This is a genomic window from Pseudomonas sp. IPO3778, from assembly GCF_013386825.1.
In the GTDB taxonomy this organism is placed as follows: domain Bacteria; phylum Pseudomonadota; class Gammaproteobacteria; order Pseudomonadales; family Pseudomonadaceae; genus Aquipseudomonas.
This window is the reverse complement of sequence record NZ_JACARC010000037.1, coordinates 284,790-325,206: the sequence shown is the minus strand read 5'-3', so window position 1 is coordinate 325,206 and position 40,417 is coordinate 284,790. Positions and strand designations below refer to the sequence as shown.

Sequence of the window (40,417 nt, the reverse complement as noted above, 5' to 3'; positions counted from 1 at the left end):
GATGGCCGCAAGTAGGCACGGTGGAGCGGGTAAATCGGCAAGGATGCCGATTTAGCCGCGATGGGCCAGGGATGGCCCATCGCGGCGGCCCGCGGAACCGGGCCGGAGTGCGGGCATGCCGAGCCTAGGCGAGGCACCGAGTGGTGGGGCAAAGACCTTTTGGTTACTTTTGGGGCTCTTTTCAAAAGTGACCCGCCGTAAGGGCGGAACCCATATCCGCCGTTACCCGAATAACGGATATGCCCCCCATCACCGCACCCGCCCCAAAAACCCCTCAATCAACCCATTCACCTCATCAGGATTCTCCAGCGCCGCCAGATGCGCAGTCCGCTTCATGACCACAAACGCCGCCCCGGGAATCACCTGCGCCATGGCCCGGGTCTGCGCCACGGCAAACGTACGATCCTCCTCACCGGCCACCACCAGCACCGGCGTACGAATCCCAGCCAGCAACCCACGCTGATCAGGCCGTTTGGGCACCACACTGTCCACCGCCCAAGCAATCGAATCCACATCACACATCGCCAACGCCTGATGAATCCGGGCGATCGCCTCAGGCCGTTCCCGCTCGGTAGTGGGCCCAACAAACGCACGGGTGGCGGTCCCGACCATACCGAGCCGAAACCCACCCAGCAGCCGAATAACCACCGCCAGCAATGGAAACTCAAGCCGATGCCGCCACCCCGCCGGCGACGCCGTGCAGTTCATCAACACCGCCGCCTCCACCCGCGCCGGGTACATCGCCGCAAACGTCCCGCCAATCATCCCGCCCCAGGAGTTGCCCACGAAAGTACACCGCTCAATACCCAACCCATCCAATACCTCACTCACACACCGCGCACACTCGGCAAAGGTAAACGCGCGACTCAGCGCCTCACTGTCCCCATGCCCCGGCGGATTAATCAGCACCACCCGATAACGCGGGCTGAAATACCGCACCTGCGCCATCCACATACGCGCATCCATCAGCAGGCTGGACCAGAACACCATCGCCGGCCCGTCACCCACACTGCGCACCCGCAAACGGCCGAGGCAGGTCGGAATGTCCTGCACCTGAAGATCGTGATACTCAAGCAGCGCCATGACGGCCTCGCGCAGAAGGGAGATGAGCACCTAAGCCTATACCTGCGGGCCTGCAGGCAGCGTTATCGGCCACCATCAGCAGCAGTGATAAACCGCGGGGCCAGAAACGTGTACCCAAACGCCAACACCAACACCGAGCCAAGGGTGCCGAGGAGGCAGGCCAGCGGCAACGCCTTGTCGTGGGGGCGTGGGATGGCAGGCTGGCACGTAGCGGTCAGTTCGCCCTTGTGCCGCGGTTTTCCCCCAGGATCCTCGCCGCATCCCGCGCCGGTGGCAGGCCAAACACCCGGGCATAGTCCCGGCTGAACTGGGTCGGGCTTTCATAGCCCACCTCAAAGGCGGCGCTGGTGACGTTCTTCGCGCCGGCCACCATCAGCGTGCGGGCCTGCAGCAAGCGCACGCGTTTTTGATACTGCAACGGGCTCAGGTTGGTGACGGCCTTGAAGTGCCGGTGGAAGGCCGACACGCTCATCGCGGCTTTCTGCGCCAGGGCTTCTACCCGGATCGGTTCGGCGAAGTCCCGGCGGATCCACTGGATAGCCTGGCTGACCCGGGCCATGGCGGTGTCGGGCGCCGCGATTTCCCGCAGCATCCAGCCGTGGGGGCCTTGCAGCACACGGTAAAGAATCTCGCGCTCGTAAGCCGGCGCGAGGGCAGCAATCGCTTCGGGGTTGCCCATCAGCCGCAACAGGCGCAGCCAGGCGTCCATCAGTTCGGGAGTGACGGCGGCCACTGAAAACCCCGCCTCCTGGTCGTAGCGCCCGGCAGGTTTGGGCAAGTCGCCGAGCAGTGTCGCGAGGACTGTCGGGTCCAGTGTGAGGCTGACCGCCAGATAAGGCTCGCCGCTGGCCGCCGGGTGCACGGCCCCCACGGCGGGCAGTTCGATGGACATCACGAAATACGTCGCCGGGTCATACCGCAGTGTGCGATCGCCCACGGTCATGGATTTGCTGCCCTGCAGGATCAGGTTGATCATCGGGTCATACACGGCGGCCAGCATGTGTTCGGGAATCGCGCCCTGGACCATGGCCACGCGCGGGATGCCCGTTTCAGTGCGGCGGTTTTCGGCCTTGGCGGCCAGGGTACGCAGTTCGATCAGTTGTGTATTCATGCCGGCCATGCTGAGCGCCTGGGTGTGCCCTGTGCAAGCAAAAAGCAGAAACAGGCAGGTTTCGGGCAGGAACCGCTGCGTCGGCGCGGGCCAGTACGCCTACTGTGGTGACTCATTTTGAGCAAGCAGTGGAGCCACACATGGGCGTTATCCTTATCACCGGCGGCAGCCGTGGCATTGGTGCCAGCACCGCAGAACGCTGTGCGCGGCAAGGCATGGACGTGATCCTGACGTACAACAGCCACCCGGAAGCCGCACACGGGGTTGTGCAGAAGATCGAGGCGGCGGGCGGCAAGGCGGTCGCGCTGCCCCTGGACGTGGCTGACGTCAGCGCCTTCAAGGAATTTGGCGAGACGGTAAAACAGGCCTTATCGGCCACCTGGGGCGCGAGCGGTTTGAGTGGCCTGGTGAATAACGCAGGGTATGGTCTGTTCAACCCCCTGGAATCGGTCACCGAGGCGCAGTTCGACGGCCTGTTGAATGTGCACCTCAAAGGCCCGTTTTTCCTGACTCAAGCCTTGTTGCCGTTGCTGCAGGCACACGCCTGCATCGTCAACCTGACCAGCGCGACCACCCGCGTCGCCACCGCAGGCGTAGCACCCTACGCGGCGTTCAAAGGTGCGCTGGACGTACTCACCCGCTACATGGCCAAGGAGTTCGGTGAACGGCAGATCCGCGCGAATGCCGTGTCTCCGGGCGCCATTCGCACCGAACTGGGCGGCGGGCTCAATGACGAATTCGAAGCGCTGCTGGCATCGCAAACGGCCCTTGGCCGCGTCGGCGAACCCGAGGATGTGGCGCGCGTTATCGCCATGCTGCTGTCTGAGGAAGGCCGCTGGATCAATGCCCAGACGATCGAGGTCGCGGGCGGTTACATCATCTGAAGAGCGAGGCTACAGCATGCTGGATCATATCTTTTTGTCGGTCAGCGACATAAAACGCTCCATCGATTTCTATCAGGCCGCACTGACCCCGCTGGGCATCACCGCGCGCCACGACTACGCCGGCAAGGACGGCCCGCCGGGCCATCCGGACCTCAAGGGTTTCGGCGCCAACGGGCGGATATTCTTCTGGCTGCGGGAGGGCGTGGTTGAGGGCAGGGCGGTGCACGTGGGTTTCGTCGCCAGCAGCCGCGCTGAGGTCGATGCGGCCTACCAGGCGGCGATGAATGCCGGTGCCGTCGACAACGGCGCCCCCGGCGCACGGTTGCACTATGACCCGAACTACTACGCCGCCAACGTGCTGGACCCCGACGGCTACAGCCTGGAATTCGTCTACAAGAACTGGCAGCACGGCCAGCGGTGATCGCCGCAGAGGGTGATGATCAGGCAACAGCCTGCGGCTGCATCCTCAATTCACCTTCCACTTCCTTGACCAACCCACTGGCCAGGAACAGCGGCGCCAGGCGTTTGTGCAGTTGGGGTTCGACAAACTCTTTCACCGTGTCCATCGCCAGCGTGCCGCTCAACGGCAGCTCGGCCTTGGTGTAGGACAGCCAGGCCTTCTTCAGCATCAACAGCACCTCGCTGCCGGCGGTGGAGGCGAAGCGGCGGTGGGTTTTCTTGCCGTCGAAATCGAAGGTGTGCTGGAACTCGTAACCCGCCTCGTTGCCGGCACTGGCGACGCAGCGGATGCAGGTGCAAGGGCCGTCGCCGAACGCCGTACGCAGGTAGGTGCTGAAGTCCACCACGGGTTTGAGTGACAGGCGCTTGTCCACCTCGAACAGGTCGCCGGTCATTTTTTCGTCAGTGTTCAAGGTCCGTTTCCTCGCAGGTTGTCAGCGGGTTTTTTCAAGGGCGGCACGATACCAGCCGAAGGCCGTGGGCGGGTAGTTTTTGGTCGCTTCAGTGGGGACGTCCATTCGCCAATGGCCTTGTTACAGTTTCCTTAAATAACCCCCAAAGGAAAGCGACATGAGCAATAAACCCACGATCTACAACCACGGCGTTTCATGGGAAGAAGGCAACCACGTCAGCCAGGGCTACCGTGTCAACGGCACGATCTACATTGCCGGGCAGTTTTCCCACACTTTGGAAGGTGAATTCGTTGACGGTGATGCCGCCGTTCAAACGCGCCAGACCCTGGAAAACCTTGACCACGTACTGGCAGGTTTTGGCGTTGGCCGTTCGAACATTGCCGCGGTGGATTTCTTCCTGGTGCATGCCAAGCGCGACTTTGAAGCGGTGGTCGATGTGTGGAAGGAATACATCGGCGACCATCGCCCGGCCGCGACCCTGATCGGCGTGAATTACCTGGCGTCCGACGCGCAGATCGTCGAGATCAAGGTGATTGCCCACGCGGACTGATCAGCCCGCCAGTTCATCCACCATCAGGTCGATAAAGCGCCGTACCCGGGGCTCCAGAAAGCGTTTGCTGGGGTACATCGCCAAAATCTCCACGTCCCCGGCGTCCAGGCCGGGCAACACCTGCACCAGGCGCCCGGCGGCCAGGTCCTCGGCCACCACGAAGTCCGGCAACAAGGCGATACCCAGCCCGGACACGGCGGCGTCGCGCAAGGCTTCGCCGCTGTCCAGGCGCAGGCGGCTGCGCCCGTAAGCCTTGATCCAGGTGCCATCTGCCTCTTGAAAACGCCAGCTTTGTTTGCGCGTGCGGCTGCTGAAATACAGGCAGTCGTGGTGGGCGAGGGCGTCCATGTCCCGGGGTGTGCCGTGCTCCGCCAGATAGCCCGGCGCGGCGCACAGCAGCGCCTGATAGCGGGCGACCACGCGGGACACCAGTTGGCGGTCGGTGTTGGCGCCCCCGATGCGGATGGCCAGGTCGAAGCCGTCTTCGACGATATCGGCGGTGCGGTCGGTGAAGCTGACTTCCACCTGCACCTCAGGCCACGCGTGCAGGTACTTTTTCAATAACGGCAGCAGCACCTTGCGCCCGAACGCGTCGGGTACCGTGAGCCGCAACAATCCGCGTGGTACGCCGGTGGGCTGGCCGATGGAGCTTTGGGCGTTGTCCACCGCCGCGAGGATCTCCAGGCCCTGGTCATACAGCGCGCGGCCCTCATCAGTGAGACTCAGGGTGCGGGTGGTGCGGTTCAGCAGGCGCACGCCCAGGCTGTCTTCCAGGCGCGCCACGGCCTTGCCGGCGGCCGAGCGGGTCAGGCCCATCGCCTGGCCGCCGGCGACGAAGCTGGCGCCATCGACCACCGCCATGAAGATCAGCATCTCGTTGAGGTTGGTGCGCAGCATGCGAGGCGTCTCCGGAGCACATCATCAGGAACAGGCGCGCAATATAGCAGCGCGGGCCGGCAGTGTTTTTCGCATATCCATAGATCCCGATATTCTTTTTCCGCGTGCCCGTTCGTCGCTACGCTCGCAGCCCTTCTCATTAACGCGGCAGCCCCTCCATGACCTTCAAGCGTCCCCCATTGACCCTGCTGGCAACTGCCCTGGCGGCGACCAGCGTGTTACTCAGCCCTGGCGCCCAGGCCGAAGGCAAGATCAGCATTGCCCAGCAATTCGGCATCGGCTACTTGATACTTGACGTGGTTCGCGATCAGAACCTGATCGAGAAACACGGCAAGGAGCAGGGCCTGGACATCAAGGTGGAGTGGAACAGCATCTCCGGCGCCACCGCGATGAACGAGTCGCTGCTGGCGGGCGCGCTGGATGTGGTGTCGGCCGGTGTGCCGCCGATGCTGACCTTGTGGGACCGCACCCAGGGCAAGCAGAACGTCAAGGCCATCGCCTCGCTGGGGTCGATGCCCAACTACCTGCTGACCAATAACCCGAACGTGAAGACCCTTCAGGACTTCAGCGAAAAAGACCGCATCGCCGTACCGGCGGCGGGGGTGGGCTTCCAGTCGCGCACCTTGCAGATCGAAACCGCCAAGCAATTCGGCGATGCCAACTACAAGAAGTTCGATGACATCTCCATCAGCCTGGCCCACCCGGACGCCACGGCCGCGCTGATTGCCGGCGGTTCGGAGATCAACGCGCACTTTTCCAGCCCGCCGTTCCAGTACCAGGAACTGTTGAACCCCAAGGTGCACAAGGTGCTGAGTTCCTACGACATCCTCGGCGGCCCGGCCACGTTCAACGTGCTGTACACCACCCAGAAATTCCACGACGAAAACCCCAAGACCTACAAGGCGTTCTATGACGCGCTGGCCGAGGCCGAGAAAATCATCAAGGCCGACAAGCCCGCAGCGGCCCAGGCGTACATTCGGGTAGAGCAGTCGAAGTTACCGCTGGCGCTGGTGGAGAAGATTGTCCAGGACCCGGAAATCGATTTCACCATCGTGCCTCAGCGTACCTACATTTATGCGCAGAAATTGCAGGAGCTGGGGGTGCTGAAAAACAAGGCGGGCAGCTGGAAGGATTACTTCTTTGAAGAGGCCCATGGGGGTGACGGGAGCTGATCCCGTTGTGAAATGAAATGCTTACAAAAATGTGGGAGCGAGCTTGCTCGCGAAGGCGGTGTGTCAGTCAACAGATGTATTGGCTGACACGGCGCCTTCGCGAGCAAGCCCGCTCCCACAGGGAATCAGCGGAAAAATTCGCCTGGTGTGGCATCGAACTGCTGGCGGAAGGCGTTGATGAAGGCCGAGGTGGACTCGTAGCCACAGGCCAACGCCACATCGGTGACCCGTTCGCCTTGTTCCAGGGCGGGCAGGGCGCTCAGTAATCGCAGGCGCTGGCGCCAGGCGCGGAAGGTCAGGCCGGTGTCCTTCAGAAACAGCCGGCTCAGGGTTTTCTCGCTGACGGCCAGTTTCTCGCTCCATTGCCCCAAGGTGGTTTGCTGTTCGGGGTGCAGGTTCAGGCTGCGGTAAATCTGCCGCAGCCGGCTGTCGGCAGGCAGCGGCAACATCAGGTCGACCTGGGGCGCCGCGGCCAATTGGTCCAGCACCACCCGGGCCAGCCGACCGTCCGGGCCGTCCTCGGCATATTCCACCGGCAACTCACTGAAGCTGCGGATCAACTCCCGCAACAGGCTGCTCACCGCCAGCACCTGGCACCGCTCCGCTGCCCAGCCGGTGACGCTGCAGTCCAGGTACAAGCTGCGCATCTCGGTATGGGGCGAACTGAACACCCGGTGCGGTATGCCTGCGGGTATCCACACCGCCCGTTGGGGCGGCGCGACAAAGCGCCCGACACTGGTCTGGATCTCCAGCACCCCGGAAATCGCATAAGACAACTGCACCCATGGGTGACTGTGGCGCCGGGTCAGCGCGCGGTTGGGCAGGGATTCGGTGCGCCCGTATACCGGCCTCGGCAGGCTGGAAAGCCCGGGCACACTGCGGCGCACGGTTTTATCATGTCCTTTAGGCGGCATTTACTGGCTCATTGGCGTTAGTCGGTAACAAGCCGTTACGTTAGAGTCGCAACGATGCGCTTGGCAACCCCTGGAAGATTGGCTTATGACCCGCCCACGTTTTTTACCTGACAATTTCACCCTGACCCTGGTGGCCACGGTGCTTCTCGCGTCCCTGCTGCCCGCCAGCGGCCAGACCGCCGTGGCCTTCGGCTGGGTGACCAACCTGGCCATCGCGCTGCTGTTTTTCCTGCACGGTGCGAAGTTGTCGCGCCAGGCCATCGTCGCCGGTGCCGGGCACTGGCGTCTGCACCTGCTGGTGTTCAGCCTGACTTTTGTGCTGTTCCCGCTGCTGGGCCTGGCGCTCAAGCCGGTGTTGTCGCCGCTGATCGGCAAAGACCTGTACATGGGCATGCTCTACCTCTGTGCATTGCCCGCCACCGTGCAGTCGGCGATTGCCTTTACTTCCCTGGCCCGGGGCAACATCCCGGCGGCGATTTGCAGCGCGGCGGCGTCGAGCCTGTTTGGTATCTTCCTGACGCCGTTGCTGGTGACGTTGCTGCTGAACGTGCACGGTGACGGCGGCTCCACCGTCGACGCGATCCTGAAAATCAGCGTGCAACTGTTGCTACCGTTCGTCGCCGGGCAAATCGCCCGTCGCTGGATCGGCGAGTGGGTGGGCCGTAACAAATCCTGGCTGAAGTTCGTCGACCAGGGCTCGATCCTGCTGGTGGTCTACGGTGCGTTCAGCGAGGCGGTCAACGAAGGCATCTGGCACCAGATCCCGTTGTGGGAACTGGGCGGCCTGGTGGTGGCGTGCTGTGTGTTGCTGGCGCTGGTACTCGTGGCGTCCACTGTGCTGGGCAAGGCCTTCGGGTTCAGCCAGGAAGACCGCATCACCATCCTGTTCTGCGGCTCCAAGAAGAGCCTGGCCACCGGCGTACCCATGGCCCAGGTGCTGTTTGCCGGGGCGAGCATGGGCGTGCTGATCCTGCCGTTGATGCTGTTTCACCAGATCCAGTTGATGGTGTGTGCGGCCTTGGCCCAGCGTTACGCCAAGCGTCCGGAGTCGATTCCGGAGTTGATGGGGCAGGTGGATCCCTAAACCGTCGTGTTACTATTTTTTGCGCGCGGTTCAAGGGCCGGCATCGGGCCGGCAAGATCTGCGCGCACATGAGTACGACGACCTGTAAATGAGCATTTCCGCCGCAACACCTCAAGCCAACTGGCAGCCGGTCTTCGCCCTCGCGTTGGCCGCTTTCGTTTTTAATACCACTGAATTTGTGCCGGTTGGCCTGCTGAGTGCCATCGGCGCCAGTTTCGACATGCCCATCGCCAGCGTCGGCCTGATGCTGACCATCTATGCGTGGATCGTGTCCCTGACCTCGCTGCCGGTGATGTTGCTGACCCGCAACGTCGAGCGGCGCAGGTTGTTGATCGTGCTGTTCGGCATGTTTATCGCCAGCCATATCCTGTCCAGCGTGGCCACCAGCTTCGGCATTCTGATGCTTAGCCGGGTGGGTATTGCGTTGTCCCATGCGCTGTTCTGGTCGATCACCGCCTCCCTCGCGGTGCGTTTGGCGCCGGAGGGCAAGCAGGTGCAGGCCCTTGGGTTGCTGGCCACCGGCACGTCCCTGGCGATGGTGTTGGGTATTCCGCTGGGCCGCCTGCTGGGGGAAGCGATGGGCTGGCGTACCACGTTTCTGGTGATTGGTGCGTTTGCGGCCGGGCTGGTGTTCTGGCTGGCGCGCACCTTGCCACTGTTGCCGAGCCAGAACTCCGGTTCGTTGCGCAGCTTGCCGTTGCTGTTCAAGCGCCCGGCGCTGGTGGCGTTGTATGTGCTGACGGCGATGGTGGTGACAGCGCAGTTCACGGCGTACAGCTATGTTGAACCGTTTGTTGAAGGCGTCGCGGGCATGAGTGGCAATACCGTGACCCTGATCCTGCTGGTGTTCGGGGGAGCGGGCATTATCGGTTCGCTGCTGTTCAGTCTGGTGCATCGCTTTAATCCGCACCGGTTCCTGATCAGTGCCGTGACCATCCTGGCGCTGTGCCTGGCGTTGTTGCTGCCGTTGAGTGGCGAGGTTTCGTACCTGGTGACCCTGAGCGTGTTCTGGGGCATGGCCATCATGGGCTTTGGCCTGGCGCTGCAATCCAAAGTATTGGTGCTGGCGCCGGATGCGACGGATGTGGCCATGGCGATGTTTTCCGGGATCTACAACATTGGGATTGGCGGTGGGGCATTGATGGGGAGTTGGGTGGGTAGCCACTTTGGGTTTGCCTGGATCGGTGCGGCGGGCGGCTTGCTGGCAGCGGTGGCGTTGATCGGGTATTGCCTGGCGATTTATCGGTTTGGGCAGGGTGTGGCGCGTAGTCCTCTGTAGGAGTGGGCTTGCTCGCGAAAAACTTGAGGGCGCCGTTGGGTGTCAGGTTACCCGTGTCATCGTTCACCACCCTCGCGAGCAAGCTCGCTCCTACAGGAGGTATTTCTATGGCAGTTCGATTGATTAAACCGGCGGTATTGGCAGTGCTCGCGGGTTTTTGCGTGTTGTGGCTCAGCCCTGCAAGCCTGGCGGCCAGTTTTGACTGTGACCGGGCCAAGGCAGCGGACGAGAAGACCATCTGTGCCACGCGCGCTCTTAATGATCAGGACGTGACCATGGCGCTGCTTTATGACCTGAACCGACACTTTATGGCCATGGGCGGGCGCGGTTCGTTGATGGATGATCAGGCAGTTTGGCTCAAGCAACGGCATACGTGCGGGACTCAAGTGAGTTGCCTGAGCAAGGCGTATACGCAGCGTATTGCGATGTTGCGTAGCTTTATTGATGAACGGGTGATGACGAAGGGGCCGTTTTGAACGGCCGCTTACTGTAGGAGCGAGCTTGCTCGCGAAAAACCTGAGGGCGCCGTTGGGTGTCAGGCTTCCCGAGTTATCGTTGACGTCCATCGCGAGCAAGCTCGCTCCTACAGAAGCAGGGTGTGCTTTGTTTAGGCGTCGCTAGGGTGGATCCGGCGGCCTATTACGTCCATTAGGTCACAGCCATCGCGTAGGGGAATGGCGAGCAGGCGTGCAAAGTCGTGAAGCACGACGGCGTCGCTGCTGATTTCTTCGCGGAAGGCTATATTTTCCAGCAGTTGGGTCACGGCGTTGATGCGGTAAGCAGCAGCCTGGTGGAGTACGTCGAGCGGCGCTTGGGTGTCGATGAGCAGGGAAGGGATGTCGCAATCGTTGCCTGTAAGGGGCATGTATCGATTCATGGTAAAGCCTCGGTCTAATTAATTGAGGCTGTCACCTATCGTCGCCAAACGATTGGGTGACAGCTGTACGCAGGTTGGCGAACCGGGACCGAGTTCCGGCAGACCCGAAGGTCTCCCGCGCACAGCTGCCATAAAGCAGCTTTGCGGGTGCGAAAGTGCCTGCAATCAAGCAGAGCGCTTTCGCATACGGTCAACGGATCGCCAAATCCGATCGCCATGTCGGGCGACCGGCGGACTATAAGCGCTGCCCTTCAACCCATGCAAGGCAATCGTCGACACGCTCTCTATTACAGATCTTGTAATAGTTTTGCATTGTAGGAAATTACTGTTTCGCCTGTACGATTCAAGTCCTTTTTCCACAACAGGACCTACATGAACACCCTCTCGGAGCCTCCCAGTCGTCTTTCCCCAAGACATGCACTGCCGCCGTTCCCATTGATCGCCTGCCTTCAGGCCAAGCATCCCGTATTCCGATTGCCTACCCTTACCCGGTCCCTCGACCGTGCGTTGCCGTGCCCGGCATTCTGAAAAACTTGAAGAGATACTGAAAAATGGAATGGTTAGCGGATCCAACGGCCTGGCTCGGCCTGTTGACTTTGATTGTGCTGGAGCTGGTGCTGGGCATCGACAACCTAGTGTTTATTGCGATCCTGGCGGACAAGCTGCCGCCGGAGCAGCGTGACCGTGCGCGGTTGATCGGTTTGTCCCTGGCGTTGCTGATGCGCCTGGGCTTGCTGGCGAGTATTTCGTGGTTGGTGACCCTGACCCAGCCGTTGTTCGAGGTGTTCGACAAGAGTTTCTCGGGCCGTGACCTGATCATGCTGTTTGGTGGTGTGTTCCTGTTGTTCAAGGCCACCATGGAATTGCATGAGCGGCTTGAGGGGCATGTGGCTCAGCGCACTGGCAACGTGGCTTATGCGATGTTCTGGCCGATCGTTGCGCAGATTGTGGTGCTGGATGCGGTGTTCTCCCTCGATGCGGTGATTACCGCCGTGGGCATGGTGGATGAGCTGGCGGTGATGATGATCGCGGTGATCATTTCCATCGGCCTGATGATCATTGCCAGCAAGCCGCTGACCCGTTTCGTCAACGCCCACCCCACGGTGATCATGCTGTGCCTGGGCTTCTTGATGATGATCGGTTTCGCCCTGACTGCCGAAGGCCTGGGCTTCCACATTCCGAAAGGCTACCTGTACGCGGCCATTGGTTTCTCGATTCTGATCGAGGTGTTCAACCAGATCGCCCGGGCGCGCCGCAAGAAGTCGGCCCAGGGCACGCGGCCGATGCGTGAGCGCACGGCCCATGCGGTGATGCGTTTGCTCGGCGGTCGCAACCTGGCAGTGGAGGAGGTGGGTGAAGAGGTCGCCGACCTGCTGGACAACCCCGATGCCAACGGCGGGCCGCTGTTCGACCGGCGTGAGCGGGTGATGATCAGCGGTGTGCTGCAACTGGCTGAACGGCCGATTCGCACGCTGATGACGCCCCGGGCCAAGGTGGACTCTATAGATTTGTCGGACGATCCCGACACTATCCGCCTGAAACTGATGCATTCGTCTTACTCTCGGCTGCCTTTGATCCGCAACGGTAATGTCGACGAGCCATTGGGCTTTGTGCACAAAAAGGAACTGCTCAAGGAATACCTGGCCGGTAACGAGCCGAACCTGGAGCACCTGGCGCGCCGGGCGGTCAACCTGCTGGAGAGTTTTTCGATCCTCAATGCCCTGGAGCAGATGCGCCAGGAGTCGACCCACATTGCCTTCGTGATCAACGAATTTGGCGACTTTATCGGGGTGTTGAGCATGACCGACATCCTTGAGTCCATCGCCGGCGAATTACCCGATGCCAGCGAAATCGAAGGGCCGGACATCGTTGAAGAACAGGATGGTTTTCGGGTCAACGGCGCCTTGAACCTTAACCTGATCCGCCAGCGCACCGGCTTCAAGGCGGTGGCGACGGAGGATTACCAGACCCTGGCCGGGTTGGTGATGAGCCTGCTGGATCGCCTGCCGGTGGTGGGCGACAGCCTGGAATATGAAGGCTGGCGCCTGACCGTGGGTGCAGTGGAGGAACGTCGGGTCACGCAGGTGTTGCTGGCGCCGCTGTAGCGGGTGGATTTCATTCGACGCTGGGCTGGCCTTTGGATAGCATCGCCGCTCACTGAACCGTTAAGGAAGGGTTACCCGAATGACTTTGGACGTGCTTAAGATTTCTGCATTTTGTGACGGTAACCAAGGCGGTAACCCGGCCGGCGTATGGATCGGTGACAACTTGCCGGAAGCCGCCGAGATGCAACGTATCGCCCACGAAGTCGGGTTTTCGGAAACGGTATTCGCCTGCCCGCAAGACGACGGCTGGCGCGTGCGCTATTTCGCGCCAGACGCCGAAGTCGCGTTTTGCGGCCACGCCACGATTGCCCTCGGCGCAGCCCTGAGCCTGGCGCTGGGCGACGGCGAATTCCACCTGGCGTTGAACAATGGCGACATTTCCGTCAGTGGCCGCAGCGAGGGCGAGCTGATCGAAGCGGCCCTGCAATCCCCGCCAACCCGCAGCGCACCGGCAAACGATGCGCTGGTGGACGCGGGCCTGACGTTGTTCGGCTACACCCGCAACGACCTGGACCCGAGCATCCCACCGGCAATCATCCATGGCGGTATCGACCACCTGGTGCTGGCCCTCGACAGCCGCGCAAAGCTCAGCCAGATGCACTATGAGCTGGAAGCCGGTCGCCGCTACATGACAGAGGCCCGCCTGGGCACTGTGGTACTGGTGTTTGCCGAAAGCCCGACACTGTTCCACACCCGCAACCCGTTTGCCGTGGGCGGCGTGTACGAAGACCCGGCCACGGGCTCTGCTGCCGCCGCATTGGCCGGCTACTTGCGGGACCTGGGCTGGCCGCACAACGGGTGTATCGACATCATCCAGGGCGAGGACATGGGCAGCCGCTCGCGCTTGCAGGCGCAGATCACCGATGAGAAGGGTGCCTCGATTCGTGTTTCCGGTACGGCGCGGTTGATGTTGGAGGACTGAGTTTGGCGTAGCGGCTGAACGTCTCCAGGATGGCGTGCTCCTGCTCGTCCCAGGGACCAAACCCTTTCAGCTTCTCGACCATCTGGCCGTTTTGGAAAATCAGCAGGGTAGGCGTGCCAGTCACCTCCGGGTGCCTGGGGGTTTGGGCCGTGTCGAGCACCAGGCTCTTCACCGACGTTACATATTTACCTGCAACTCGCTCAAACAGCGGCCCCGCAGCCCCACAGGCGGGGCAATGCTGCGAAACAAAAAGCATGAATACCGTTTTGTGCGCCGCCAGCACACGCTGGTACTCCTCGACATTTTTAATCACCGCCGTAGCCATTCCCATGACCATCTCCCTGAGCAAAAGGCCTTGGCCCACGCTAAGCCAGACGATCAAAACGGTCTACTGTCAAAACTAACAGGTCCCCTGCAAAGTGATTTTTGTGGCGAGGGAGCTTGCTCCCGCTGGACTGCGCAGCAGTCCCAGGCACTTCAACGCTCCGCCCGCTCCCGAGCCTTCTTCGCCAACCCCACACACTGCTTGTAATCCCCCTGGTCCTTGGCGTCCTTCGCCCGACGATATCCATGATGATTCTGCGTGGTGTAGCTCGTACTGAAGGCCGCCTTCAGCTTGACCAGTTCGGCCTTGCATTCGCGCCGGTCATCCTTGGCAAACACCTGGCTGGCAAACACCAGCGACAACACCATAAGCACAAGACTGATCTTCATCTGAGCGCATTCCTTGGGGGCCGATCATCTGTCAAGGCTAGCCCAGCCACGGGATTTTTCCATTCGGTCACCGCACCGCTTTTGTGCACGGTAACGACTCACCCCCGCACCCAAATGTGGCCTGTCACCCCGGTGTGTGGCCAACGGTAGCAATCTGATTGCAACGGCTGGCCTAACGCCTCATTGCCGATACAAATTTATCTAATTGATTTTAAAAGAAATTAATCCCGCAATATTTTTCTGTTACCGCGTATGGCACACTTTCTGCTGTCTATTCCGTTGTTACATACTAAGTTCCGGTATAGCGGAATACACAACTCCTGGAGTGCTTGTCATGCATCACCGACCTTCCGTGTTTAAAGCGTGTGTTTTTCTCTTCGCCGCATCGGCTTCCCTCGCAAGCGTAGTGCAAGCGGCGGACAGCAAGCTCGATACGGTGCTCAAACGTGGGCACCTGATCGTGGGTACAGGCAGTACCAATGCGCCGTGGCACTTCCAGGGAGCGGATGGCAAGTTGCAGGGGTTTGATATCGACATCGGCCATATCGTGGCCAAGGGCTTGTTCAACGACCCCAGCAAAGTCGAATACGTGGTGCAGTCCTCCGATGCACGGATTCCCAACCTGCTGACCGACAAGGTCGACATGAGCTGCCAGTTCATCACCGTTACCGCCAGCCGTGCGCAGCAAGTGGCCTTCACCCTGCCGTACTACCGCGAAGGCGTGGGCCTGCTGCTGCCGGCCAACAGCAAGTACAAGGAAATCGAAGACCTGCAAGCCGCTGGCGACAGCGTCACCGTGGCCGTGCTGCAAAACGTCTACGCCGAAGAACTGGTGCACCAGGCATTGCCTAAAGCCAAGGTCGACCAGTACGACAGCGTCGACCTGATGTACCAGGCCGTGAACTCCGGCCGTGCCGACACCGCCGCCACCGACCAGTCTTCGGTCAAGTACCTGATGGTGCAAAACCCGGGCCGCTACCGCAGCCCGAGCTACGCCTGGAGCCCGCAGACCTACGCGTGCGCCGTCAAGCGTGGCGACCAGGACTGGCTGAACTTCGTCAACACCGCGCTGCATGAAGCCATGACCGGTGTGGAGTTCCCGATGTACAAGGCCTCGTTCAAGCAATGGTTCGGCGTTGATCTGCCAGAGCCGGCGATCGGGTTCCCGGTTGAGTTCAAGTAATTCGTAAACACTGGGGCGTCGCTGACGGCGCCCCAATCAGGTACTGCCGACCATGAACTATCAGTTGAACTTTGATGCTGTATGGCGCGACTTCCCCAGCTTGCTGGCGGGGCTCGGCCTGGGCCTTGAACTGGCACTGCTGTCTATCGCCATCGGCTGTGTGATCGGCCTGCTGATGGCGTTTGCCATGCTGTCCAAACACCGTGCGCTGCGCATCGTGGCCTCGGTGTATGTGACGGTGATCCGCAACACCCCGATCCTGGTGCTGATCCTGTTGATCTACTTCGCCTTGCCCAGCCTCGGTATCCGGCTGGACAAGATCCCCTCGTTCATCATCACGCTGTCGCTGTACGCCGGTGCCTACCTCACCGAAGTCTTCCGCGCAGGCCTCTTGAACATTCCCAAGGGGTTGCGTGAAGCGGGCCTGGCCATCGGCCTGGGCGAATGGCGCATCCGCGCGTACATCACCGTGCCGGTGATGCTGCGCAACGTGCTGCCGGCGCTGTCGAACAACTTCATCTCGCTGTTCAAGGACACCTCCCTGGCGGCCGCGATCGCGGTGCCGGAGCTGACCTATTACGCCCGCAAGATCAACGTCGAAAGCTACCGGGTGATTGAAACCTGGATGGTCACGACCGCGCTCTACGTGGCTGCCTGTTACCTCATTGCCATGCTGCTCCGTTACCTGGAACAGCGTTTGGCGATTCGTCGCTAAGGAGCCCCCATGTACGAATCCCCCAGCTGGCTGCATGAGTTGTGGATCGCCCGGGAAACCCTCTGGGCGGGGTTCCAGACCAGCGTTTACTGCTCGGCCCTGGCGATTATCTTCGGCACCCTGATCGGCATCGTTGCCGGGTTGATCCTGACCTACGGCAAATTCTGGATGCGTGCACCGTTTCGCCTGTACGTCGACCTGATCCGCGGTACGCCGGTGTTTGTGCTGGTATTGGCGTGCTTCTACATGCTGCCGGCGCTTGGCTGGCAGATCAGCGCGTTCCAGGCCGGTGCCGTGGGCCTGACGCTGTTCTGCGGCTCCCACGTGTCCGAGATCGTGCGCGGCGCGCTGCAAGCCATTCCCAAAGGGCAACTGGAAGCGGGCAAGGCCATCGGCCTGACGTTTTACCAGTCCCTGGGCTACGTGCTGTTGCCCCAGGCGCTGCGGCAGATCCTGCCGACCTGGGTCAATTCCTCCACGGAAATCGTCAAGGCGTCCACCTTGCTGTCGGTGATCGGCGTGGCCGAATTACTGCTCAGCACCCAACAGGTCATCGCCCGGACGTTCATGACCCTGGAGTTCTACCTGTTCGCAGGCTTTATGTTTTTTGTCATCAACTACGCCATCGAATTACTGGGGCGTTACATTGAAAAGCGGGTGGCGTTGCCATGAACCAATCCTCCAAAGAAAGCCAGCCACTGCTGAACATTCGCGGCCTGCGTAAACAGTACGGCCCGGTGGAAGTGCTCAAGGGTGTGGACCTGACCATGCAGCGCGGCAACGTCGTGACGTTGATCGGCTCCAGCGGTTCGGGCAAGACCACGCTGCTGCGCTGCGTCAACCTGCTGGAAGAATTCCAGGGCGGCCAGATCACCCTCGACGGTGAGTCCATCGGCTACAGCGACGTGGGCGGCAAGCGCGTGCGCCATCCGGAACGGGTGATTTCCCAGCACCGTGCGATGACGGGCATGGCGTTCCAGCAATTCAACCTGTTCCCGCACCTGACTGCGTTGCAGAACGTCACCCTGGGCCTGCTCAAGGTCAAGAAAATGGGCAAGGACGAGGCGGTGGCGCTGGCGGAAAAATGGCTGGACCGTGTCGGCCTGCTGGAGCGACGCAACCACTTCCCGGGCCAATTGTCGGGCGGCCAGCAACAGCGCGTGGCGATTGCCCGGGCGATTGCGATGAACCCGAGCCTGATGCTGTTCGACGAAGTCACCTCCGCCCTCGACCCGGAACTGGTGGGCGAAGTGCTCAGCGTGATCAAGGGCCTGGCGGAAGAGGGCATGACCATGTTGCTGGTTACCCACGAAATGCGCTTTGCCTATGAAGTCTCGGACAAGATCGTCTTTATGAACCAGGGCCGCATTGAAGAACAGGGGCCGCCGAAAGACATCTTCGAGCGCCCGCAATCGCCGCGACTGGCGGAATTTCTCAAGAACATTCGTTTTTAATTCACTCGTTTCAGGAGATCCATTATGAGCATTACTCGTTACGGCACCGGTGCCACCGCAGGCGGTGGCCAGCCTCGTCCTTTCGCCCGTGCGGTGGAAGCCGATGGCTGGTTGTACGTGTCGGGCCAGGTGCCAGCGGTGGACGGTGAAATCATCACCGGCGGGATCGTTGAACAGACGCACCAGACCATGCGCAACGTGGTGGCGATTCTCGAAGAGGCCGGCTATGCCCTGGAAGATGTGGTGCGCGTAGGCGTATGGCTGGAAGACCCACGGGATTTCTGGAGTTTCAACAAAGTGTTCGGCGAATACTTCAACCCGCAACACGCCCCGGCACGGGCCTGTGTGCAGGCGAACATGATGGTCGACTGCAAGGTGGAGATTGATTGCGTGGCCTACAAGAAAAAAGGCTAAATGCTGCGCCACACCTTTGACCTGTGGTGGTGCCTTTGTGGCGAGGGGGCTTGTCCCCCGTTGGGCTGCGCAGCGGCCCCAAAAAAGCGGGAGCGCTGCGCACTCCAACGGGGGACAAGCCCCCTCGCCACAGAGTTCTTTACGTGCCTTTAAATTTGACGGGACCCGAAACTGCCATGACCGAAGACACCATCAAACGCCGCGCCAAAGGCCTCGACCGGGCGTTCGATATCCTCGATTTCCTCAAGGAAATCGGCCAACCCCTGCGCCCGAATGATATCGCCAGCGGCATTGGCAGCCCCAAGTCCACGGTCTACGAACTGGTGGCCTCGCTGCTGGAACGGCGCATTCTCGAAACCGTGGGCAAGGACGGGCACGTCTACCTCGGCCGTCAGTTGTACTTCCTCGGCCAGGCCCATCTGCGCCATTTCGACCTGACCCGGGAAGCCGACCACGCCCTGCAGGAAATCGTCAGCCAGACCCACGAAACCGCACAAATGTGCCTGCTCAATGGCCGTAAATACACCGTGGCCCTGATGCGTGAAGGCGAGCGGCATTTCCGCATTTCCTCCGACATCGGCGAGAACGCTCCCATCCCCTGGACCGCCTCCGGCCGCCTGCTGTTGGGCCACCTGAGCGACCAGCAAATCATCGACCTGATCGACTACGACGACTACATCCTCCCGGACGGTCAGCGTCTGCCCCTGGACACCTTCCTCGGGCAAATTCGTCAGGCCACCCTCGACGGATTTTTCTCCTTCGACAGCGTCGCCGACACCTTTACCCATTGCTTTGCCGCCCCGGTTCGGGACGCCCAAGGCATCAGCATTGCGACCCTGTGCATCGTGGCCCCACGGGCCGATGCCATCAACAACTACAACGACTATCGCCGGGTGCTGATCGACAGCGCGAACAACCTGGCCCGTCGCATCAACGAATAGGAAACCCTTATGTCTGCCTTCAATGCCGTTGAAAAAGGCGCCGCCGAAGTCGGTGCGCATCTGGTCCGTGACGTCAGCCTGCCGGCCCTGGTGCTGCACCGCGATGCCCTGGAACACAACATCCGCTGGATGCAGGCATTCGTCAGCAACAGCGGCGCGCAGTTGGCGCCCCACGGCAAGACCAGCATGATGCCGGCGTTGTTCCAGCGGCAGATCGAGCAGGGCGCCTGGGGCATCACCCTGGCCAACGCCGTGCAGACCCGCGCCGCGTATGCCGGTGGTGTTCGCCGCGTCTTGATGGCCAACCAACTGGTGGGGGCGCCGAACATGGCGCTGATCGCCGACCTGCTGGCCGACCCGGCATTCGACTTCCACTGCATGGTCGACCACCCGGACAACGTGGCGGACCTGGGCGCGTTCTTCGCCGCCCGTGGCCTGCGCTTGAACGTGATGATCGAATACGGCGTGGTCGGTGGCCGTTGCGGTTGCCGCACTGAACAGCAGGTGCTCGACCTGGCCAAGGCGATCAAGGCCCAGCCAGCGCTGGCCCTGACCGGCATTGAAGGCTACGAAGGGGTGATCCACGGCGAACATGCCATCAGCGGCATCCGTGCATTCGCCGCCTCCCTGGTGCGCCTGGCCGTCGACCTGCAAAACAGCGGCGCTTTCGACCTCGGCAAGCCGATCGTCACGGCCTCGGGTTCGGCCTGGTACGACCTGATCGCCGAATCCTTCGAAGCCCAGAACGCCGCTGGCCGCTTCCTCAGCGTATTGCGCCCGGGCAGCTACGTGGCCCACGACCACGGCATCTACAAAGACGCGCAGTGCTGCGTGCTCGACCGTCGCAGCGACCTCAACGAAGGCCTGCGCCCGGCGCTGGAAGTCTGGGCCCATGTGCAATCGCTGCCGGAGCCGGGCTTTGCGGTGATCGCCCTGGGCAAGCGCGACGTCGCCTACGACGCCGGCCTGCCGGTGCCGCTCAAACGCTACAAAGCCGGCGTGCTCCCGGCGCAGGGCGATGACGTGACCGCCTGCAAGGTCACGGCGGTGATGGACCAGCATGCGTTCATGGTCGTTGCGCCAGGGGTTGAGTTGCGCATTGGCGACATCATCTCCTTCGGCACGTCCCACCCGTGCCTGACGTTCGACAAATGGCAAGTGGGCAACCTGGTGGATGAGCAACTGCAAGTGATCGAAAGCCTGCATACCTGCTTCTAATTGTAGGAGCGAGCTTGCTCGCGATGGTCGTGAACGATGACGCGGGGAACCTGATGCCCAACGGCGCTCTCAGGTTTTTCGCGAGCAAGCTCGCTCCTACAGGATTAGGCCCTCAAGTACACCGAGAGACCCCAGGCATGAACACAAAACCGCGCATCGCCCTGATCGGCGAATGCATGATCGAACTGCAACACCGCGCCGACGGTAGCCTGCAACAAAGCTTCGGCGGCGACACCCTGAACACCGCCGTCTACCTGCGCCGCGAGCTGGGTGAACACAGTACCGTCGACTACGTCACCGCCCTGGGCGATGACAGCTTCAGCGACGCCATGTGCAAGCACTGGGCTGAAGAAGGCCTGGGCCTGGGCATGGTCCAGCGCCTGCCCGGGCGCCTGCCGGGGCTGTACTGCATCCAGACCGATGCCAGTGGCGAGCGCAAATTCCTTTACTGGCGCAACGAAGCGGCGGTGCGTGAGTGCTTCACCACGCCGGCGGCCGAGCCGATCCTGGCGGCGTTGCCGGGTTACGACGTGGTGTATTTCAGCGGCATCACCCTGGCGGTGTTGGGCGAAGCGGGTCGTGAGCGGTTGCTGAACACGCTGGTCGAAACCCGCAAGCGCGGCGGCAAGGTGGTGTTCGACAACAACTACCGGCCGCGTTTGTGGGCGAGCATAGACGCGGCGCGTGCCGCGTATCGCAAGGTTCTGGCCGAGGTGGATATCGCCCTGCTGACCGAAGATGACGAGCGGGCATTGTTTGGTTATGAAGACAGCGAACAGGTGTTTGCCGCGTACCCGACGATTGCCGAAGTGGTGCTCAAGCGGGGCGCGGATGCGTGTCTGATTCGTTGTGAAGATGAGCGATTCGAGGTGCCGGCGCGGGTGGTGGAGAAAGTGATCGACACCACGGCGGCGGGGGATTCGTTCAGTGCGGCTTATCTTGCCAGTCGGCTCAAGGGTGGCTCGCCGCAAGAGGCCGGCTTGGCCGGGCATCGGCTGGCGAGTCGGGTGATTCAGGTGCCCGGTGCACTGATCCCCCGAGACTAACGCCTTCTATTGTGGCGAGGGAGCTTGCTCCCGCTGGAGTGCGAAGCGCTCCCGGCTTTTTTGGGGCCGCTACGCAGCCCAGCGGGAGCAAGCTCCCTCGCCACAACAAACCCTTCAATCCCGGTAAAACACCTGCACCAAGTGATACCCGAACTTGCTCTTGATCGGCCCATGAACCACCTTCACGGGCTTTTTGAAGATCACCGCATCGATCACCCCCACCATCTGCCCCGGCCGCACTTCACCCAAATCACCGCCGCGCTTGGCGGACGGGCAGGTGGAGTACTTCTTGGCCAACACATCAAACGCTTCGCCCTTGGCAATACGCTGCTTGAGCTGTTCGGCTTCCTCGCTGGTTTTCACCAGAATGTGACGGGCTTGGGCTTTCATTGATCGGTCCTGAGGTGAAACGGCGCGCGATTATGCCTGAAGTCAGGCCTCTGAGCTGATCATGCTGCGGATTTTGTTCGCCAGCAGGTCAATCGAAAACGGCTTGGCCACCATGTCCATGCCTTCCTCCAGGAACCCCTGGCGCTCGGCGGCTGTTTCGGCGTAACCGGTCATGAACAGCACCTTGAGTTCGGGCCGATGCTGGCGTGCGATCTCCGCCAATTGCCGGCCATTCATCCCCGGCAGGCCCACGTCGGTCACCAGCAAATCCACCCGCAGATCGGACTCCAGCAACGGCAACGCCGCCCGTGCATCTGCCGCCTGGTGTGCGGTGTAACCCAGTTCATCCAACAGGTTGACCACCAGCATCCGCACCGCCGGGTCGTCTTCGACCACCACCACCGCTTCGCCCGCCAGCGCCACCGGGGCTTCGCTTTGGCTGGCAGGCACGCTGCGTTCAAGCGCAGTGCCATGCAGGCGCGGCAGGTACAGGCGCACGCACGTGCCCTGGCCCGGTTCGCTTTCAATGGTGACGTGGCCACCGGATTGCTGGGCAAACCCATAGATCATCGACAAACCGAGGCCGGTACCCTGGCCGATGGGCTTGGTGGTGAAGAACGGGTCGAAGGCCTTGGCGAGGATCTTCGGGCTCATGCCGGCGCCGTTGTCGCTCACGCCGAGCATCACATAGTCGCCAGCCTTGACCGGCTCCAGGGTGCTGATGTCGGTGCCGTCGAGGTAGCTGTTGGCGGTCTCGATGCACAATTGCCCGCCGTCGGGCATCGCATCGCGGGCGTTGATCACCAGGTTGAGCAGGGCATTTTCCAGTTGGCTGGCGTCGGTGTTCACCGGCCACACGTCGGCGCCCAGGTTCACCTTGAGTTCGATGTGGGCGCCCTTGGTACGCCGGAACAGGTCTTCCAGGGACGCCACCAACTGGTTCGGGTCCACCGGCTTGCGGTCCAGCGACTGGCGCCGGGAGAAGGCCAGCAGGCGGTGGGTCAGGGCGGCGGCGCGATGGGCCGAGGACACGGCGGCGTCGGTGAAACGGCCGATCTCGTCGCTGCGCCCGGCGGCGATGTAGCGTTGCATCAAGTCCAGGCTGCCGATGATCCCGGTGAGCATGTTGTTGAAGTCATGGGCGATGCCGCCGGTGAGTTGCCCGACCGCTTCCATCTTCTGGGCATGGCGCAGGGCGTCTTCGGCGCGTTCGCGTTCGAACATCTCGTTTTGCAGGCGCTGGTTGGCTTCGGCCAGGGCCTGGGTGCGCTGGCTGACGCGTTCTTCGAGGTTTTCGTTCAGATGGCGCAGGGCTTCTTCGGTGAGCTTGCGCTCGGTCTCGTCGATCACAAAAATGTAGAAACCGTTGACCGAACCGTCGGCGCTGAACCGCGGCAGGTACTTCATCAGGGCATGGCGTGGCCGTCCGTCATGGTGGGGCGTGACGGTGACAAAACTGCAGGCCTTGCCCTTGAGCGCGGCTTCGATTTTGTCCACGCGCCCGGCATAGACTTCATCCCCCAGCACTTCGCGGATGCTCTTGCCGTACAGCTCCTGCGGGGTCATGCCGTACCAGTCCAGGTAGGCGCTGTTGTTCAGGCGAAAGCGCTGCTCGTGATCGACATAACCGATCAGCACCGGCATGGCATTGATGATCAGTTGCAGCTCGGTCTGGCTTTGGCGCAAGGCCTGTTCGGTGTGCTTGCGTTCGGTGAGGTCGAGGGCGGCGCCGAGAAAGCGCGCCGGTCGGCCATGGTGGTCCTTGTAGCAACGGCCCCGGGCAAACACCCAGCGCACTTCGCCGTCGGCTTGCAGCAGGCGGTATTCCTCGGCGTATTCGGTGCCGTGGGTGATGCAGTGCTTGATGCTGCGGGCGACCATGCCGCGGTCTTCGGGGTGCACACCTTGCAGGTAATCGCTGATGGGCAGCAGGCCGGCGTCGCAGGGGTCCACCCCGTGCAGTTGGGCGAAATGCGCGTCGGCAATAAACCGGTCTTCGCCGATGTCCCAGTCCCAGGTGCCCACGGCGTCGGTGGCGGCCAGGGCCAGTTGCAGGCGCTGCTCGGTGTTGCGCTGGGCCTTGAGGCTGTTTTCGGTGCGCTGCTGGAGTTCCAGGGCGATGCGCCGGCGCTCATTGGTTTCGATCGCGGTGATCAGGATCCCGGCGACCTGACCGCGCTCGTCGCGAATCGGGCTATAGGTCAGGTCGAGCCAGATCTCGGTGTCGCGGTGGTTGCGTTGCAGCACGAAACGCTGCTCAGTGAACGTGCGCACCTGGCCGGTGAGGACGGCGGCGTAGATCGGGTCGGTGAACGGCTTCAGTTCCGGCCAGACCTGGTCGGCGGGCTGACCGAAGGCAGCCGGGTGCTTGTTGCCGGCCAGCAGGGCGAAGCCGTCATTGTAGATCTGGGTGAGTTCGGCGCCCCACAGCAACAGCATCGGCATCGGCGAATGAATCACGATGTCGACGGCTGTACGCAGGCTCTGCGGCCAATCAATGGCGTCACCGAGGGGGCTTCGTGCCCAGTCCAGCCGCGCAATCAGTGCCGCGGCTTCGCTGCCGGTGGGTGATACGTTCATGTAAATGCCCTGCGCGTAACGCTTGAAGAATGACAAAAGCCGATTATCCCGTGAGTGGGGACCGGCTTTCCACCCTCGAAAAATAGCATGCTTGAGGGCTTTTTCTGCAAATGAGTCGTTAAGGGCTAAAACGTTTCATCCTTGTGCAAGCTCCTGGCGATCGCGAAATTGCTCCAGGGCTTCGGGGTTGGCCAGGGCGTCGGTGTTCTTGACGGGCTCGCCATGCACCACGTTGCGCACCGCCAGTTCGACGATCTTGCCACTGATGGTGCGCGGGATATCCGTGACCGCGAGGATCTTCGCCGGCACATGGCGTGGTGTGGTGTTGGCGCGGATTACCTGGCGAATCTGCTGTTCCAGTGCGTCATCCAGCTCGACCCCGTCGTTGAGCCGCACAAACAGCACCACCCGCACATCGTCTTGCCAACGTTGGCCGATGGCCAGGCTTTCCAGCACCTGGGGCACTTTTTCCACCTGACGGTAAATCTCTGCGGTGCCGATGCGCACACCGCCGGGGTTGAGCACCGCGTCTGAACGGCCATGGATCAGCAGGCTGCCATTGGGGCGTTGTTCGGCGTAGTCACCCTGAGCCCAGACGCCGGGGAACTGGCTGAAATACGAGGCCCGCAGTTTTTCCTGATGCGGGTCATTCCACAGGCCGATGGGCATTGCCGGGAAGTGCCGGGTACACACCAATTCGCCTTTTTCGCCCACCAGCGGCCGGCCCTGGTCGTCCCAGACTTCGATGGCCATCGCCAGGCTCTTGCACTGCATCTCGCCGCGCCGCACCGGCAGCACCGGGTTGCCGATCACGAAGCAGGAGACGATGTCGGTACCGCCCGACATCGACGACAGGCACAGCTCGGGCTTGATCTCGCGGTACACGTAATCGTAGCTCTGGGGCGACAGCGGCGAGCCGGTGGAGATCAACCCCTTGAGGCTGCCCAGGTCGTGGCTCAGGCGCGGTTGCAGCCCGGCTTTTTCCAGGGTGGCGAGGAATTTCGGGCTGGTGCCGAATACGCTGATTTTCTCCTGGTCGATCAGGTCCATCAGGCGTTCCGGGCCCGGGTGGAACGGTGAGCCGTCATACAGCACCGCCGTGGCGCCGATGGCCAGCACCGACACCAGCCAGTTCCACATCATCCAGCCGCAGGTGGTGTAGTAGAACAGGCAGTCTTCCCGGGACAGGTCGGCGTGCAGGCCGTGTTCCTTGAGGTGGGTGAGCAGTACGCCGCCGGTGCCGTGGATGATGCACTTGGGCACGCCGGTGGTGCCGCTGGAATACAGGATATACAGCGGGTGATCGAAAGGTACGGCAACGAATTCAGGCTCGCAGCCAGGGGTGTAGAAGTCGCTCCAGCATGCGACGCTGGCCTGTGTCTGATAGTCCTCGGCGCGCGCTTGCGGGCGGGCATACGGCACGATAATCAGCTGTTGCAGGGACGGCAGGCGTTCGAGGATTTCATTGAGTTTGCGGCTTTGGTCGATGACCTTGCCGGCGTAGCGGTAGCCGGCGCAGGTGATCAGCACCTTGGGTTCGATCTGGCCGAAGCGGTCGATCACGCCCTGGGTGCCGAAATCCGGCGACGAGCATGACCAGATGGCCCCAAGGCTGGTGGTGGCGAGCATGCCCACCAGGGTTTGCCAGGTGTTGGGCATGCACGCGGCCACCCGGTCACCCACGCCCACACCGGCGGCCCGCAGGCTGCGTTGCAGGCCGGCGACGTGGCGGGCCAGTTCGGCGTAGCTCAGTTGTTCGCGCTGGCCGTCTTCGCTGATGGCGATCACGGCGGGGTGGTCGTCGCGGCGGCGCAGCAGGTGCTCGGCAAAGTTCAGGGTGGCGCCGGGAAACCACTGGGCGCTGGGCATCTCGGCGTCTTCGATCAGCACCGCGCTGGGCGGTGTACGGAACTGCACGTCGAAGAACTCGACAATGGACCGCCAGAAGTCCGGGCGCTGGTCGATGCTCCATTGGTGCAGGGCCGGGTAGTCGCTGAGCTGCAAGGCATGGCGGTCATTGATGAAGCGCCGGAACTGGTCCATCCGGGTGGCGTGGATGCGTTCGGGGGAGGGTTGCCAGAGTATTTCGGACATAAGGAAATCTCTTGTTCTTGTGTCAAATCTGCCAAACAACACAGGTCAAAATGTGGGAGCTGGCTTGCCTGCGATAGCGGTGTGTCAGGTGCCAGTGATGCAAGCTGACTCACCGCTATCGCAGGCAAGCCAGCTCCCACATTTGATCTCCGTTGTCTTGGGGGTCGCCGTTTACTGGGCCAGCCAGCCGCCGTCGATATTCCACGCCGCGCCGCGCACCTGGCTGCCGGCTTCGCTGCACAGGAACAGCACCAGTTCCCCCAGTTGCGGCGGTGTCACAAACTCCAGGGACGGCTGCTTCTCGGCCAGCAAATCCTGCTGTGCCTGCTGCGGATCCACCCCGGTGGCGATGCGATCATCAATCTGCTTCTGCACCAGTGGCGTCAACACCCAACCCGGGCAAATGGCATTGCAGGTGACATTGCTCTGGGCCGTCTCCAGGCCCACCACCTTGGTGAGGCCGATCACCCCGTGCTTGGCCGCCACATAAGCTGCCTTGCCCACCGACCCCACCAAGCCATGCACCGAGGCGATATTCACGATCCGTCCCCAGCCCTTGGCCTTCATCCCCGGCAGGCTCAGGCGGGTGCTGTGGAACACTGAGGACAGGTTGATCGCAATGATCGAGTCCCAGCGCTCCACCGGGAACTCATCCACTGGTGCCACGTGCTGGATCCCGGCGTTGTTCACCAGGATGTCGATGCCGCCAAACTCGCGCTCGGCGTAGGCGATCATCTCGGCGATCTGCGCCGGGTCGCTGACGTCGGCCGGGTGATGGCCGACCTTGCCGCCGAAGGCCTGCACCTGGGCGATCACCGCGCTGGCGTCGCCGAAGCCGTTGAGGATCAGGTTGGCGCCGGCCTTGGCCAGGCTCAGGGCAATGCCCAGGCCGATGCCGCTGGTGGAGCCGGTGACCAGGGCGGTCTTGCCGTTCAATGTCGTCATATCAACCTCACACAATGCCGGTGGCGTAGAACGTACCAATCACCACGAACACCGCGAGGGTCTTGATGATCGTGATGCCGAAAATATCTTTATAGGCTTCGCGGTGGGTCAGCCCGGTGACCGCCAGCAGCGTGATTACGGCGCCGTTGTGGGGCAGGGTGTCCATGCCGCCGCTGGCCATGGCCGCGACCCGGTGCAGTACTTCAAGGGGGATATTGGCCGCATGGGCCGCTGAAATAAAGCTCTCCGACATCGCGGCCAGCGCGATGCTCATGCCGCCCGAGGCAGAGCCGGTGATGCCGGCCAGCAGGGTCACGGTAATCGCTTCGTTGACCAGCGGGTTGGGAATGCCCTTGAGCCAGTCCGCCAGCACCAGGAAGCCGGGCAACGAGGCGATCACCGCGCCAAAGCCATATTCCGACGCGGTGTTCATCGCCGCCAGCAGTGCGCCGCTGACCGCGCTCTTGCTGCCTTCGGCAAGCTTGCTGCGAATCGCCGAGAAGCCAAACACCAGCACCACGATAATCCCCACCAGCAGGGCTGCCTGCACCGCCCAGATGGCTGTCAGCTTGGCGACTTCGGTCTGTACCGGCACGCTCATGCCCGGCAGGCTGAGGGTGTGGGTCTTGCCGTACCACAGCGGAATCCAGTGGGTGAACAGCAGGTTCATGATGCCCACCAGCAACAGCGGCGACAGGGCGATCCACGGGTTGGGCAGTTGGATATCTTCGGCGGTTTCCGGCTCGTTGCGCAGGTTGGTGCCATAGCCTTCACCGGCGCGCTGCGCCTTGTTGCGCTGGCGGGCCAGGTACAGCATGCCGGCGCAGAACACGAAAACAGTGCCGATCAGCCCCAGCCACGGCGCGGCCCAGGCGGTGGTGTTGAAGAAGGTGCTGGGGATGATGTTCTGGATCTGCGGCGTGCCGGGCAGGGCGTCCATGGTGAACGAGAACGCACCGAGGGCGATGGTCGCCGGCAACAGGCGCTTGGGGATATTGCTTTGGCGGAACATCTCGGCGGCAAACGGGTACACCGCGAACACCACCACGAACAGCGACACGCCGCCGTAGGTCAGCAGGGCGCACACCAATACGATCACCAGCATCGCCTGGCGGGTGCCGAGCAAGCGGATCGCGGCGGCGACGATGGAGCGCGAAAAGCCGGAGATTTCAATCAGCTTGCCGAACACCGCACCGAGCAGGAACACCGGAAAATACAGTTTGAGGAAGCCGACCATTTTTTCCATGAACACCCCGGTGAAGGCAGGGGCGACGGCGGAAGGGTCGGTGAGCAGCACCGCGCCGAGGGCGGCGATGGGCGCGAACAGGATGACGCTGTAGCCACGGTAGGCGGCCAGCATCAGCAGCGCCAGGGCTGCGAGGGCAATGATCACACTCATGGTGTGTCTCCATCTGATTGTTATTTTTGTGGGGGTGAGGCTGTGGGGAGGGGCTATAGCGAGATGTGTGCCAAGTGGTTAACTTGTTGAAATATATAAGAAATATTGTATTTTTATGCTTGGATTCCGGAATTTGTCTCTGATTTGAGACTGGCGGTGGCCAAATGTGGGAGCTGGCTTGCCTGCGATGGCAGGTTGTCAGTTGATGAATGTGTCGGCTGACTTACCGCTATCGCAGGCAAGCCAGCTCCCACAGTAGATTGTCTTTTATATGAGATTTATGTCTCTTTTTGGAGACTAGGCGATGCCCAAAGCAACCATCTTCTTGTACAAGGTCGACCGGCCAAGCCCCAGCCGCTTCGCCGCCTCCACCACATTCCCCTCACAGGCCTTCAACGCCGCCCCAATCACCTGCCGGTCAAACCGCTCCCGGGCCGCGCTGAAACGCTCGCCCTCAACGGTCTCTACCGAACGGTGCTCCACCGGGCTGAACGTACCAATGGCTGCGCGGATTTCACTGGCATCCAGCACCAGGTCATCACTCAACAACGCCGCCCGCTCCAGCACGTTGCGCAGCTCGCGGATATTCCCCGGCCACGCATGCTGTGCCAATAGCGCTAACGCCTCCCGGTCCAGCTCATGCTGGCTGCGCAACTCCTCCAGAATCGCTTCACTCAGCGCCGGCAAATCATCCAGCCGCGCGCGCAACGGCGGCACCTGGATCGGCAGCACATTCAGCCGGTAATACAGGTCTGCCCGGAACTCCCCACGCTTGATCGCCGCTTCCAGGTCCATCGACGTGGCGGCAATCACCCGCACATCGCTGTGGATCATCTCGTTGGAGCCCACCGGCTCGAACTCTTTCTCCTGCAACACCCGCAGCAATTTGCTTTGGAGCGGCAGGGGCATGTCGCCGATCTCATCAAGGAACAGCGTGCCGCCCTGGGCGATTTGCAGCTTGCCGGGACGGCCCTTGCGGTCGGCGCCGGTAAACGCGCCCGGTGCGGTGCCGAAGAATTCAGCTTCCAGCAAATCATGAGGAATGGCCGCGCTGTTGATGCTGACAAACGCCTTGTGTGCCCGGGGCGAGGCGCCGTGAATCGCCTGGGCCAGCAGCTCCTTGCCGGTGCCGGTTTCCCCCAGCAGCAACACCGGCGACTCCGCACTCGCACTGCGCCGCGCCCGGCGTTTGACTTCCAGGCTGGCCGCGCTGGTGCCGATAAAGTGCGCGAAGTTGTACTTGCTCTGCCGCGACCTCAGCAGCGACCGGGTAGACGCCAGTTCCTGCTGCATGCTCAGGTAGCGCTCGATCAGCGGCGACAGGTTGCGCAGCTCATCAAACAGTGCAAACCCTATCGCTCCGATCACCTTGCCCGCATCGTCATGGATCGGCAGGCGCATCACCACCAGCGGGCCTTTGGGGGTGTCCTGGATGTCCAGCAAAATCGGTTGGTCATTGCGCACCACCTGGCGCAACAGGCTGTTGGAGATCACCTGTTCACACGGCTGGCCGATGGCGTCGTCGGGGCTTTTCAGGCCGAAGCGCTTGGCGTAGCGCTCGTTCATCCAGACGATATTCGCGTCGCCGTCGACAATCACCGTGCCTTCGCTGGACTGCTCGATGATCTCGAACAACGACTGGATCGCCAGGCCGCGAACGTATTGGTAATCCTTGAGGCTGCCGGTGGTGCTCATGGGTGCGCCGCCGCGAGGAGTTCCTGGGTGTAGGGGTGTTGCGGCGCGGCAAACACTTCATCGCTGGGCCCGCGCTCCACCACCTTGCCGTCCTTGATCACGATCATGTCGTGGGCCAGGGCCCGTACCACGGCCAGGTCGTGGCTGATAAACAGGTAGGTCAGGGCGTATTTTTCCTGGAGTTCGAGCAGCAGGGCGACCACCTGTTTCTGCACGGTGCGGTCCAGCGCCGAGGTGGGCTCGTCCAGCAGGATCAGCGCCGGCTTGAGCACCAGGGCGCGGGCGATGGCGATGCGTTGGCGCTGGCCGCCGGAGAATTCGTGGGGGTAGCGATGGCGGCTGGCGGGGTCCAGGCCCACGTCTTCCAGCACGCGGATCACTTGGGCTTCGCGGTCCTTGAGGCTGCACGGAGCATGCACTTCCAGGCCTTCGCTGATGATCTGTGCCACCGACATCCGCGGGCTGAGGCTGCCGAACGGGTCCTGGAACACCACCTGCATCTGCTTGCGCCACGGCTGCATCTGTTTTTGCGTCAGGCCTTCGAGGGCCTCGCCCTGGAAGCGAATCGTGCCGCTGGAGTCCAGCAAGCGCAAAATCGCCTGGCCCAGGGTGGATTTGCCCGAGCCGGACTCGCCGACAATCCCCAACGTCTTGCCGCGCTGCACGGTCAGGCTGATGCCATCCACCGCCTGCAGGTACTGCTTGCGCCGGAACAGCCCGCCGCCCAGGGGGAACTGCACGCTGAGGTCATCCACCTGCAACACCGTCTCGCGGGTGTCGTGGCTCAGGGCGATGCCTGCCGGTTCGGCATCCAGCAGCAGGCGGCTGTAAGGGTGTTTGGGGGCGCAGAACAGCGTTTCGCACTCCGCCTGCTCGACAATCTCCCCGGCCTTCATCACGCACACCCGCTGGGCAATGCTGCGCACCAGGTTGAGGTCGTGGCTGATCAGCAGCAGGGACATGCCCAGGCGTTGTTGCAGGGACTTGAGCAGCAGCAGGATCTTGCGCTGCACCGTTACGTCCAGCGCGGTGGTGGGTTCGTCGGCGATCAACAGTTCCGGCTCGCAAGCCAGGGCCATGGCGATCATCACCCGCTGGCGCTGGCCGCCGGAGAGCTGGTGGGGGTAGGCCTTGAGGCGTTCCTTGGGCTTCTGGATGCCCACCAGTTCGAGCAGTTCAAGGATGCGCGCCTGGGCTTGCTTGCCGCCCAGGCCCTTGTGTAACAGCAGGGTTTCGCCGATCTGCTTCTCGATGCTGTGCAGCGGATTGAGGGAGGTCATCGGCTCCTGGAAGATCATCGCAATCCGGTTGCCCCGCAGTTTTTGCAGGGTGGCGGGGGAGGCGCCGAGCAGTTCCTGGCCGCGATAGCGCACTGAACCGGTGGTCTCTGTGCCGGCTTCCGGCAGCAGTTGCAGGATCGAATGGGCCGTCACCGACTTGCCCGAACCCGACTCGCCCACCAGCGCCAGGCACTCGCCGGGGCGTACGTCCAGGCACAGGTTGCGCACCACGCTCTGGCCGTTGAAGGCGACGCTCAGGTCGCGAATCTCGATCAGGTTTTCAGTCATCTCAACGGCCTTCATGAGCGTGGGTCGAAGGCGTCACGCAACGCCTCACCGATAAACACCAGCAACGACAGGATCAGCGCCAGGGTGAAAAATGCGGTCAGCCCCAGCCAGGGCGCTTGCAGGTTCTGCTTGCCCTGGGCGATCAGTTCACCCAGGGACGCGCTGCCGGCGGGCATGCCGAAGCCGAGGAAATCCAGGGCGCTCAAGGTGGAAATCGCCCCGGTCAAAATGAACGGCAAGTAGCTCAGGGTGGCGGTCATCGCGTTCGGCAGGATATGCCGGCGGATGATCTTGCCGTCCCCCAGACCCAACGCCCGCGCGGCCTTGACGTACTCCAGGTTGCGCCCCCGCAGGAATTCGGCGCGTACCACGTCCACCAGGGCCAGCCACGAAAACAGCGCCATGATGCCCAGTAACCACCAGAAATTCGGCTCGACAAACCCCGACAGGATGATCAGCAAGTACAGCACCGGCAGCCCGGACCACACTTCCAGTATTCGTTGGCCGAGCAAGTCGACCCAACCACCGTAGTAACCCTGCAAGGCCCCGGCAGCAATGCCGATGGCGGCGCTGATGGCGGTGAGGGCCAGGGCAAACAGGATCGACACCCGTGCACCGAAGATTACCCGTGCCAGCACGTCGCGGGACTGGTCGTCGGTGCCCAGCCAATTCACGCTCGAGGGCGGGCTGGGGGCCGGGCGGGTCAGTTCATAGTTGGGTGTGTCGTCGCTGAACGGGATCGGCGGGAACAGCATCCAGCCGCCGTCCTTCTTGATCAGGTTCTGCACGTACTCACTGCGGTAATCCGCCTGGAACGGCAGTTGCCCGCCGAACTCTTGCTCGGTGTAGCGCTTGAACACCGGGAAATACAGCTCGTTCTGGTAGCTGAGCACCCAGGGTTTGTCATTGGCGATCAACTCGCCGCCGAGGGTCAGGATAAACAGGCCGATAAACAGCCACAGCGACCACCAGCCGCGACGGTTCTTCTTGAAACGTTCAAAGCGCCGACGGGCCACGGGAGAGAGCTTGAGCATCAGGCGTTCCTCGCGGCGAAGTCGATACGCGGGTCCACCAGGGTGTAGCAGAGGTCGCCGATGAGTTTTATCAAGAGGCCAAACAACGTGAAGATAAACAACGAACCGAATACCACCGGATAGTCCCGTGAAACCGCCGCCTCGTAGCTCATGCGGCCCAGGCCATCGAGGGAGAAAATCACCTCGATCAGCAGCGAACCGGCAAAGAACACCGCGATAAAGGCCTGGGGAATCCCCGAGATCACCAGCAGCATGGCGTTGCGGAACACATGCCCGTACAGCACCCGGCGCTCGCTCAAGCCTTTGGCCCGGGCGGTGACCACGTACTGGCGGGTGATTTCATTGAGGAACGAGTTTTTGGTGAGGATGGTCAAGGTGGCGAAACCGCCGATCACCAAGGCGCTGACCGGCAACACCAGATGCCAGAAGTAATCGGCAACCTTGCCCACGGTGCTCAGCTGGTCGAAGTTTTCCGAGACCAGCCCGCGCACCGGGAACCAGTTCAGCGAAGTACCACCGGCGAAGACCACGATCAGGAACATCGCAAACAGGAACGCCGGCATCGCATAGCCGATCACGATCGCGGTGCTGCTCCACACATCAAAACTGCTGCCATGGCGCACCGCCTTGCGAATCCCCAGGGGGATCGACACCAGGTAGGTGATCAACGTGGCCCACAGCCCGAGGGAAATGGTCACCGGCATTTTTTCCAGGATCAGGTCGGTCACGCTTTTACCGCGAAAGAAACTGTTGCCGAAATCCAGCTGGGCGTAGCTCTTGAGCATCAGCCACAGGCGTTCCGGCGCGGGTTTGTCGAAACCGTATTGTTTTTCGATGTCCTTGATCAGTTTCGGGTCCAGGCCGCGGCTGGCCCGTGAGCCACTGCTGAGGCTTTCGGCAGACGAGCCGCCAACACCACCGCCACCGATGCCCTGCAGGTGGGCGATGGCCTGTTCCACCGGCCCGCCGGGCGCGGCCTGCACGATGACGAAGTTCACCAGCAGGATAATCACCAGGGTGGGAATGATCAGCAGCAAGCGCCGCACGATATAGGCAAACATCAGCGGGCTCCCGGGCGTTTGGTCAGTTCGGCTTTCATCTGTTCATTGGTCAGCGGGGTGGGGCTGATTTCCCACCAGGTTTCCAGGGCTTCGTCGGTTTTGGCTTCCACGGCCGGGCGGCCGAAGCGGTTCCACCACGCGGCGGAGGTGCCCGGCGGGTAGTAGTTGGGAATCCACAGGTAGTTCCATTGCAGCACGCGGTCCAGAGCGTGTGCGTAGCTGAGCATCTGCGACTGGGTGTTGGCCTTGACCAGTCCGTTGATCAGGCTGTCAACGGCCGGGTCTTTCAGCACCATGTAATTGTTGGCACCGGTATCAAACGCAGCGGCCGAGCCGAAGTAGTTGTACAGCTCCATCCCCGGCGAGGTGGTGACCGGGAAGCCGGTGACGATCATGTCGTAGTCCCGGGACATCAGGCGGTTGACGTACTGCGAGGAGTCGATACGGCGGATGTTGAGGGTGATGCCGATCTGCGCCAGGTTGCGTTTGTACGGCAACAACAAGCGCTCAAGGCCGTTCTGGGCGTTGAGGAAGGTGAACTCCAGCGGTTCGCCGGCGGCGTTTACCAGTTTGTCACCGTCGGGCTTCCAGCCAGCCTGTTCCAGCAGCGCCAGGGCTTGCAGCTGCTTGTCGCGGATCATCCCCGTGCCATCGGTGGTGGGGGCCTTGAACACCTGGGTGAAGACTTCATCGGGAATCTGCCCGCGCAGGGGTTCCAGGATCGCCAGCTCCTGGGCGTCCGGCAGTTGGGTCGCCGCCAGCGGGCTGTTGGAGAAGAAGCTCTGCTGGCGAATGTACATATTGCGCATCATCTGCCGGTTGGCCCATTCGAAATCCCACAGCATCGCCAGGGCCTGGCGCACGCGGCGGTCCTTGAACATCGGTTTTTGCACGTTGAACACGTACCCCTGGGCGGGCTGCGGCGCTTCCTTGGCCAGGTGCGCACGTTGCAGGCGGCCATCGTCGAGGGCCGGGCCGTTGTAGCCGATGGAGTAGCCGGTGGCGGAGAATTCGCGGTTGAAGTCGTAGGCACCGCCCCGCAGGACCTGACGCGCCACTTCGGTGTCGCCGAAGTATTCCAGGCTCAGGTGGTCGAAGTTATACAGGCCGCGGCTGATGGGCAGGTCCTTGCCCCACCAGGTGGGGTCGCGCTTGAAGGTGATGGTGTTGCCGGCATCCACCTTGCTGATGGTGTAGGGGCCGCTGCCGAGGGGAATCTCGTAGCCGCCGCCGTCGGCAAAGTCGCGGGTTTTCCACCAATGCTCCGGGAACACCGGCAGGGTGGCGACGTCCAGGGGCAGGGTGCGGTTTTCATTGCTGGCGAAATCAAAGCGTACTTGCCGCGGGCCTTCGACTTCCACGTGTTTGACGTCGGCAAACAGCGTGCGGTAGCGCAGGCTGCCCTGGGTCATCAGCAGGTCGAAGGTGTAGCGCACGTCTTCGGCGGTGATCGGCTGGCCATCGGCAAACCGGGCCTTGGGGTTCAGGTAAAAACGCAGGGACAGACCGTCGTCTGACCGCTCCATCTTTTCCGCCACCAGGCCGTAGACGGTGTAGGGCTCGTCCAGCGAGCGCTGGGCCAGGGGCGAATACAGCCAGCCGTCGACCTGGCTCACGCCGATGCCTTTGTCGCCGTAGGGCAGCACATGGTCGTAGCGGCCAATCTCGATTGCCGAGCGCCGCAGGCTGCCGCCCTTGGGGGCATTCGGGTTGACGTAGTCGAAGTGGGTGAAGCCGGGTTGGTATTTGGCCGGTTCGCCGTACACGGTCAGCGCCGATTGCGGCGCGGCGATCACGGCGGTGCTGGCCAGCAGCAGGGCCAGGGTGGAGCAAAACAGGGTAGAAAAAGCGACTCGCATTGTCAGCCTTGGGCGCCGGGTGAAGAGGTAAAGGGATTTGTACGCTAAGCGCGTACGCGTCGCCAGTTATCACACTGTCACAGATGCACAACGGCCCACCAAAGGGCGGGCCGTTGTTTTAAACATTAGCGCGGATGGATCAGTCCTGACGGCTGGTCACTTCCAGCAGGTGATAACCGAACTGGGTTTTCACCGGGCCTTGCACGGTGTTGACCGGGGCGCTGAACACGACGGTGTCGAATTCCTTGACCATCTGGCCCGGGCCGAACGAACCCAGGTCGCCGCCTTGACGGCTGGATGGGCAAGACGAGTTGGCTTTGGCCACTTCGGCGAAATCGGCGCCGCCTTCGATTTGCGCTTTCAGTTCGTTGCACTTGTCTTCGGTGGCAACCAGGATGTGACGGGCGGTGGCTTTGGCCATGAGGGGTAACTCCTTGGGTAAAAACGGTGAGCGTACCGGATTCAGGTGGTTATTTCCCGGCAAAGTTCCCCTCAATTGCCTGGACAGTTCAGGATCGGGCCATCACCCCGCTGTGGGTCAGCCAATCGATAAACAGCGCAAACAGCTCCGCCTGGGAGTTGATCTCAAGCTTGGTGTACAAATGCTTGCGGTGCATGCGCACGGTTTCCGGGGAGATGCCCAGCACCTGCGCAGTGGACTTTACCGAGTGCCCGCGCAGGATCAGGTGGGCAATTTCCCGTTCACGTACGGTCAATACGCCGCTGCCAAAATGCATGAACGCGGCTTCAATCTGCTGATGCACCTGGGTCTGGGTGAAGGCCTCGTCGCTGATCACCTTGCACAGCCCGCCCGTGGTGCCGAAGCGGCGCAGCAGTTCACGCACGATGGGTTGGGCGGTTCGCAGCAGCGCCAGTTGCGCGTCGCTGAACTGGCCGGCACTCAGGCCCTGGAACATGCACAGGGAGATTTTGCTGTTGGGGCACAGGTCGACGATGTAGTAGCTCTCCTGGGCGCCGCCGCTGCGCAGGTAGTAGGACTTGTAGTACTCGCTGTTGAAAAAATCGTCCGGGGCGATTTGCGCCAGGTGGTAGAAACCTTCGGCCAGGCCCTTGTCTACCGCGAGGCAGAACGGGTCCAGCAGGTAGCCTCGGGAAAAGTAGCGGTTGATGATCTCTTCGTAGTGCGGCCGGGGAATCCCTTGCTGGTAGAGCAAGTGCGGCGCCTGGCCCTGGCGTTCCAGGCTGATCATCATCGATTCGATGGGGGTCAGGGCGCTGAGGGCACACGCCAGGTGCGCGAGGAATGACGCCTCGTCAACGCTGACGAAGGCGTGGGCCAACGCGCCATTCCAGGCTTCAAGCACCTGGAAGGACGGGGCAGGGCAGTGATCGGCGTTCTGGTTCATGCCGGCCAGTCTACCCGCCGGCCAGGGCCTCGGCAAAAGCACCGAGGCGCCGGGGTTCATCGGCCTTGGTACTCGCCGCTCTGGCGCAGCTCTTGGGCGGTGTCGAGGATGCACTGGCGCAGGATCTCGACCACTTCATCCACTTGGGCATGGGTGATGATCAACGGTGGCGACATCACATTCAGGTGGCCGATGGGCCGCACCAGCAAGCCTTTGGCCTGGGCACGCAGGTGGATTTTCTCACCGATGTTCACCGCGTCCGGCAGCAGCGCCTTGGTGTGTTTGTCGGCGACAAACTCGATGCAGGCCATCAGGCGCTGGCAGCGCACGTCGCCCACCAGCGGCAGGCTGGCCAGGGTTTGCAGGCGCTGTTCGAGGTACACGCCGACGTCCTCCACATGGGCCAGCAGGTTTTCCCGCTCGATGATCTCGATGTTCTTCAGCGCCGCCACGCAACTCACCGGATGGCCGCTGTAGGTGAACCCGTGGGTAAAGCAGCGGCCCTTGCCCGGCTCGCCGATCACTTGCCAGATGCGGTCCGAGAAAATGCACGCGCCCAGGGGCAAGTAGCCGGAGGTCAGGCCCTTGGCGGTGGTGATGATGTCGGGTTGCATGTCGAACACCTCCTGGGAGGCGAAGAATTTTCCCAGCCGACCGAAGGACGTCACCACTTCATCCGCCACGTACAGCAGGTCGTAGCGCTGGCAGATTTCCCACATGCGTCGGTGATAGCGCTTTGGCGGGATAATCACGCCGCCCGAGCCCATGATCGGCTCGGCAAAGAACGCCGCCACCTTGTCGGCGCCAATCGTGAGGATCTTGTCTTCGAACTCATCCACCAGGAAATCGAGAAATTGCGCCTCGCTCATGCCCGCAGGCGCCCGGTAGTAGTTGGGGCACGAGATGTGGTGGAACAGGTCGCTCATGAAATCGAATTCCGGCGCGCGGTCGGCGGCCTTGTTGCCGATGGACATCGTCAGGAACGTGGAGCCGTGGTACGCGCTGAACCGCGAGATGATGTGCTTCTTCTCGTGCTTGCCGCGACTGTTCTGATAGAACTGCACCAGGCGGTAGGCGGTGTCTACCGCCGTGGAGCCGCCGGTGGTCAGGAACACATGGTCGAGGTCGCCGGGGGCCAGGCTGGCGAGCTTGGCGCACAGTTCAATGGCGGTGACGTTGGCCATGTCGCAGAACGGGTTGGAGTACGCCAACTGGCGAACCTGGTTGGCGATGGCGTCAGCCATTTCCTCGCGCCCCAGGCCGATATTCGTGCACCACATGCCGCCGACCGCATCCAGGTAGCGGTTGCCGGCGGTGTCGTAGATGTAGGCGCCGTCGCCGGCGGCGATGTTCAACGAGCCCTGTTCGCGGTGTTCGTCGAACATGTGGAAGCCGTGCATGTAATGGGCCTTGTCGGCGGCGTCCAGTTGGGCATGGTCAAACTGGGCAAAAAAAGCAGGATTTGGCAGGGTCATGGCGGTTACCTCAATGGCTGGGCGTTACTTGCCGGTCTTCACGGCATTCCAGGTACGGGTGATCAGGCGCACGGCCGCCTGGGACTGGCTTTTCTGGGTGAACAGGCGCTGCATCGTCGCCGCGTCCGGGTAGATGGCCGGGTTGTCGCGGACCTCGGCGTTCACCAGAGGCTTGGAGGCCAGGTTGCTGTTGGCGTAGTGAATGGTGTTGCTGACGCCGGCAATAACCTTGGGTTGCAGGAGGAATTCGATGAACGTGTGGGCATTCGCCACATGGGGCGCGTCGGCCGGGATGTAGAAGTTATCGAACCAGATCAGCGAGCCTTCCTTGGGGATGAAGTAACCCAGGTTCACTTTGGCCCCGGCTTCCGCCGCCCGGGCCTGGGACGTGGCGTAATCGCCGGACCAGGTGGTGGCCATGCACAGCTCACCGTTGGCCAGGCCGTTGATAAACCCGCTGGAATCGAATTTGCGAATGTACGGGCGTACCGCCATCAACACATCCTGGGCGGCCTTGAGGTCTTTGGGCGCGACGCTGTTGGGGTCCAGGCCGAGGTAGGTCAGGGCCAGCGGGATCATGTCGGTGGGGGAGTCGATAAAGGTGATGCCGCAGTCGGCAAAGCGCGAAATGATCTTGGGATCGAAAATCATCGCCAGGGAGCCGATGGGCGCGTCCGGCATGCGTTCCTTGATCTTGTCGATGTTGTAGGTCACGCCATTGCTGCCCCAGGTGTAGGGCGCCGAATAGGTCACGCCCGGGTCATGGGTTTCCAGGCTTTTCAGCACTTGAGGGTCCAGGTTATTCCAGTCAGGCAGCAGCGCTTTGTTGAGCGGCTGGAAGGCCTTGGCTTTGATCAGCAGCGGTACCAGTGACGCGTTGAGCACCACCAGGTCATAACCCGAACGGCCGGAGAGCAGTTTGCCCTGCACGGTTTCGTAGGAATCGTAGGTGTCGTAGATCACCTTGATGCCGGTGGCTTTCTCGAAGTCGGCGAGGGTGTTTTCCCCGATGTAATCGGCCCAGTTGTAGATGCGCAAGGTATTGCCGGGGTCGTCAGCGGCCTGGCTGAAGGACGTTGAACCCAGCAAGACAGCGCTGAACAGGGCGATAACGGCTTTATGCATGGCGGACCCACCTTGAAGTTGTGCTTATTGTCAGGCCGAGGGGCTGATTGCACTTTCAGGCAGGTAGCGGGCGGGCGCCATACCCCGTTCGGGTAGGAGGCGGTCAGGGCAGCACGATGTAGTCGTTCTGGGTGACGACGGGGCGGTGTGCGCCGGGCTCGAGGTGGATGTAGCGCCCGTCTACCAGGTCGATGGGCAGGCAGTCGTCGATATCCAGCACGCCGTCGGTGTGGGATTGGGTCCAGTGGCTGAGCATCTGTTGTTTGCCTTGGGTCGCGGCTTCCTTGGCCGTGCGGGCAACCACCAGCAGGTAGTGGTGGGCTTCGCCAAAGATGTTGGCTTCATAGCCGCCCAGGTTGATGAAGTACAGGCGCGGTGCGCCGGCTTTGG

At 62.0% G+C, this 40,417-nt stretch carries 40 protein-coding genes (1 of these 40 running past the window's edge); 17 read left to right on the top strand and 23 right to left on the bottom strand.

What is annotated here, in order from left to right; all coding sequences use genetic code 11:
* Positions 1–249: 249 nt before the first annotated feature.
* Both HX855_RS19840 and HX855_RS19835 read right to left on the bottom strand, forming a co-directional pair.
* Entirely contained in the window at positions 250–1,113 is an 864-nt protein-coding gene (locus HX855_RS19840) for an alpha/beta fold hydrolase (RefSeq protein WP_309139811.1), read from the bottom strand.
* 184 nt (positions 1,114–1,297) lie between these two features.
* On the bottom strand, positions 1,298–2,194 hold the full coding sequence (locus tag HX855_RS19835) for an AraC family transcriptional regulator (protein ID WP_177088536.1): 897 nt from the start codon (positions 2,192–2,194) through the stop codon (positions 1,298–1,300).
* Between the two features lie 140 nt (positions 2,195–2,334).
* On the opposite strand from HX855_RS19835, the gene HX855_RS19830 reads away from it, so the two are divergent.
* Complete coding sequence (locus HX855_RS19830) at positions 2,335–3,078, top strand: SDR family NAD(P)-dependent oxidoreductase (RefSeq protein WP_177088506.1); 744 nt, start codon at positions 2,335–2,337, stop codon at positions 3,076–3,078.
* 16 nt (positions 3,079–3,094) lie between these two features.
* Positions 3,095–3,499: a VOC family protein gene (locus HX855_RS19825; RefSeq protein ID WP_177088504.1), complete on the top strand. Its 405-nt coding sequence runs from the start codon at positions 3,095–3,097 to the stop codon at positions 3,497–3,499.
* 19 nt (positions 3,500–3,518) lie between these two features.
* Here HX855_RS19825 and HX855_RS19820 read toward each other — a convergent pair whose 3' ends face one another.
* Entirely contained in the window at positions 3,519–3,950 is a 432-nt protein-coding gene (locus tag HX855_RS19820) for a hypothetical protein (protein WP_177088502.1), read from the bottom strand.
* Positions 3,951–4,107: 157 nt separating this feature from the next.
* Between HX855_RS19820 and HX855_RS19815 the strand changes: the two genes are divergently transcribed.
* Positions 4,108–4,500, top strand: coding sequence for a RidA family protein (locus HX855_RS19815; protein WP_177088500.1), 393 nt, complete (start codon positions 4,108–4,110; stop codon positions 4,498–4,500).
* Here HX855_RS19815 and HX855_RS19810 read toward each other — a convergent pair whose 3' ends face one another.
* Entirely contained in the window at positions 4,501–5,397 is an 897-nt protein-coding gene (locus HX855_RS19810; protein WP_177088498.1) for a LysR family transcriptional regulator, read from the bottom strand. It lies immediately after the preceding gene.
* Between the two features lie 158 nt (positions 5,398–5,555).
* Between HX855_RS19810 and HX855_RS19805 the strand changes: the two genes are divergently transcribed.
* On the top strand, positions 5,556–6,569 hold the full coding sequence (locus HX855_RS19805) for an ABC transporter substrate-binding protein (RefSeq protein WP_177088496.1): 1,014 nt from the start codon (positions 5,556–5,558) through the stop codon (positions 6,567–6,569).
* A gap of 125 nt (positions 6,570–6,694) precedes the next feature.
* Here the strand turns inward: HX855_RS19805 and HX855_RS19800 are convergent, their stop codons facing one another.
* On the bottom strand, positions 6,695–7,483 hold the full coding sequence (locus HX855_RS19800; protein ID WP_177088493.1) for a helix-turn-helix domain-containing protein: 789 nt from the start codon (positions 7,481–7,483) through the stop codon (positions 6,695–6,697).
* Positions 7,484–7,568: 85 nt separating this feature from the next.
* Here HX855_RS19800 and HX855_RS19795 point away from each other — a divergent pair, with 85 nt between their 5' ends.
* From HX855_RS19795 to HX855_RS19785, 3 genes are all read left to right on the top strand, one after another.
* Positions 7,569–8,567, top strand: coding sequence for a bile acid:sodium symporter family protein (locus HX855_RS19795; protein ID WP_088425795.1), 999 nt, complete (start codon positions 7,569–7,571; stop codon positions 8,565–8,567).
* Positions 8,568–8,655: 88 nt separating this feature from the next.
* Positions 8,656–9,846 (top strand): sugar transporter, encoded by a 1,191-nt coding sequence (locus HX855_RS19790; RefSeq protein ID WP_177088491.1) that lies wholly within the window; start codon positions 8,656–8,658, stop codon positions 9,844–9,846.
* A gap of 107 nt (positions 9,847–9,953) precedes the next feature.
* On the top strand, positions 9,954–10,322 hold the full coding sequence (locus HX855_RS19785; protein ID WP_177088489.1) for a lysozyme inhibitor LprI family protein: 369 nt from the start codon (positions 9,954–9,956) through the stop codon (positions 10,320–10,322).
* Positions 10,323–10,453: 131 nt separating this feature from the next.
* On the opposite strand, the gene HX855_RS19780 is transcribed toward HX855_RS19785, so the two are convergent.
* Positions 10,454–10,723, bottom strand: a complete 270-nt coding sequence (locus HX855_RS19780) for a hypothetical protein (RefSeq protein ID WP_177088487.1) — start codon at positions 10,721–10,723, stop codon at positions 10,454–10,456.
* Between the two features lie 551 nt (positions 10,724–11,274).
* Here HX855_RS19780 and HX855_RS19775 point away from each other — a divergent pair.
* The gene (locus HX855_RS19775; RefSeq protein ID WP_177088485.1) at positions 11,275–12,828 is read left to right on the top strand and encodes a TerC family protein; all 1,554 of its coding nucleotides are present in this window, start codon (positions 11,275–11,277) and stop codon (positions 12,826–12,828) included.
* 79 nt (positions 12,829–12,907) lie between these two features.
* Positions 12,908–13,750 carry a PhzF family phenazine biosynthesis protein gene (locus HX855_RS19770; protein WP_177088483.1) on the top strand — a complete coding sequence of 281 codons (843 nt, stop codon included), beginning with the start codon at positions 12,908–12,910 and terminating at the stop codon, positions 13,748–13,750.
* On the opposite strand, the gene HX855_RS19765 is transcribed toward HX855_RS19770, so the two are convergent.
* Positions 13,686–14,081 (bottom strand): co-chaperone YbbN, encoded by a 396-nt coding sequence (locus HX855_RS19765; protein WP_177088481.1) that lies wholly within the window; start codon positions 14,079–14,081, stop codon positions 13,686–13,688. The genes HX855_RS19770 and HX855_RS19765 overlap by 65 nt on opposite strands.
* 146 nt (positions 14,082–14,227) lie before the next feature.
* Entirely contained in the window at positions 14,228–14,464 is a 237-nt protein-coding gene (locus HX855_RS19760; protein WP_177088479.1) for a hypothetical protein, read from the bottom strand.
* A 334-nt stretch (positions 14,465–14,798) separates the two neighbouring features.
* Here HX855_RS19760 and HX855_RS19755 point away from each other — a divergent pair, with 334 nt between their 5' ends.
* The 8 genes from HX855_RS19755 to HX855_RS19720 all read left to right on the top strand — a co-directional run bounded on the left by HX855_RS19755 (position 14,799) and on the right by HX855_RS19720 (position 21,435).
* On the top strand, positions 14,799–15,647 hold the full coding sequence (locus HX855_RS19755) for a transporter substrate-binding domain-containing protein (protein ID WP_003207992.1): 849 nt from the start codon (positions 14,799–14,801) through the stop codon (positions 15,645–15,647).
* A gap of 52 nt (positions 15,648–15,699) precedes the next feature.
* On the top strand, positions 15,700–16,362 hold the full coding sequence (locus tag HX855_RS19750) for an amino acid ABC transporter permease (protein ID WP_177088477.1): 663 nt from the start codon (positions 15,700–15,702) through the stop codon (positions 16,360–16,362).
* A gap of 9 nt (positions 16,363–16,371) precedes the next feature.
* On the top strand, positions 16,372–17,034 hold the full coding sequence (locus HX855_RS19745; RefSeq protein WP_177088475.1) for an amino acid ABC transporter permease: 663 nt from the start codon (positions 16,372–16,374) through the stop codon (positions 17,032–17,034).
* The gene (locus tag HX855_RS19740; protein WP_177088473.1) at positions 17,031–17,816 is read left to right on the top strand and encodes an amino acid ABC transporter ATP-binding protein; all 786 of its coding nucleotides are present in this window, start codon (positions 17,031–17,033) and stop codon (positions 17,814–17,816) included. Before HX855_RS19745 ends, HX855_RS19740 begins: the two co-directional genes overlap by 4 nt.
* Positions 17,817–17,840: 24 nt before the next feature.
* The gene (locus HX855_RS19735) at positions 17,841–18,230 is read left to right on the top strand and encodes a RidA family protein (RefSeq protein WP_177088471.1); all 390 of its coding nucleotides are present in this window, start codon (positions 17,841–17,843) and stop codon (positions 18,228–18,230) included.
* 176 nt (positions 18,231–18,406) lie between these two features.
* Positions 18,407–19,171, top strand: a complete 765-nt coding sequence (locus HX855_RS19730; RefSeq protein ID WP_177088469.1) for an IclR family transcriptional regulator — start codon at positions 18,407–18,409, stop codon at positions 19,169–19,171.
* A gap of 9 nt (positions 19,172–19,180) precedes the next feature.
* Entirely contained in the window at positions 19,181–20,389 is a 1,209-nt protein-coding gene (locus tag HX855_RS19725; protein WP_177088467.1) for an amino acid deaminase, read from the top strand.
* Positions 20,390–20,526: 137 nt separating this feature from the next.
* On the top strand, positions 20,527–21,435 hold the full coding sequence (locus HX855_RS19720) for a sugar kinase (RefSeq protein ID WP_177088465.1): 909 nt from the start codon (positions 20,527–20,529) through the stop codon (positions 21,433–21,435).
* Between the two features lie 114 nt (positions 21,436–21,549).
* On the opposite strand, the gene HX855_RS19715 is transcribed toward HX855_RS19720, so the two are convergent.
* The 15 genes from HX855_RS19715 to HX855_RS19645 all read right to left on the bottom strand — a co-directional run.
* Positions 21,550–21,825, bottom strand: a complete 276-nt coding sequence (locus tag HX855_RS19715; RefSeq protein ID WP_010173346.1) for a peptidylprolyl isomerase — start codon at positions 21,823–21,825, stop codon at positions 21,550–21,552.
* Positions 21,826–21,867: 42 nt separating this feature from the next.
* Positions 21,868–24,405 carry a PAS domain-containing sensor histidine kinase gene (locus tag HX855_RS19710; RefSeq protein WP_177088463.1) on the bottom strand — a complete coding sequence of 846 codons (2,538 nt, stop codon included), beginning with the start codon at positions 24,403–24,405 and terminating at the stop codon, positions 21,868–21,870.
* A 135-nt stretch (positions 24,406–24,540) separates the two neighbouring features.
* A complete protein-coding gene (locus HX855_RS19705) occupies positions 24,541–26,499 on the bottom strand; it encodes an acetoacetate--CoA ligase (protein WP_177088461.1) in 1,959 nt (652 codons plus the stop codon).
* Positions 26,500–26,670: 171 nt separating this feature from the next.
* The gene (locus HX855_RS19700) at positions 26,671–27,444 is read right to left on the bottom strand and encodes a 3-hydroxybutyrate dehydrogenase (RefSeq protein WP_017479825.1); all 774 of its coding nucleotides are present in this window, start codon (positions 27,442–27,444) and stop codon (positions 26,671–26,673) included.
* 7 nt (positions 27,445–27,451) lie between these two features.
* Complete coding sequence (locus tag HX855_RS19695; RefSeq protein WP_177088459.1) at positions 27,452–28,843, bottom strand: GntP family permease; 1,392 nt, start codon at positions 28,841–28,843, stop codon at positions 27,452–27,454.
* Positions 28,844–29,140: 297 nt separating this feature from the next.
* Complete coding sequence (locus HX855_RS19690) at positions 29,141–30,538, bottom strand: sigma-54-dependent Fis family transcriptional regulator (protein ID WP_177088457.1); 1,398 nt, start codon at positions 30,536–30,538, stop codon at positions 29,141–29,143.
* Positions 30,535–32,106, bottom strand: a complete 1,572-nt coding sequence (locus tag HX855_RS19685) for an ABC transporter ATP-binding protein (protein WP_177088455.1) — start codon at positions 32,104–32,106, stop codon at positions 30,535–30,537. The genes HX855_RS19690 and HX855_RS19685 overlap by 4 nt, the downstream gene beginning before the upstream one ends.
* 11 nt (positions 32,107–32,117) lie before the next feature.
* Positions 32,118–33,140 carry an ABC transporter permease gene (locus tag HX855_RS19680; RefSeq protein WP_177088453.1) on the bottom strand — a complete coding sequence of 341 codons (1,023 nt, stop codon included), beginning with the start codon at positions 33,138–33,140 and terminating at the stop codon, positions 32,118–32,120.
* Positions 33,140–34,201 (bottom strand): microcin C ABC transporter permease YejB, encoded by a 1,062-nt coding sequence (locus tag HX855_RS19675; protein ID WP_177088451.1) that lies wholly within the window; start codon positions 34,199–34,201, stop codon positions 33,140–33,142. The genes HX855_RS19680 and HX855_RS19675 overlap by 1 nt, the downstream gene beginning before the upstream one ends.
* On the bottom strand, positions 34,201–36,060 hold the full coding sequence (locus HX855_RS19670; protein ID WP_177088448.1) for an extracellular solute-binding protein: 1,860 nt from the start codon (positions 36,058–36,060) through the stop codon (positions 34,201–34,203). The genes HX855_RS19675 and HX855_RS19670 overlap by 1 nt, the downstream gene beginning before the upstream one ends.
* A 139-nt stretch (positions 36,061–36,199) precedes the next feature.
* On the bottom strand, positions 36,200–36,481 hold the full coding sequence (locus HX855_RS19665) for a peptidylprolyl isomerase (RefSeq protein WP_003208024.1): 282 nt from the start codon (positions 36,479–36,481) through the stop codon (positions 36,200–36,202).
* A gap of 88 nt (positions 36,482–36,569) precedes the next feature.
* A complete protein-coding gene (locus tag HX855_RS19660) occupies positions 36,570–37,427 on the bottom strand; it encodes a response regulator transcription factor (RefSeq protein ID WP_256353053.1) in 858 nt (285 codons plus the stop codon).
* Positions 37,428–37,483: 56 nt separating this feature from the next.
* Positions 37,484–38,902 carry an aminotransferase gene (locus tag HX855_RS19655; RefSeq protein WP_177088444.1) on the bottom strand — a complete coding sequence of 473 codons (1,419 nt, stop codon included), beginning with the start codon at positions 38,900–38,902 and terminating at the stop codon, positions 37,484–37,486.
* A gap of 24 nt (positions 38,903–38,926) precedes the next feature.
* The gene (locus tag HX855_RS19650; RefSeq protein ID WP_177088442.1) at positions 38,927–40,027 is read right to left on the bottom strand and encodes a polyamine ABC transporter substrate-binding protein; all 1,101 of its coding nucleotides are present in this window, start codon (positions 40,025–40,027) and stop codon (positions 38,927–38,929) included.
* 103 nt (positions 40,028–40,130) lie between these two features.
* Positions 40,131–40,417, bottom strand: the 3' portion of a protein-coding gene (locus HX855_RS19645) for a DUF1543 domain-containing protein (RefSeq protein WP_177088440.1). It continues 208 nt past the right edge of the window; only the last 287 of its 495 coding nucleotides appear in the window; the start codon falls outside the window, past its right edge; it ends in the stop codon at positions 40,131–40,133.

What these genes read in the sequence shown, in the direction of transcription:
- HX855_RS19690 (WP_177088457.1), bottom strand. Translation starts at nt 30,538, where the DNA reads ATGAGCACCACCGGCAGCCTCAAGGATTACCAATACGTTCGCGGCCTG.
- HX855_RS19685 (WP_177088455.1), bottom strand. Translation starts at nt 32,106, where the DNA reads ATGACTGAAAACCTGATCGAGATTCGCGACCTGAGCGTCGCCTTCAAC.
- HX855_RS19765 (WP_177088481.1), bottom strand. Translation starts at nt 14,081, where the DNA reads ATGGGAATGGCTACGGCGGTGATTAAAAATGTCGAGGAGTACCAGCGT.
- HX855_RS19740 (WP_177088473.1), top strand. Translation starts at nt 17,031, where the DNA reads ATGAACCAATCCTCCAAAGAAAGCCAGCCACTGCTGAACATTCGCGGC.
- HX855_RS19680 (WP_177088453.1), bottom strand. Translation starts at nt 33,140, where the DNA reads ATGCTCAAGCTCTCTCCCGTGGCCCGTCGGCGCTTTGAACGTTTCAAG.
- HX855_RS19650 (WP_177088442.1), bottom strand. Translation starts at nt 40,027, where the DNA reads ATGCATAAAGCCGTTATCGCCCTGTTCAGCGCTGTCTTGCTGGGTTCA.
- HX855_RS19675 (WP_177088451.1), bottom strand. Translation starts at nt 34,201, where the DNA reads ATGTTTGCCTATATCGTGCGGCGCTTGCTGCTGATCATTCCCACCCTG.
- HX855_RS19695 (WP_177088459.1), bottom strand. Translation starts at nt 28,843, where the DNA reads ATGAGTGTGATCATTGCCCTCGCAGCCCTGGCGCTGCTGATGCTGGCC.
- HX855_RS19725 (WP_177088467.1), top strand. Translation starts at nt 19,181, where the DNA reads ATGTCTGCCTTCAATGCCGTTGAAAAAGGCGCCGCCGAAGTCGGTGCG.
- HX855_RS19670 (WP_177088448.1), bottom strand. Translation starts at nt 36,060, where the DNA reads ATGCGAGTCGCTTTTTCTACCCTGTTTTGCTCCACCCTGGCCCTGCTG.
- HX855_RS19750 (WP_177088477.1), top strand. Translation starts at nt 15,700, where the DNA reads ATGAACTATCAGTTGAACTTTGATGCTGTATGGCGCGACTTCCCCAGC.
- HX855_RS19705 (WP_177088461.1), bottom strand. Translation starts at nt 26,499, where the DNA reads ATGTCCGAAATACTCTGGCAACCCTCCCCCGAACGCATCCACGCCACC.
- HX855_RS19710 (WP_177088463.1), bottom strand. Translation starts at nt 24,405, where the DNA reads ATGAACGTATCACCCACCGGCAGCGAAGCCGCGGCACTGATTGCGCGG.
- HX855_RS19810 (WP_177088498.1), bottom strand. Translation starts at nt 5,397, where the DNA reads ATGCTGCGCACCAACCTCAACGAGATGCTGATCTTCATGGCGGTGGTC.
- HX855_RS19825 (WP_177088504.1), top strand. Translation starts at nt 3,095, where the DNA reads ATGCTGGATCATATCTTTTTGTCGGTCAGCGACATAAAACGCTCCATC.
- HX855_RS19815 (WP_177088500.1), top strand. Translation starts at nt 4,108, where the DNA reads ATGAGCAATAAACCCACGATCTACAACCACGGCGTTTCATGGGAAGAA.
- HX855_RS19785 (WP_177088489.1), top strand. Translation starts at nt 9,954, where the DNA reads ATGGCAGTTCGATTGATTAAACCGGCGGTATTGGCAGTGCTCGCGGGT.
- HX855_RS19700 (WP_017479825.1), bottom strand. Translation starts at nt 27,444, where the DNA reads ATGACGACATTGAACGGCAAGACCGCCCTGGTCACCGGCTCCACCAGC.
- HX855_RS19770 (WP_177088483.1), top strand. Translation starts at nt 12,908, where the DNA reads ATGACTTTGGACGTGCTTAAGATTTCTGCATTTTGTGACGGTAACCAA.
- HX855_RS19780 (WP_177088487.1), bottom strand. Translation starts at nt 10,723, where the DNA reads ATGAATCGATACATGCCCCTTACAGGCAACGATTGCGACATCCCTTCC.
- HX855_RS19665 (WP_003208024.1), bottom strand. Translation starts at nt 36,481, where the DNA reads ATGGCCAAAGCCACCGCCCGTCACATCCTGGTTGCCACCGAAGACAAG.
- HX855_RS19795 (WP_088425795.1), top strand. Translation starts at nt 7,569, where the DNA reads ATGACCCGCCCACGTTTTTTACCTGACAATTTCACCCTGACCCTGGTG.
- HX855_RS19830 (WP_177088506.1), top strand. Translation starts at nt 2,335, where the DNA reads ATGGGCGTTATCCTTATCACCGGCGGCAGCCGTGGCATTGGTGCCAGC.
- HX855_RS19790 (WP_177088491.1), top strand. Translation starts at nt 8,656, where the DNA reads ATGAGCATTTCCGCCGCAACACCTCAAGCCAACTGGCAGCCGGTCTTC.
- HX855_RS19655 (WP_177088444.1), bottom strand. Translation starts at nt 38,902, where the DNA reads ATGACCCTGCCAAATCCTGCTTTTTTTGCCCAGTTTGACCATGCCCAA.
- HX855_RS19715 (WP_010173346.1), bottom strand. Translation starts at nt 21,825, where the DNA reads ATGAAAGCCCAAGCCCGTCACATTCTGGTGAAAACCAGCGAGGAAGCC.
- HX855_RS19805 (WP_177088496.1), top strand. Translation starts at nt 5,556, where the DNA reads ATGACCTTCAAGCGTCCCCCATTGACCCTGCTGGCAACTGCCCTGGCG.
- HX855_RS19835 (WP_177088536.1), bottom strand. Translation starts at nt 2,194, where the DNA reads ATGAATACACAACTGATCGAACTGCGTACCCTGGCCGCCAAGGCCGAA.
- HX855_RS19720 (WP_177088465.1), top strand. Translation starts at nt 20,527, where the DNA reads ATGAACACAAAACCGCGCATCGCCCTGATCGGCGAATGCATGATCGAA.
- HX855_RS19660 (WP_256353053.1), bottom strand. Translation starts at nt 37,427, where the DNA reads ATGAACCAGAACGCCGATCACTGCCCTGCCCCGTCCTTCCAGGTGCTT.
- HX855_RS19775 (WP_177088485.1), top strand. Translation starts at nt 11,275, where the DNA reads ATGGAATGGTTAGCGGATCCAACGGCCTGGCTCGGCCTGTTGACTTTG.
- HX855_RS19735 (WP_177088471.1), top strand. Translation starts at nt 17,841, where the DNA reads ATGAGCATTACTCGTTACGGCACCGGTGCCACCGCAGGCGGTGGCCAG.
- HX855_RS19745 (WP_177088475.1), top strand. Translation starts at nt 16,372, where the DNA reads ATGTACGAATCCCCCAGCTGGCTGCATGAGTTGTGGATCGCCCGGGAA.
- HX855_RS19760 (WP_177088479.1), bottom strand. Translation starts at nt 14,464, where the DNA reads ATGAAGATCAGTCTTGTGCTTATGGTGTTGTCGCTGGTGTTTGCCAGC.
- HX855_RS19730 (WP_177088469.1), top strand. Translation starts at nt 18,407, where the DNA reads ATGACCGAAGACACCATCAAACGCCGCGCCAAAGGCCTCGACCGGGCG.
- HX855_RS19755 (WP_003207992.1), top strand. Translation starts at nt 14,799, where the DNA reads ATGCATCACCGACCTTCCGTGTTTAAAGCGTGTGTTTTTCTCTTCGCC.
- HX855_RS19800 (WP_177088493.1), bottom strand. Translation starts at nt 7,483, where the DNA reads ATGCCGCCTAAAGGACATGATAAAACCGTGCGCCGCAGTGTGCCCGGG.